The organism is Catellatospora sp. TT07R-123, from assembly GCF_018327705.1.
GTDB lineage: Bacteria > Actinomycetota > Actinomycetes > Mycobacteriales > Micromonosporaceae > Catellatospora.
In genome coordinates this window covers 2862935-2920186 of the sequence record NZ_BNEM01000001.1, presented here as the reverse complement: position 1 = coordinate 2920186, position 57252 = coordinate 2862935, and the positions used below count along the sequence as shown (strand labels likewise).

At 73.1% G+C, this 57252-nt stretch carries 51 protein-coding genes (2 of these 51 only partly in view); 27 read left to right on the top strand and 24 right to left on the bottom strand.

Features of this window, described 5'->3' with window-relative positions:
* Positions 1–431: the start of a sodium:solute symporter gene (locus tag Cs7R123_RS12420; RefSeq protein WP_212826218.1), read on the bottom strand. 1204 nt of this gene lie to the left of the window's left edge; the window shows 431 of its 1635 coding nt (coding positions 1–431); it begins with the start codon at positions 429–431; its stop codon lies beyond the left edge, outside the window.
* Positions 428–643 carry a DUF3311 domain-containing protein gene (locus Cs7R123_RS12415; protein ID WP_244871780.1) on the bottom strand — a complete coding sequence of 72 codons (216 nt, stop codon included), beginning with the start codon at positions 641–643 and terminating at the stop codon, positions 428–430. Before Cs7R123_RS12415 ends, Cs7R123_RS12420 begins: the two co-directional genes overlap by 4 nt.
* Positions 644–845: 202 nt before the next feature.
* On the opposite strand from Cs7R123_RS12415, the gene Cs7R123_RS12410 reads away from it, so the two are divergent.
* The 7 genes from Cs7R123_RS12410 to Cs7R123_RS12380 all read left to right on the top strand — a co-directional run bounded on the left by Cs7R123_RS12410 (position 846) and on the right by Cs7R123_RS12380 (position 8158).
* Positions 846–2048, top strand: a complete 1203-nt coding sequence (locus Cs7R123_RS12410; RefSeq protein ID WP_244871779.1) for an acyl-CoA dehydrogenase family protein — start codon at positions 846–848, stop codon at positions 2046–2048.
* Complete coding sequence (locus Cs7R123_RS12405; protein ID WP_212826216.1) at positions 2045–3160, top strand: acyl-CoA dehydrogenase family protein; 1116 nt, start codon at positions 2045–2047, stop codon at positions 3158–3160. The genes Cs7R123_RS12410 and Cs7R123_RS12405 overlap by 4 nt, the downstream gene beginning before the upstream one ends.
* 169 nt (positions 3161–3329) lie before the next feature.
* A complete protein-coding gene (locus Cs7R123_RS12400) occupies positions 3330–4127 on the top strand; it encodes an ABC transporter ATP-binding protein (RefSeq protein ID WP_212826214.1) in 798 nt (265 codons plus the stop codon).
* Positions 4124–4840 carry an ABC transporter ATP-binding protein gene (locus Cs7R123_RS12395; RefSeq protein WP_212826212.1) on the top strand — a complete coding sequence of 239 codons (717 nt, stop codon included), beginning with the start codon at positions 4124–4126 and terminating at the stop codon, positions 4838–4840. The genes Cs7R123_RS12400 and Cs7R123_RS12395 overlap by 4 nt, the downstream gene beginning before the upstream one ends.
* Positions 4841–4867: 27 nt before the next feature.
* Positions 4868–5746 (top strand): branched-chain amino acid ABC transporter permease, encoded by an 879-nt coding sequence (locus Cs7R123_RS12390; protein WP_212826210.1) that lies wholly within the window; start codon positions 4868–4870, stop codon positions 5744–5746.
* Entirely contained in the window at positions 5743–6801 is a 1059-nt protein-coding gene (locus tag Cs7R123_RS12385; RefSeq protein WP_212826208.1) for a branched-chain amino acid ABC transporter permease, read from the top strand. Before Cs7R123_RS12390 ends, Cs7R123_RS12385 begins: the two co-directional genes overlap by 4 nt.
* 82 nt (positions 6802–6883) lie before the next feature.
* Positions 6884–8158 carry an ABC transporter substrate-binding protein gene (locus Cs7R123_RS12380; RefSeq protein ID WP_244871778.1) on the top strand — a complete coding sequence of 425 codons (1275 nt, stop codon included), beginning with the start codon at positions 6884–6886 and terminating at the stop codon, positions 8156–8158.
* Between the two features lie 115 nt (positions 8159–8273).
* On the opposite strand, the gene Cs7R123_RS12375 is transcribed toward Cs7R123_RS12380, so the two are convergent.
* Positions 8274–9494 (bottom strand): acetyl-CoA C-acetyltransferase, encoded by a 1221-nt coding sequence (locus tag Cs7R123_RS12375; protein WP_212826207.1) that lies wholly within the window; start codon positions 9492–9494, stop codon positions 8274–8276.
* Positions 9495–9877: 383 nt separating this feature from the next.
* On the opposite strand from Cs7R123_RS12375, the gene Cs7R123_RS12370 reads away from it, so the two are divergent.
* Entirely contained in the window at positions 9878–10492 is a 615-nt protein-coding gene (locus Cs7R123_RS12370; RefSeq protein ID WP_212826205.1) for a TetR/AcrR family transcriptional regulator, read from the top strand.
* A 97-nt stretch (positions 10493–10589) separates the two neighbouring features.
* Positions 10590–13340 (top strand): LuxR family transcriptional regulator, encoded by a 2751-nt coding sequence (locus Cs7R123_RS12365; RefSeq protein WP_244871777.1) that lies wholly within the window; start codon positions 10590–10592, stop codon positions 13338–13340.
* 132 nt (positions 13341–13472) lie between these two features.
* Here the strand turns inward: Cs7R123_RS12365 and Cs7R123_RS12360 are convergent, their stop codons facing one another.
* From Cs7R123_RS12360 to Cs7R123_RS12350, 3 genes are read right to left on the bottom strand one after another with little or no spacing between them, the layout of a single operon-like run.
* Complete coding sequence (locus Cs7R123_RS12360; RefSeq protein ID WP_212826201.1) at positions 13473–14552, bottom strand: zinc-binding dehydrogenase; 1080 nt, start codon at positions 14550–14552, stop codon at positions 13473–13475.
* A complete protein-coding gene (locus tag Cs7R123_RS12355) occupies positions 14549–16009 on the bottom strand; it encodes an aldehyde dehydrogenase family protein (RefSeq protein ID WP_212826199.1) in 1461 nt (486 codons plus the stop codon). Before Cs7R123_RS12355 ends, Cs7R123_RS12360 begins: the two co-directional genes overlap by 4 nt.
* Positions 16010–16068: 59 nt before the next feature.
* Positions 16069–16755 carry a TetR/AcrR family transcriptional regulator gene (locus Cs7R123_RS12350; protein ID WP_212826197.1) on the bottom strand — a complete coding sequence of 229 codons (687 nt, stop codon included), beginning with the start codon at positions 16753–16755 and terminating at the stop codon, positions 16069–16071.
* A gap of 99 nt (positions 16756–16854) precedes the next feature.
* Between Cs7R123_RS12350 and Cs7R123_RS12345 the strand changes: the two genes are divergently transcribed.
* The 7 genes from Cs7R123_RS12345 (at position 16855) to Cs7R123_RS12315 (ending at position 23823) form a co-directional block, all read left to right on the top strand.
* On the top strand, positions 16855–18006 hold the full coding sequence (locus Cs7R123_RS12345) for an acyl-CoA dehydrogenase family protein (protein ID WP_212826195.1): 1152 nt from the start codon (positions 16855–16857) through the stop codon (positions 18004–18006).
* Between the two features lie 17 nt (positions 18007–18023).
* Complete coding sequence (gene fabG, locus Cs7R123_RS12340) at positions 18024–18776, top strand: 3-oxoacyl-ACP reductase FabG (protein ID WP_212826193.1); 753 nt, start codon at positions 18024–18026, stop codon at positions 18774–18776.
* Between the two features lie 14 nt (positions 18777–18790).
* Complete coding sequence (locus Cs7R123_RS12335; RefSeq protein WP_212826191.1) at positions 18791–19963, top strand: acyl-CoA dehydrogenase family protein; 1173 nt, start codon at positions 18791–18793, stop codon at positions 19961–19963.
* A complete protein-coding gene (locus Cs7R123_RS12330; protein WP_212826189.1) occupies positions 19960–20430 on the top strand; it encodes a MaoC family dehydratase in 471 nt (156 codons plus the stop codon). The genes Cs7R123_RS12335 and Cs7R123_RS12330 overlap by 4 nt, the downstream gene beginning before the upstream one ends.
* Positions 20427–21980, top strand: coding sequence for a long-chain fatty acid--CoA ligase (locus Cs7R123_RS12325; protein ID WP_212826187.1), 1554 nt, complete (start codon positions 20427–20429; stop codon positions 21978–21980). Before Cs7R123_RS12330 ends, Cs7R123_RS12325 begins: the two co-directional genes overlap by 4 nt.
* Positions 21981–22081: 101 nt before the next feature.
* Positions 22082–22600: a SigE family RNA polymerase sigma factor gene (locus Cs7R123_RS12320; protein ID WP_212826185.1), complete on the top strand. Its 519-nt coding sequence runs from the start codon at positions 22082–22084 to the stop codon at positions 22598–22600.
* Positions 22597–23823: a hypothetical protein gene (locus tag Cs7R123_RS12315; RefSeq protein WP_212826183.1), complete on the top strand. Its 1227-nt coding sequence runs from the start codon at positions 22597–22599 to the stop codon at positions 23821–23823. Before Cs7R123_RS12320 ends, Cs7R123_RS12315 begins: the two co-directional genes overlap by 4 nt.
* A gap of 7 nt (positions 23824–23830) precedes the next feature.
* On the opposite strand, the gene Cs7R123_RS12310 is transcribed toward Cs7R123_RS12315, so the two are convergent.
* Positions 23831–24742 (bottom strand): GNAT family N-acetyltransferase, encoded by a 912-nt coding sequence (locus tag Cs7R123_RS12310; RefSeq protein ID WP_212826182.1) that lies wholly within the window; start codon positions 24740–24742, stop codon positions 23831–23833.
* Between the two features lie 87 nt (positions 24743–24829).
* Between Cs7R123_RS12310 and Cs7R123_RS12305 the strand changes: the two genes are divergently transcribed.
* The 3 genes from Cs7R123_RS12305 to Cs7R123_RS12295 are packed head-to-tail and all read left to right on the top strand — an operon-like array spanning position 24830 to position 26921.
* Positions 24830–25522 carry a haloacid dehalogenase-like hydrolase gene (locus Cs7R123_RS12305; protein ID WP_212826180.1) on the top strand — a complete coding sequence of 231 codons (693 nt, stop codon included), beginning with the start codon at positions 24830–24832 and terminating at the stop codon, positions 25520–25522.
* A 52-nt stretch (positions 25523–25574) separates the two neighbouring features.
* Positions 25575–26081, top strand: coding sequence for a DinB family protein (locus Cs7R123_RS12300; protein WP_212826178.1), 507 nt, complete (start codon positions 25575–25577; stop codon positions 26079–26081).
* Positions 26082–26132: 51 nt separating this feature from the next.
* Positions 26133–26921 carry an oxidoreductase gene (locus tag Cs7R123_RS12295; RefSeq protein ID WP_212826176.1) on the top strand — a complete coding sequence of 263 codons (789 nt, stop codon included), beginning with the start codon at positions 26133–26135 and terminating at the stop codon, positions 26919–26921.
* 250 nt (positions 26922–27171) lie between these two features.
* Here Cs7R123_RS12295 and Cs7R123_RS12290 read toward each other — a convergent pair whose 3' ends face one another.
* Positions 27172–28503: an NAD(P)/FAD-dependent oxidoreductase gene (locus tag Cs7R123_RS12290; protein ID WP_212826174.1), complete on the bottom strand. Its 1332-nt coding sequence runs from the start codon at positions 28501–28503 to the stop codon at positions 27172–27174.
* Between the two features lie 490 nt (positions 28504–28993).
* Between Cs7R123_RS12290 and Cs7R123_RS12285 the strand changes: the two genes are divergently transcribed.
* Complete coding sequence (locus Cs7R123_RS12285; protein ID WP_244871776.1) at positions 28994–31159, top strand: carbohydrate-binding module family 20 domain-containing protein; 2166 nt, start codon at positions 28994–28996, stop codon at positions 31157–31159.
* 152 nt (positions 31160–31311) lie between these two features.
* Here Cs7R123_RS12285 and Cs7R123_RS12280 read toward each other — a convergent pair whose 3' ends face one another.
* Genes Cs7R123_RS12280 through Cs7R123_RS12265 form a run of 4 tightly spaced genes read right to left on the bottom strand, consistent with a single transcriptional unit; the run spans position 31312 to position 35416 of the window.
* Positions 31312–32325 carry a LacI family DNA-binding transcriptional regulator gene (locus tag Cs7R123_RS12280; RefSeq protein WP_212826172.1) on the bottom strand — a complete coding sequence of 338 codons (1014 nt, stop codon included), beginning with the start codon at positions 32323–32325 and terminating at the stop codon, positions 31312–31314.
* Positions 32325–33194, bottom strand: a complete 870-nt coding sequence (locus tag Cs7R123_RS12275; RefSeq protein WP_212826170.1) for a carbohydrate ABC transporter permease — start codon at positions 33192–33194, stop codon at positions 32325–32327. The genes Cs7R123_RS12280 and Cs7R123_RS12275 overlap by 1 nt, the downstream gene beginning before the upstream one ends.
* A complete protein-coding gene (locus tag Cs7R123_RS12270) occupies positions 33191–34117 on the bottom strand; it encodes a carbohydrate ABC transporter permease (protein WP_212826168.1) in 927 nt (308 codons plus the stop codon). The genes Cs7R123_RS12275 and Cs7R123_RS12270 overlap by 4 nt, the downstream gene beginning before the upstream one ends.
* A 3-nt stretch (positions 34118–34120) precedes the next feature.
* Positions 34121–35416: an ABC transporter substrate-binding protein gene (locus tag Cs7R123_RS12265; RefSeq protein ID WP_212826166.1), complete on the bottom strand. Its 1296-nt coding sequence runs from the start codon at positions 35414–35416 to the stop codon at positions 34121–34123.
* Between the two features lie 185 nt (positions 35417–35601).
* On the opposite strand from Cs7R123_RS12265, the gene Cs7R123_RS12260 reads away from it, so the two are divergent.
* The 3 genes from Cs7R123_RS12260 to Cs7R123_RS12250 all read left to right on the top strand — a co-directional run bounded on the left by Cs7R123_RS12260 (position 35602) and on the right by Cs7R123_RS12250 (position 40584).
* On the top strand, positions 35602–37596 hold the full coding sequence (locus tag Cs7R123_RS12260; protein WP_244871775.1) for a beta-galactosidase: 1995 nt from the start codon (positions 35602–35604) through the stop codon (positions 37594–37596).
* Between the two features lie 175 nt (positions 37597–37771).
* Entirely contained in the window at positions 37772–39298 is a 1527-nt protein-coding gene (locus Cs7R123_RS12255; protein ID WP_212826164.1) for an alkaline phosphatase, read from the top strand.
* A gap of 14 nt (positions 39299–39312) precedes the next feature.
* Positions 39313–40584: a hypothetical protein gene (locus Cs7R123_RS12250; protein WP_244871774.1), complete on the top strand. Its 1272-nt coding sequence runs from the start codon at positions 39313–39315 to the stop codon at positions 40582–40584.
* Positions 40585–40690: 106 nt separating this feature from the next.
* Here Cs7R123_RS12250 and Cs7R123_RS12245 read toward each other — a convergent pair whose 3' ends face one another.
* The gene (locus Cs7R123_RS12245; RefSeq protein WP_212826162.1) at positions 40691–42880 is read right to left on the bottom strand and encodes an ATP-binding domain-containing protein; all 2190 of its coding nucleotides are present in this window, start codon (positions 42878–42880) and stop codon (positions 40691–40693) included.
* A gap of 111 nt (positions 42881–42991) precedes the next feature.
* On the bottom strand, positions 42992–43687 hold the full coding sequence (locus Cs7R123_RS12240) for a DedA family protein (RefSeq protein WP_244871773.1): 696 nt from the start codon (positions 43685–43687) through the stop codon (positions 42992–42994).
* 273 nt (positions 43688–43960) lie between these two features.
* Here Cs7R123_RS12240 and Cs7R123_RS12235 point away from each other — a divergent pair, with 273 nt between their 5' ends.
* Positions 43961–44593 carry a carbonic anhydrase gene (locus Cs7R123_RS12235; RefSeq protein ID WP_212826158.1) on the top strand — a complete coding sequence of 211 codons (633 nt, stop codon included), beginning with the start codon at positions 43961–43963 and terminating at the stop codon, positions 44591–44593.
* 122 nt (positions 44594–44715) lie between these two features.
* Here the strand turns inward: Cs7R123_RS12235 and Cs7R123_RS12230 are convergent, their stop codons facing one another.
* Positions 44716–45042 (bottom strand): hypothetical protein, encoded by a 327-nt coding sequence (locus tag Cs7R123_RS12230; protein WP_212826157.1) that lies wholly within the window; start codon positions 45040–45042, stop codon positions 44716–44718.
* 259 nt (positions 45043–45301) lie between these two features.
* Between Cs7R123_RS12230 and Cs7R123_RS12225 the strand changes: the two genes are divergently transcribed.
* Together Cs7R123_RS12225 and Cs7R123_RS12220 are read left to right on the top strand one after the other, a co-directional pair.
* Positions 45302–45796 carry a DUF3145 domain-containing protein gene (locus Cs7R123_RS12225; protein WP_212826155.1) on the top strand — a complete coding sequence of 165 codons (495 nt, stop codon included), beginning with the start codon at positions 45302–45304 and terminating at the stop codon, positions 45794–45796.
* A 208-nt stretch (positions 45797–46004) separates the two neighbouring features.
* Positions 46005–47579 (top strand): glycoside hydrolase family 3 protein, encoded by a 1575-nt coding sequence (locus Cs7R123_RS12220; RefSeq protein ID WP_212826153.1) that lies wholly within the window; start codon positions 46005–46007, stop codon positions 47577–47579.
* Positions 47580–47665: 86 nt separating this feature from the next.
* On the opposite strand, the gene Cs7R123_RS12215 is transcribed toward Cs7R123_RS12220, so the two are convergent.
* The 9 genes from Cs7R123_RS12215 to Cs7R123_RS12175 all read right to left on the bottom strand — a co-directional run bounded on the left by Cs7R123_RS12215 (position 47666) and on the right by Cs7R123_RS12175 (position 56447).
* Complete coding sequence (locus Cs7R123_RS12215; RefSeq protein WP_212826151.1) at positions 47666–48196, bottom strand: XdhC family protein; 531 nt, start codon at positions 48194–48196, stop codon at positions 47666–47668.
* An 18-nt stretch (positions 48197–48214) separates the two neighbouring features.
* Positions 48215–49627, bottom strand: coding sequence for an acyl-CoA carboxylase subunit beta (locus Cs7R123_RS12210; protein WP_212826149.1), 1413 nt, complete (start codon positions 49625–49627; stop codon positions 48215–48217).
* A gap of 38 nt (positions 49628–49665) precedes the next feature.
* The gene (fabF, locus tag Cs7R123_RS12205) at positions 49666–50892 is read right to left on the bottom strand and encodes a beta-ketoacyl-ACP synthase II (protein WP_212826147.1); all 1227 of its coding nucleotides are present in this window, start codon (positions 50890–50892) and stop codon (positions 49666–49668) included.
* 16 nt (positions 50893–50908) lie between these two features.
* Complete coding sequence (locus Cs7R123_RS12200; protein ID WP_212826145.1) at positions 50909–51151, bottom strand: acyl carrier protein; 243 nt, start codon at positions 51149–51151, stop codon at positions 50909–50911.
* 60 nt (positions 51152–51211) lie between these two features.
* Positions 51212–52162, bottom strand: a complete 951-nt coding sequence (locus Cs7R123_RS12195; RefSeq protein ID WP_212826144.1) for a beta-ketoacyl-ACP synthase III — start codon at positions 52160–52162, stop codon at positions 51212–51214.
* Positions 52159–53325: an acyltransferase domain-containing protein gene (locus Cs7R123_RS12190; protein ID WP_212826142.1), complete on the bottom strand. Its 1167-nt coding sequence runs from the start codon at positions 53323–53325 to the stop codon at positions 52159–52161. Before Cs7R123_RS12190 ends, Cs7R123_RS12195 begins: the two co-directional genes overlap by 4 nt.
* Positions 53326–53444: 119 nt before the next feature.
* Positions 53445–54650 (bottom strand): CdaR family transcriptional regulator, encoded by a 1206-nt coding sequence (locus Cs7R123_RS12185; protein ID WP_212826140.1) that lies wholly within the window; start codon positions 54648–54650, stop codon positions 53445–53447.
* A gap of 286 nt (positions 54651–54936) precedes the next feature.
* Positions 54937–55746 carry a hypothetical protein gene (locus tag Cs7R123_RS12180; RefSeq protein ID WP_212826138.1) on the bottom strand — a complete coding sequence of 270 codons (810 nt, stop codon included), beginning with the start codon at positions 55744–55746 and terminating at the stop codon, positions 54937–54939.
* Between the two features lie 41 nt (positions 55747–55787).
* Positions 55788–56447, bottom strand: a complete 660-nt coding sequence (locus tag Cs7R123_RS12175) for a hypothetical protein (RefSeq protein WP_212826136.1) — start codon at positions 56445–56447, stop codon at positions 55788–55790.
* Between the two features lie 308 nt (positions 56448–56755).
* On the opposite strand from Cs7R123_RS12175, the gene Cs7R123_RS12170 reads away from it, so the two are divergent.
* Positions 56756–57252, top strand: the 5' portion of a protein-coding gene (locus tag Cs7R123_RS12170) for a copper resistance CopC family protein (protein ID WP_212826134.1). It continues 88 nt past the right edge of the window; 497 of the gene's 585 nt are visible here — the first part of the coding sequence; the start codon lies at positions 56756–56758; the stop codon falls past the right edge of the window.

Here is a 57252-nt window from a genome sequence, read left to right as displayed (position 1 = left end):
ACCGCGATGTAGGGCAGCGTGGCCACGATGCCGGTGGCGGCGACCAGCGCAGCGAGGCTGCGCGAGCCGAACCGGGCGCGGGCGAACTCGGCCGAGGTGACGAAGCCGTGCGCGTGCGACACCGACCAGGTGCGGGTGCTGATGACGTACGCCATGGGGGCGGTGACGATCGCGAAGGGCACCGCGAAGAAGCCGACCGCGCCGGCGCCGTACATCAGGGCGGGCACGGCGATGTAGGTGTACGCGGTGTACATGCTGCCGCCGAGCAGGAACCAGGTGACCCAGTTGCCGAACGCGCGGCCGCCCACGCCCCACTCCTCCAGCGAGTGCGGGGTGTGCGGGCGCCGCCAGCGCGCGGCGTAGAACCCGAGCAGCAGCATCAGCGCGAGCAGGGCGGCGAAGACGCCGATCTCCAGTTGCCGGTCGGTCATCGGCGCCGCCCCTTGGCCGCCTGGTACACCACGGTGATCACGAGCATGGCCAGCAGCGCGTCGGCGAGCTGGTACCAGTAGAAGAACGGCATGCCCCACAACCGGGGTTCGGCGCGGTTGTAGAGCCCGACCGGCAGCGGCGCGAGCACCGGGACCAGTAGCAGCAACTGCCAGGCGCGCCCCCGGCGGGCGGATCCGGGACGGTCGACCACGGTGGCTCCTCTCAGGACGGATCGGGACGCAGGGTGATCAGCGCAGTGTCGGCCGGTAGCGGGGCCGCGACATCGGCGAAATCACCGGTCTGCCGTACTGCCTGGTGAAGGCCGGTATGCCGGGGCGGCTCGGGGCTTCCCAGGCGGCGGCGCCTGCCCTATATTGCACTCGCAGTGCAAATTCTTCGAAGGCGGGGTATGCGTGGACGACACGGTCACCGACGGCGAGGCGCGCCGCCGGGTGGAGCGGTTCCTCGCCGCGCAGCCGATCCCGGCCCCGGGCGACGACGACGGCCGTCTGGCGTTCCTGCGCGCCCGCTTCGACGCGGGCCTGGCCTGGCTCCACCACCCGGTCGGGCTGGGCGGCCTGGCCGCCGCCCGCGAGCTGCAACCGGTGGTCGACGGGCTGTTCGCGGCGGCGGGCGCGCCCGACAACACGCCCCGGCGCATCGGCATCGGCCTCGGCATGGCCGCGCCGACGATCCTGCGGCACGGCACCGCCGATCAGCGTGAGCGCTTCCTGCGTCCGCTGTGGACCGGCGAGCAGCTCTGGTGCCAGCTGTTCAGCGAGCCCGGGGCCGGGTCGGACCTGGCCGCGGTGGCGACCCGGGCGGTGCGCGACGGCGACGGCTGGCTGGTCACCGGCCAGAAGGTGTGGACCTCGATGGCGCACCGGGCGCGCTGGGGGATCCTGCTCGCGCGGACCGACCCCGACGTCCCGAAGCACCGGGGCCTGACCTACTTCGTCTGCGACATGCACGCCCCCGGCGTCGAGGTGCGGCCGCTGCGGCAGCTCACCGGCGAGGCCGAGTTCAACGAGGTGTTCCTGACCGGCGTGCGGCTGGGCGACGAGCTGCGGCTGGGCGAGGTCGGCCAGGGCTGGGCGGTGGCGCGCACGACGCTGATGAACGAGCGGGTCGCCATCGGCGGCGCGCCCGTGCCGCGCGAGGGCGGGCTGGTCGGCCTGCTCGCCGACACCTGGCGCAAGCGCCCTGAGCTGCGCACCCCGGCCCTGCACGACGAGCTGCTGAAGCTGTGGGTGCGGGCCGAGGCGGCCCGGCTCACCGGCGTACGGCTGCGCCAGCAGCTGGCCGCGGGCGAGCCCGGCCCGGAGGGCTCGGCCGTGAAGCTGGCCTTCGCCGGCCTGGCCCAGCAGCTGAGCAGCCTGGAGGTGGAGCTGCTCGGCGAGGCCGGGCTGCGCCACGACAGCTGGGAGTTCAGCCGCCCCGAGGTCGTCGACTTCACCGGCCGGGGCGCGACCTACCGCTACCTGCGGGCCCGGGGCAACTCGATCGAGGGCGGCACCTCGGAGATCCTGCGCAACATCGTCGCCGAGCGGGTGCTCGGCCTGCCCGCCGAGCCCCGCACCGATCTGGACGCCACGTGGAAGGACCTGCCCCGATGAGCCTGGACCTGCGCTACGGCGAGGTGGAGGAGCAGCTGCGCGCCTCGGTGCGCGCGGTGCTGGCCGACCACTGCCCGCCGTCGGCCGTGCTGGCGGGCCTGGAGCAGCCCGGTCCGGCCGACCCGCGCCTGTGGCGGCTGCTCGCCGTCGAGCTGGGCCTGGCCGGGCTCGCGGTGCCCGAGCACCTGGGCGGCGCGGGCGCGGGCCCGCGCGAGCTGGCCGTGGTGCTGGAGGAGCTGGGCCGCGCGGTCGCGCCGGTGCCGTACCTCGGGACGGCCGGGACGGCGGTCGCCGCCCTGTCGGTCTGCGCCCAGGTGCCGGAGGCGGCGCGGCTGCTGACCGCGATCGCGGGCGGCGCGGTGGTCGCGCTGGCGGTGCCGTTCAGCACCGCGCCGGGCGGCAGCCTGGTCACGACGGTCGCCGCGACCGGGGACGTGCTGGCCGGGACGGTCACCAGCGTCGCCGACGCGCTCGGCGCGGACGTGCTGCTGGTGCCCGCCGCCTCCGGCCTCCAGACCGGCCTGTACGCGGTGGACGCCGCCGCGCCCGGGGTGCGCCGGGCCGCCGTGGTGTCGCTGGACCAGACCCGGCCGCTGTGCGACCTGACCCTGTCGGCGGTGCCCGCCCGGCCGCTGGCGCTGGGCGCGACCGCCGCGGCCGCCATGTGGGCGGCGCTGTTCACCGGGGCGGCGCTGCTCGCCTCCGAGCAGCTGGGCGTCGCGCAGTGGTGTCTGGACGCGACCGTCGCACACCTGCGCGAGCGGCGGCAGTTCGGGCGGGTGGTCGGGTCGTACCAGGCGCTCAAGCACCGCCTGGCGGACCTGTGGGTCGAGCTGGCCCAGGGCCGCGCCGTGGCCCGCTACGCCGCGGCGTGCGCGGCGGCCGGGGACCCCGACGCGTCGGTGGCGGCCGCGCTGGCGCAGGCGCACTGCTCGCCGCTGGCGGTACGGGCCGCCGAGGAGTGCGTGCAGCTGCACGGCGGGATCGGGTTCACCTGGGAGCATCCGGCCCACCTCTACCTGAAGCGGGCCCGCAGCGCGGCGCTGGCGCTGGGCGGCGCGGGGCGGCACCGGGCGCTGCTGGCGGAGCTGGTCGACCTGCCGCCGGGCTGATCTTCATGCACCGCTGATGCGGTTAGATCGCCGGTCGAGCCGTCCGGCTGCCAGCTGAGCAGCGGCGATGACGGCACTGTAACGAAGCTATTGACGAGACGTTGCACAAACATACACTCCAAGTGTAATTAGTTGATCCCTTCCGGCCCGCGTCCACATTGAGGTGACGATGACACCGCCCGACGAATCAGCAGGTCTGGCCCTGCGCGGCATCACGGTGCGGTTCGGCGGCCTGACCGCGCTGGACGACGTGTCCCTGCGCGTGCCGCCCGGCCGGGTGGTCGGCGTGATCGGCCCCAACGGCGCCGGCAAGACCACCCTGTTCAACGTGGTCTGCGGCCTGGTCCGGCCCACCGGCGGCACGATCGCCCTGGACGGCACACCGCTGATCCCGCGCCCGCACCGGCTGGCCCGCCTCGGCATCGCCCGCACCCTCCAGGGCGTCGGCCTGTTCAAGGGCATGACGGTGCTGGAGAACGTGATGACCGGCGCCGGGCACACCGCGCGCGCCGGGTTCTTCTCCGGCCTGTTCGGACTGCCGCGCGGCGACCGCGACGAGCGGCGGCTGTGCGAGGAGGCGCTGTCGCTGCTGGACCGCTTCGGCGTCGCGGAGCACGCGGACGCCCTGCCGGGCACGCTGCCGTACGCGGTCGGCAAGCGCGTCGCGCTGGCCCGTGCCCTGGCCGCCCGCCCGCGCCTGCTGCTGCTGGACGAGCCCGCGGGCGGCCTCGGGGCGGGCGACATCGAGGAGCTGGCCGAGGTGATCACCGGCCTGCCGGCCGCGAGCGGCTGCGCGGTGATGCTGGTCGAGCACCACATGGACCTGGTGATGCGGGTCTGCGACCGGATCGCGGTGCTCGACTTCGGCCGCCTGCTGGCCGAGGGCACCCCGGCCGAGATCCGCGACGACCCCGCCGTGGCCGAGGCCTACCTCGGCGCGGCGGTCGAGGAAGGGGCGCAGGCGTGAGCGAGCTGCTGCGGGTCGAGGGCCTGACCGCCGGGTACGGCGCCGCGCCGGTGCTGCACTCCGTCGACCTGACCGTGCCCGCCGGGACGATCACTGCGGTGCTCGGCGCCAACGGCGCGGGCAAGACGACGCTGCTGCGTACGCTGTCGGGCCTGGTGCGGCCGTCGGCCGGGCGGGTGCTGCTGGACGGGCGGCCGCTGACCGGCGTCGCCGTGGAGAAGCTGGTGCGCCTGGGCATGGCGCACGTGCCCGAGGGCCGGGGCGTGGTCGCCGAGCTGACCGTCGAGGAGAACCTGCGCCTGGGCGGCCTGTGGCGCCGCGACCGCGCCGACGCGAACAAGGCCCTGGCCGAGGTGTACGAGCTGTTCGAGCCCCTGGCCCAGCGCCGCCGCAGCGCCGGGCACCAGCTGTCCGGCGGCGAGCGGCAGATGCTGGCGCTGGGCCGCGCCCTGGTGGCCCGGCCCCGGCTGCTGCTGCTCGACGAGCCGTCGCTCGGCCTGGCCCCCAGGGTGACCGCGCAGATCATGGCGCTGCTGCGGCAGCTGCGCGACCGCACCGGGCTGACCGTGCTGCTCGTGGAGCAGAACGTGCGCAGCGCGCTGTCGGTCGCCGACACCGGCGTGGTCCTGGCGCTGGGCCGGGTGGTGGCCGCGACCGGCGCCGACCGGCTGCGCGACGACGAGGAGCTGCGCCATGCGTACCTGGGTTTCTGACCGTCCGACCCCGAGGGGAGGTGCCTGGTGGACCGGTTCGTGTTCCTGACCTTCGACGGCCTGTCCAAGGGTGCGGTGCTGGCGGCGTTCGCGCTGGCACTGGTGCTGATCTGGCGCGCCGCGCGCATCGTCAACTTCGCCCAGGGCGCGATGGCGGTGGCCGCCGCGTACGCCGCGTACAGCGTCACCGCCGCGACCGGGTCGTACTGGCTGGGCCTGCTGGCCGCGCTGGCCGGCGGGCTGCTGCTCGGGGCGCTGGTCGAGCGGGCCGTGATGCGGTTCGTGGACCACCGCTCACCGCTGGCCGAGGTGATCGTCGCGCTCGGGCTGGTGCTGGTGGTGCAGGCCGGACTGGGCATGGTCTACGGCAACGAGTTCCGCGCCGTGGCGACCCCGTTCAGCCGCACCGCGCTGGAGGTCGGCGGCATTCCGCTGCTGTCGCGGCACGACCTGTTCGTCTTCGGCGCGGTGCTGCTGGTGCTGCTCGGGCTGGCGCTGCTGTTCACCCGTACCGCGATCGGCCTGCGCATGCGCGCCGCGGCGTTCGCGCCGGAGGTGTCGCGGCTGCTCGGGGTGGACGTCGGCGGCATGCTGACGCTGGGCTGGGCGCTGGCCTCGGCCGTCGGCGCGCTGGCCGCGATGCTGGTGCTGCCGACCGAGCTCGGCCTGCACCCGCACGCGATGGACCTGGTCTTCGTCTCGGCGTTCACGGCGGCGGTCGTCGGCGGGCTGGACAGCCCGCCCGGCGCGGTCGTCGGCGGGCTGTCGGTCGGGCTGATCCTGTCCTACGTCAGCGGCTACCTGGGCAGCGACGTCACCCCGATGGCGGTGCTGGCGCTGCTGCTGGTGGTGCTGCTGGTCCGGCCCGGCGGCCTGTTCGCGGCGACCGCGGCGAGGCAGGCGTGACCCGGCTGCGCGCCCTGCTGGGCGCTTCCACGCTGCTGCGGCACCTGGTGCTGACCGCGCTCGCCGGGTTCGCGCTGTACCTGCTGACCCTGGAGCTCGACCCGTTCCGCAATTTCCAGCTGGCCACGGTCGCGGCGTACCTGTGCGCCACGGCGGGGCTGACCGTGCTGACCGGGCTGAGCGGGCAGCTGTCGCTCGGGCACGGGGCGCTGATGGCGGTCGGGGCGTACACCGTCGCGCTGTGCCAGAACGCGCTGGCCGAGCACGACGTCACCGGCAACGGCGTGCTGCCGCTGTCGCTGCTGGCCGGGGTGCTGGTCACCATGGCCGCGGGCGCCGTGATCGGGCTGGCCGCCGCGCGGCTGCGCGGGCCGTACCTGGCCGGCGTCACCCTCGCGGTGGCGGTGGCGGTGCCCGCCGCGACGGTCACCTTCGCCGAGCTGTTCAACAGCGAGCAGGGCCTCGGCGTGTACGTCGAACCCCCGCCCCCGGCGCTCGGGCCGTACTTCCCGAACGAGCGCTGGCAGGCGTGGCTCGCCCTGCTCGGTGCCCTGCTGACCATGCTGCTGCTGGCGAACCTGACCCGCGGCCGGTTCGGCCGTACGCTGCGCGCCGTCCGCGACGACGAGGTGGCCGCGCGCCTGTCCGGCATCGACGTGGCCCGTGCCCAGGTGCTGGCGTTCGTGGTCAGCGCGGCCGGGGCGGGCCTGGGCGGCGGGCTGCTCGCCGTGCTCGCCCAGAGCGTGTCACCGGGCGCCTTCTCGCTGACGCTGTCGCTGTTCCTGCTGATGGCGGTGGTCATCGGCGGGCTGGGCAGCCTGGCCGGGGCGGTCTGGGGCGCGCTGCTGCTGGTGGCGCTGCCGGACCTGGCACACGAGCTGAGCAGCGGCCTGGTCGCCTCCTCGCCCGGCGCGGCGCAGCGGCTGGAGGGCAACCTCCCGCTGGCCGTCTTCGGGCTCACCCTGATCGTCGTCATGATCGCCCTGCCGGACGGGGTGCAGGGCCTGCTGCGCCGCCTGTCCGGCCGGGCCCGGCGGCGCCTGCCGAGCCGCTGACCCCGACGTTCCCGCTCATCCGGCAGGGCTCCACGGATATACATCGATAATCATCAATTTATTACGAGAGAAGGGTGTCGTCATGAACCGCCTGATGCGCCGTACCCTGGCGCTCGCCACTGCCGCCGCGCTGCTCACCGCCGCCGCGGCGTGCAGCGACGACGGCCAGACCCCGCCCGCCGGGGCGGAGGTCCCCGGCGTCACCGCCACCGAGATCGTCGTCGGCACGCACATGCCGCTGACCGGTCCCGCCTCGGCCGGATACTCCGAGATCGCTCCGGCGAGCAAGGCGTACTTCGACTACGTCAACGCCAACGGCGGGGTGAACGGCCGCAAGATCACATACAAGGTCATGGACGACGGGTACAACCCGGCCAACACGCAGACCGTGGTGCGCCAGCTCGTGCTCCAGGACAAGGTGTTCGCCGTCCTCAACGGCCTGGGCACCCCCACCCACAGCGGCGTGCTGGACTTCCTCAAGACCAACCGGGTCCCGGACCTGTTCGTCGCCTCGGGCAGCCGCAACTGGAACCAGCCCGACAAGTACCCGGGCACCTTCGGCTTCAACACCGACTACACCGTCGAGGGCAAGATCCTGGCCACGCACGTGAAGACGGCCTTCGCGGGCAAGAAGACCTGCTTCTTCGGCCAGGACGACGACTTCGGCCGCGACAGCCTGGTCGGCGTCGAGGCCGTCCTGGGCGCCGTCGCCGCCAAGGAGAAGTACGTCGTCACCAACCAGAACGTGGCCCCGCAGCTCGGCGCCCTGAAGGCGGCCGGGTGCGAGGTCGTGGTGCTGGCGACCGTGCCCGGCTTCACCGCGCTGTCGATCGGCACCGCCGCCCGCATCGGGTTCAAGCCGCAGTGGGTCGTCTCCAACGTCGGCTCGGACTACCAGACCCTGGCCAAGCTGCTCGGCGACGGCAAGGTGCTGCTGGAGGGCGCGGTCGGCGCCTCCAACCTCCCCTCGCCGCTCGACCTGGACGACCCGTGGACCGCCATGTTCAAGAAGATCCACGACAAGTACAACGGCAGCGCCCCGTTCAACGGCAACACCGTCTACGGCATGTCGGTCGCGTACACCTTCGTCCAGGCCCTCCAGGCCGTCGGCAAGGACCTCACCCGCGAAGGCCTGCTCGCCGCCGTCGAGAAGAACGGCTTCACCGGCCCCGGCTACGCCCCCTTCCGCTACAGCAAGACCGACCACTCCGGCTACGCCGGCTACCGCCTAACCAAAATCGAGGCCGCCACCCAACTGTTCTTCGGCCCCGTCTACACCACCGACGACACCCCCACCACCCCCGTCACCGAATACCCCACCCCCCGCCCCCAGCCCCCGGCCGTGACGTTGTCCTGACACGTCGATCATGAACCTATGGCACGGCTCGACGGCGTGTTGCGTGCACGGGTTCCTGATCATCTAGCCGGACCGCCCCGGCACCCGAGATGGGTGCCGGGGCGGTCGGCCTGCGTTATGACAGGCGTTCCAGGATCATGGCCATGCCCTGGCCGCCGGCGGCGCACATGGTTTCGAGGCCGATGGTCTTGTCGTGCCAGGTCAGGGAGTTGAGCAGGGTGGTGGTGATGCGGGCGCCGGTCATGCCGAACGGGTGGCCGACCGCGATCGCGCCGCCGTTGACGTTGAGCCGGTCCCAGTCCAGGCCGAGCTCGCGGGCGCTGGGCACCACCTGCGCCGCGAACGCCTCGTTGATCTCGACCAGGTCGACGTCCGTGACGGACATCCCGGCACGGGCCAGTGCCATCCGGGACGCCTCGACCGGGCCCATGCCCATGACCTCGGGCGACAGCGCGGACAGGCCGGTGGACACGATCCGGGCCAGCGGGGTGACGCCCAGCTCGCGGGCTCGCTTGTCCGACATGACCACCACGGCGGCGGCGCCGTCGTTGAGCGGGCAGCAGTTGCCCGCCGTCACCGTGCCGCCGGGCCGGAACGACGGCGCCAGCCCGGCCAGCGCGGCCATGGTGACCCCGGCGCGCGGGCCGTCGTCGGCGCTGACCACGGTGCCGTCCGGCCTGGTCACGGGCGTGATCTCGCGGGCCCAGAAGCCTGCCGCGATGGCCTGCTCGGCGAGGTTCTGCGAGCGGCAGGCGAACTCGTCCTGCTCCTGCCGGGAGACGCCGTAGCGCTCGGCCACGTTCTCGGCGGTCTGGCCCATGGCGATGTACACATCGGGCAGTGCGCCGTCCGCGCGCGGGTCGTGCCACGGCTCGGCGCCCTCGGCCGCGCGCCGCTCGCTGCGCGCGACGGCGTCGTCGAAGACCGGGTTGCGGGTGCCGGGCATGCCGTCGCTGCGGCCGTTGCCGTAGTGGGAGACCAGCTCGACGCCGACGGACAGGAACGCGTCGCCCTCCCCGGCCCGGATCGCGTGCAGGGCCATGCGGGTGGACTGGAGCGACGAGGCGCAGTACCGGTTGACCGTGGTGCCGGGCAGCCGGTCCAGCCCCAGCAGCACCGCGACGACGCGGCCCAGGTTGTGGCCCTGCTCGCCCGCGGGCTGGCCGCAGCCGAGCACCAGGTCGTCGAGCTCGCGCGGGTCGAGCTGCGGCACGGCGGCCAGGGCGGCGCGCACCGCGGTCACGGCCAGGTCGTCAGGGCGTACGCCGACCAGCGAGCCCTTGTTGGCGCGGCCGATCGGCGTGCGGGCCGCGGCCACCACGACAGCTTCAGGCACGGGGGTGTCCTTTCGGGAGTACGGGCAAACTTTATGCACTAACGCTGCGACTTCTCTTCCGCGGCTGTCAACATCCGACCCCGGTGGACCATGTCACCATGCGGCTGACCTCGCCTCAGGCCTGGCGCCAACCGCCGCCCGCCGCTACAGTCAGCACTGGCAGTGCATCTATCTCCCCACCTCGATACCCCCACCGCGACTACACTCTGCGAACACCTCTGCGGCGGACCGCTCTGGCGGTGATCACGGCGCCAGGGTGGGGACACGCCGTCGAACACTTCGCTAGTGGCTCGTCTCGGTGTCCCGCCTGAACGGCGGGCCACCGTCGACTCCCCACCAGCGACCATAAGTTCATGATCGACGGGGAGAAAGGGCGGGGCGGCATGGCTGGCACCGACGGGCGGGTCGACGGGCGGACGGCGCGGGCCGAGCGGACCCGGGCGGCCATCGTCGACGCGCACCTGGCGCTGATCGCCGAGGGCGACCTGCGGCCGACCGGCGAGCGCATCGCCGAGCGGGCCGGGGTGTCGCTGCGCGCGCTGTGGACCAACTTCGCCGACATGGAGACGCTGTTCGAGGCCAGCGGCCGCCGGGTGCTGGCCCAGCAGGACGCGGCGTTCCAGCCGGTGCCGCCGGGGCTGCCGCTGCGGCGGCGGGTGGACGGGTTCTGCGCCCAGCGGGTGCGGCTGCTCCAGCTCATCGCGCCGATGGCGCGGGCGGCCCAGCTGCGCGAGCCGTACTCGGCGCAGCTGCACCGCAACCGGCTCAAGCACATCGAGCGGGTGCGCGAGGAGGTCGAGGCGCTGTTCGCGCCCGAGCTGGAGATGGCGGGCGCCGGTCGCGACCAGCTGCTGCACGCGCTGATCGCCTCGACCATGTGGCCCGCCTGGGCGATGCTGCGCGACGGGCTGGGGCTGGACGAGGAGCAGGCGGCGGCGGTCATGGCGCGTACGGTCACGGCGCTGCTGCTCAACGCCATGGCGACGGGCCTGGGCTGACCGGTCGCGCCGACCCGGCACGTTCACACTCTTTCCATCGCGTTACTTATAGGTAACACTGACGGGCATGGTAAATGCATCGTCAGTGCACATACCTATGCCACGCGGACGCCAGCGCGTCCAGGAGGCCATCTCCGACCTGCTGGTACGAGCCGACGCGGGTGCCGGCGGCGCGCTGCTGCTGCCCGGTGACCCCGGCTCCGGCCGCACCACCCTGCTCCGCGACGCCGTCTCCCGGGCTCGCGACTGGACGGTCCTCGGCGTCGGCGGCCTGTACGACGAGGCCGACCTGCCGTACGCCGCCCTGCACGGCCTGCTGCAACCCGTCGCCGACCAGCCCGGCGCCCTGCCCGCGCACCAGGCCAGGGTGCTGCACCGGGTGCTCACCGGCGGCGGCTGCGCCGGACCCGACCGGCTCGCGCTGTCCATGGCGGTGCTCAACCTGCTCACCGCGCTCGGTCGTGAGCGGCCGGTGCTGTGCTGCGTCGACGACGCCGACGCGCTGGACCGGCCGTCCCTGGCGGTGCTCGGCTTCGCCGCCCGGCGCCTGCGCGGCCAGCGGGTCGCCATCCTGCTCACCGCCAGCCCCGGCACCACGCTGGCGGGCGTGCCGCAGCTCGGGCTCGACCCGCTCGACCACGACGCGGCCCGGCAGCTGCTGGCCGACCTGCTCGACGACGGCGGGGCACCGCTGGACTCCGACGACGCCGCCGCGCTGGCCGCCGTCGCGGCCGGCAACCCGCAGGCGCTGGCCGAGCTCGCGCACAGCCTCACCCCGGCCCAGCGCGAGGGCGACGCGCCGCTGCCGACCCGGCTGCCCGAGGACAGCGTGCTGCGCCGGGCATACCGCGAGCGGCTGGACCGGCTGCCCGCCGACACGCGCTGGCTGCTGCTGCTGGCCGCCGCCGACGAGGAGACCGACGCCGCCGGGCTGCTGCGCGCCGCCCGCGCCGACGGCGTCGACATCGCCGCGCTGGCCCCCGCCGAACGCCAGGGGCTGGTCCGGGTCAGCCGGGGCGCGGTCGTCTTCGCCCAGCCGCTGGTGCGCGCGCTGGCGTACGAGGAGGCGCCGCTGGCCCGCCGCCGCGCCGCCCACCTGCACCTGGCCGAGGTGCTCGACCCCGGCCGCGACCGGCTGCGCCGCGCCGTGCACCTGGCCGCCGCCGCCAACGGGCCCGACCCGGCCCTGGCCGAGGAGCTGGAGCACGCCGCCGCGGCGGGCGGCACGGCCTGCGGCGGCTACTCCCGCGCCGCGACCGCGCTGGAGCACGCCGCGCAGCTGTCCGACGAGCCCGTCGGGGCGGCGATCCGGCTGGTCACCGCCGCCCGGTACGCCTGGCAGTCCGGCAGCCCGCAGCGCGCCCGGCGGCTGCTGCGCCAGGCCCGCCCCGCCGCCCGGGACCGGACCGTGGGCGAGAGCGAGGTGCTGGCCGGGGAGATCGAGCTGCGCGCCGGGGCCACCGCCACCGCCGCCGACACGCTGCTGGCCGCCGCCGACCGGCTCGCCGCCGCCGACCGCGACCCGGCCGACCGCGACCTGGTCGTCCGCGCCCTGCTGCGGGCGGGGGAGGCGCTGTGCTTCTCCGGCGACTACCCCCGCTACGCCGAGGTGGCGCTGCGGGCCGCGAAGCTGCGGCGGCCCGGCGATCCGCCGTACCTCGACGTGATCTTCGAGCACTTCGCGGGCTTCGCGGCGACCTTCCTCGGGCGGCACGACCGAGCCGTGGCCCCGCTGCGGCGGGTCATCGACCTGGCCGGGCAGCTCGACCGGGCCACCACCCTGACCTGCGCCGCCGCCAGCGCGCTGCTGCTGGCCGACGACATCGGCGCGCACCGGCTGGCCGCCCGCGCCGCCGAGGCGGCCCGTGACGTCGGCGAGGTGTGCGAGCTGCCGCTCGCGCTGGAGATGACCGCGTACGCCGAGTACTGGCTCGGCCGCCACGAGGCCGCCGCCGCCACCAGCCTCCAGGGGCTGCGCGCCGCGCGCGCCGGCGGCCAGGACAACTACGCCGCCGACCACCTCGGGATGCTCGCGGTGCTCGCCGCCGTACGCGGCGACCGCGACGCCTGCCTGCGCCGCGTCCGCGAGATCGAGCTGGCGCCCGGCGCGGGCCGGTCCAACCGCCCCAAGGCGCTCACCCAGTGGGCCCAGGCCGTGCTCGACCTGCTCGGCGGCCGCCCCGCCGACGCGGTCACCCGCATCGCCGCCATCGCCGACCCGGTCACCGGGCGCGGGCACGTGGTGGTCCAGGCGCTGGCGACCCCGTGGCTGGTCGAGGCGGCCGTACGCGCCGACGAGCGCGAACGTGCCCTGCCCGCCCTGGACGGCTTCGAGAGCTGGGCCACCGCCACCGGCGACCCGGCCCGCCGGGCGCTGGCCGCCCGCTGCCGGGCCCTGCTCGCCCCGCGCGGCAGCGCCGAGGCCGACGAGCGGTTCCGTGCGGCCCTGCTGCTGCACCGGTCGGCCGAATCGGACTTCGAGCGCGCCCGCACCGAGCTGCTGTACGGCCAGGAGCTGCGGCGCAGCCGCCGCCCCCGCGACGCCCGCGAGCACCTGCACCGGTGCCTGGAGACGTTCACCCGGCTGGACATGCCGACGTGGATCGAGCAGGCGCGGGCCGAGCTGCGCGCCGCCGGGGAGGCGGTGCGGGCGCCGGAGGTGCTCGCGGCCGAGGTGCTGACGGCGCAGCAGCTCCAGATCGCCCGGCTGGTCGTCGACGGGGCGACGAACCGGGAGGTGGCCGCGCAGCTGTTCCTGAGCACCCGCACCGTGGACCACCACATGCGCAACATCTTCAGCAGGCTGGGCATCCGCTCCCGCATCGAACTCCACAAATCTCTGACCTGACCCACCGCCCCGCTCGCCCGCCCCGCCCGGCTTAGCATCGACGCTGGCCTATCCAGAAGGCAGTTTTCGGAGAATCGTCTTCTAGATAGGCCAACGTCGATAAAAAACGGGGTGCGGCGGGTGGGGCGGTGGTCAGGGGAACTGGATGATGGAGCGGGCACCCTCGCCGCGCGACATGCGGGTGAACGCGTCGGGGGCCTCGTCCAGCGTGATGCGGTCGGTGACCAGCGGTGACAGGTCGAGGGTGCCGTCCAGCACGGCCTCGGCCAGCGCGGGCACGTCGCGGTCGGGGTCGGACGAGCCGTACACCGAGGCGCGCAGCGTACGCGCGTTGTGGAAGATCTCCAGCGCGCCGAGCGTGAGCAGATCGTCCTTGGCACCCATCCCGACCACGGTCACCGCGCCGCCGCGCCGGGTGGCCCGCCACGCCGCCCGGATCGCCGCCGCCCGCCCCACGCACTCCAGCGCGTGATCGGCGCCGCGCCGCCCGGTCAGCGCCCGTACCCCCGAGGACAGCTCGTCGCCCGAGATCAGGAAGTGGGTCGCGCCCGCCGCCAGGGCCAGCTCCCGCTTGGCCTCGGACAGGTCGGCGGCGATGACCGGATCGGCCCCCGCCGCCCGAGCCGCCATGACGGCCGCCAGCCCGACCCCGCCGAGCCCGATGACCAGCACCGACTCGCCGGGACGCACTCCGGCGGTGCGGTGCACGGCCCCGGTCCCGGTCAGCACGGCGCACCCGAGCAGCGCCGCGTCCGCGAACGGCAGCGCGGCGGGCACCTCGATCACGGCGGTGTCCGGCGCGACGACCTCCTCGGCCAGCGCGCCGAGCCCCAGGGTGACGTGCAGCGGCTGCCCGTCGAGGCTGCCGCGCAGCGCGGCCGGGGTGCCGCCGGTCTCGCACAGCCACGGCTGCTCGTGCGTGCAGAACCAGCAGGTCCGGCACGGCGGCGCCCAGTCGAGCACCACGTGCGCGCCGACGCCGACCCGCGCCCCGGGCCCGGCCTCGACCACGACCCCGGCCGCCTCATGCCCGAGGACCAGCGGGTACGGCGCCGACAGCGTCCCGTTGACCATCGACAGGTCGGAGTGGCACACCCCGGCGGCGGCGATGCGCACCCGCACCTCGCCCGGCCCCGGCGCGGGCAGTTCGATGCCGGTGACCTCCAGGGCCGCGCCGGGTTCGCGGCACACCAGGGCCCGTACCCGGGTCATCGCTGGATCGCCTTGGTCTCCAGGAACTCGGCCAGCCCGTGGGCGCCCAGCTCGCGGCCGATGCCGGACTGCTTGTACCCGCCGAACGGCGCGAGCGGGTTGAACGCGGCCCCGTTGACGTCCACGGCCCCGGTGCGCAGCCGCCGGGCGACGGCCAGCGCGCGGTCCTCGTCGGCCGACCAGACGGCCCCGGCCAGGCCGTACCGGGAGTTGTTGGCGATGGCGACCGCTTCGTCGTCGTCGTCGAACGGCAGCACCACCAGCACCGGCCCGAAGATCTCCTCCTGGGCGACGGTGCTGTCGGGGTGCACGTCGGCCAGCACGGTCGGCGCGACGAAGTAGCCGGTCGGCGGCACGGGCGCGTCGAGCCCGCCCGCGACCAGCCGCGCCCCGTCGGCCAGCCCTCGGGCGATGTAGCCGCGCACGGTCTCGCGCTGGGCCGCGCTGGACAGCGGGCCGAGGCGGGTGCCCTCGTCGAGCGGGTCGCCGAGGGTCTGCGCGTTCGCCGCCTGGGCGGCCAGCGTCAGCGCCTCCTCGTAGCGGGAGCGGTGGACCAGCATGCGGGTCCAGGCGGTGCAGGTCTGGCCGGAGTTGAGGAACGCGTTGGCCACGCCGGTCTTGACCGCGCGGGTCAGGTCGGCGTCGTCCAGGATCACGTTGGCGGACTTGCCGCCCAGTTCCAGGGCGACGCGGGCGATCCGGTCGGCGGCGAGGTGGCTGATCCGGGCGCCGGTGGCGGTGGAGCCGGTGAACGAGACCAGGTCCACGTCCGGGTGGGCGGCGATGGCGCCGCCGACGGTCGAGCCGGGGCCGCTGACCAGGTTCACCACCCCGGGCGGCAGCTGCGCCTCGTGTACGGCGTCGAACAGCAGGTACGCCACCAGCGGGGTCAGGTCGGCCGGCTTGAGCACCACCGTGCAGCCCGCCGCCAGCGCCCCGGCCACCTTGGCCATGATCTGGTGCAGCGGGTAGTTCCACGGGGTGATCGCCCCGACCACGCCGACCGGTTCGGACACGATCAGCGAGTTGCCGACGGTGTGCGGGGCGGGCGGCGCGGCGGCCAGCTCCACATAGCCGCGCAGCACCGTGAGGGGGAGTCCGGCCTGGACCCGGGTGGCCACCCGCAGCGGGGTGCCCAGCTCGCGGGCGACGGTGGCGGCGATGTCGGCGGCGCGGGCGCTCAGCGCCGCGTGCAGCCGGTCGAGATGGGCGGCGCGTTCGGCCGGGGCCAGCCCCGACCAGCTCGGGAACGCCGCTTTCGCGGCGGCCACGGCCCGGTCGACGTCGACCGCGTCCCCGGCGGGCACGTGCGCGATGACCTGCTCGGTGGTGGGGTCGACGACGGCGATGCGGCCGGTGCCGTGCGGGGCGGCCCACTGCCCGTCGAGGTAGAGCTGCGTACGGTCGGCGATCGGGGTGGCCCGTCCGGGATGCGCGACCGCGGTGTCGAGATCCATGCTTTCCTCCCGTCGAGCGGCCAGCCGCACACGTGCGGGGGAGGGGCGGGCCGCTAAAACTAGCGCTGCAAGTTTCGACTGTAGTACGTGTCGGCGCCCGGCTCCAGAGGCGGGAGGGGGCCGACGGTCGCCTCGTACTCGGCGGCCAGGCCGGTGATGAGGGCCTGCAGGCCCAGCCGGAAGGCGCCCTCGTCGACGCTGCGCTGGTGCCCGGCCAGGCGGTGGGCCTGGCTCAGGTGCGGGTAGTGGGCCGCGTACAGCTCGGGGTCCTCGACGAAGCCGCGGGCGAACGAGCCGAGCGCGGAGCCGGCGACCAGGTAGCGCATGACCGCGCCGATGTGGGTGGCCCGCGCGGGCGGCCAGCCCGCCTTGACCAGGCCGCCGTAGACCGCGTCGGCCATGGCCAGCGCCGCCGGGCGCCGCCCCGGCCCCTGGGCCAGGTACGGGACGATGTTCGGGTGCTCGGCGAGCGCGTCGCGGTAGGACGTGCCCCAGCCCAGCAGCGCCTCGCGCCAGCCGTGGGTGGCGAAGACCGTCACGTCGACCTCGGCGATCACCGCGTCGGCGACGGCGTCCAGGATCTCGTCCTTGCCGGCGAAGTGGTTGTACAGCGACGGCCCGCGCACCCCCAGCTCGGCGGCCAGGCGGCGGGTGGAGAACGTCTCCAGTCCGTCGGCGTCGATCAGCCGGGCCGCCGTCTCGACGATGCGCTGCCGGCTCAGCAGCGCCTGGCTCGGGCGGGGCATGGCTCTCCTCCTGGTCGGGGGCGTGGTCCGGGGGTGGGAGAACAACTCTCCCATATCGGGGTCTGGACGAAATAAAACTTCCAGCGTTAGTTTTATTTCGTGGACCTGACACTGTCTGCCGAACACACCGCGCTGCGGCGCCTGGCCGCCGACTGGGTCGACCGCGAGGTCGTCCCGCACGCCGCGGCCTGGGACCGGGCCGAGAGCGTCGACCGCGGCGTGGTCCGGCGCCTCGGCGAGCTCGGCTTCCTCGGCCTGACCGTCCCGGCGGAGCTGGGCGGCAGCGGCGGCGACCACCTGGCGTACTGCCTGGTGCTGGAGGAGCTGGGCCGGGGCGACTCGGCCGTGCGCGGGCTGGTCTCGGTCTCGCTCGGGCTGGTCGCCAAGCCGATCGCCGCGTACGGCACACCCGAGCAGCGCGGACGCTGGCTGCCCGGACTCTGCGCGGGCGAGCTGCTCGGCTGCTTCGGGCTGACCGAGCCCGGCACCGGCTCCGACGCCGGGTCGCTGGCCACGCGGGCGGTGCGCGACGGGGACGGCTGGACCGTGCACGGTTCGAAGGTGTTCATCACCAACGGGACCTGGGCCGACGTGGTGCTGCTGTTCGCGCGTACCGGCGAGCCGGGTCCGCGCGGGGTGACCGCGTTCCTGGTGCCGGCCGACACGCCGGGCCTGGTCCGGCGCGAGATCCACGGCAAGCTCGGGCTGCGCGGGCAGCCCACGGCCGAGCTGGTCTTCGACGGCGTACGGATTCCCGACGGCGCCCGCCTCGGCGAGGTCGGCCAGGGCTTCCGCATCGCGATGTCGACCCTGGACAAGGGCCGGATGTCGGTCGCCGCAGGCTGCGTCGGCATCGCCCAGGGCTGCCTGGACGCCGCCGTCGCCTACGCGAAGCAGCGCACCCAGTTCGGGCGGCCCATCGCGGGCTTCCAGCTCGTGCAGCAGCTGCTCGCCCGCATCGCCGTCGACACCGCCGCGGCGCGGCTGCTGGTCTGGCAGGTCGCCGACCTGGCCGACCGGCACGAGCCGTTCGCCACGCAGGCGTCGATGGCCAAGCTGTACGCCAGCGAGGCCGCCGTCCGCTGCGCCAACGACGCGCTCCAGGTCTTCGGCGGGTACGGCTACGTCGACGAGTACCCGGTCGGCAAGTACCTGCGCGACGCCCGCGTCACCACCCTCTACGAGGGCACCAGCCAGATCCAGCAACTCCTCATCGGCCGCGCCCTGACCGGCGTGAACGCCTTCGTCTGACCAACTGGAGGAACAGCATGAGCGAACGATTCGACGGACGGGTCGCGGTGGTGACCGGGGCCGCGCAGGGGATCGGGGCCGCCACCGCGCGGCGGCTGGCCGCTGACGGGGCCAAGGTGGCCGTGGTGGATCTGAGCGGCGAGAAGGCCGAGGCGACGGCGGCGGAGATCGGGGCGGGGGCGATCGGGATCGCGTGCGACGTCACCGACGAAGCCGCGGTCCGGGCGATGACCGAGCGGGTCGTGGAGGCCTTCGGGCGGCTGGACATCCTGGTCAACAACGCCGGGATCACCCGCGACGACCTGCTGCACAAGATGAGCTACGCCGACTGGAACGCGGTGCTGCACACCAACCTGACCAGCATGTTCCTGTGCTGCCAGGCGGCGCAGCAGCACATGGTGGCGGCGCGGTACGGCAAGATCGTCAACCTGAGCAGCCGCTCGGCGCTGGGCAACCGGGGCCAGGCCAACTACGCCGCCGCCAAGGCCGGGGTGCAGGGCCTGACCGCCACGCTCGCCATCGAGCTGGGCCCGTTCGGCATCACCGTCAACGCCGTCGCCCCCGGGTACGTCGCCACCGCCATGACCGCCGCCACCGCGCAGCGCGTCGGCTCCACCCCCGAGGCGCACCAGGCGTGGGCCGCCGAGCACACCCCGCTGCGCCGGGTCGCCCAGCCCGAGGAGATCGCCTCGGTGGTCGCGTTCCTGAGCAGCGACGACTCCTCGTTCGTGACCGGCCAGACGCTGTACGTCAACGGCGGCGCCCGCTAACCGAAAGGACCACCGTGGACTTCTCCCTCACCGACGAGGAGCGGGCCATCCGCGACACCGCGCGCGCGTTCATCCGTAAGGAGGTCGTGCCGCTGGAGGTGGAGCTGCTGCGCCGCGAGCGGGCGCATGAGCCCGGTCTGCGCCGCGACGAGCTGCGCGAACTCCAGGCGAAGGCGCGCGCGTTCGGCTTCTGGGGCCTGGCCACCCCCGCCGCGTACGGCGGGATGGACCTGCCCGCCGTGCTCCAGTCGCTGATCTGGACCGAGATCGGGCACACCCTGGTGCCGTTCCGGTTCGGCGGCGAGGCCGACAACATCCTGTTCCACGCCGACGCCGCCCAGCGGGAGGAGTACCTGCTCCCCACCATCGAGGGGCGGCGGATCTCCTGCTTCGCGATCACCGAGCCGGGGGCCGGGTCGGACGCGGCCAACATCAAGCTGAGCGCGCGCCGTGACGGTGACGACTGGGTGCTGAACGGCGAGAAGACGTTCATCACCAACGGCGACGACGCCGACTTCGCCATCGTGGTCGCGGTCACCGACCGGGACAGGGGGGTACGCGGCGGCGGCACCACGGCGTTCCTGGTGGACCGGGCGATGGGCTGGCGCTCGGAGTTCATCGCCACGATGGGCGAGGGCGGCCCGGCGGCGCTGGTCTTCGACGGCGTACGGGTGCCGCATCGCAACATCCTCGGCGAGGTCGGCCAGGGTTTCGAACTGGGCATGAAGTGGATCGGCAAGGGCCGCTACATCATCCCGTCGCACGCGGTCGGCATCGGCGAACGGGCACTGCGGATGGCGGTCGACTACGCCAACACCCGCGAGACGTTCGGGAAGAAGATCGGCGAGAACCAGGCGATCCAGTGGATGCTCGCCGACGCCGAGACCGAGCTGGAGGCGGCGCGCTGGCTGATCCTGCGCGCCGCGTGGACCGTCGACCAGGGCATGGACCCCCGGCACGCGTCGTCGATGGCGAAGCTCTACGGCGCCGCGATGATCAACAAGCTGGTCGACAGCGTCATGCAGATCCACGGGGGTATGGGCTACACCCGCGAGCTGCCCATCGAGCGCTGGTACCGCCAGGTGCGCCTGCTGCGCATCTACGAGGGCACCGACGAGATGCAGCGGCTCATCATCGCCCGCGACCTGCTGCGCGGGTACACCAAGATCGGAGGTCACCTGGCATGAGAGTCTTCCACTCCCCGCAGGAGCTGGCCGCCGCCGTGGGCCAGGTCATCGGCCCCGGCCCGTGGCACCAGATCGAACAGGGCCGCGTCGACGCGTTCGCCGACGCCACCGGCGACGACCAGTGGATCCACACCGACCCGGAGCGGGCGGCGGCGGGCCCGTTCGGCGGCACCGTCGCGCACGGGTACCTGACCCTGTCGCTGCTGCCGCTGCTGGTGCGTGACCTGTACCGGTTCGACGGCGCCAGCATGGGCGTCAACTACGGCCTCAACCGGGTGCGGTTCGCCGCCCCGGTGCGGGTCGGCGCGAAGGTGCGGCTCACCGTGCAGATCGTGTCGGTCGAGCCGGTGCCGGGCGGGGTGCAGCTGGTCGCGCAGGCCACCGTGCGCACCGACGACAGCGACAAGCCCGCGTGTGTCGCCGAGACCGTCAGCCGCGTGTACTACCCCGAGCAGGTGCGGTCGTGAGCACCCTGTCCCTGGCCGCCGTCCTGGCCGAGGGCGCGCGGCGGCACCGCGGCAAGACCGCCGTCGTCGACGGCGACCTGCGGGTCAGCTACACCGACCTGTGGCAGCAGGCCCTGGCGTACGCGGCGGGCCTGCGCGAGCTCGGCGTACGCAGGGGCGACGTGGTCGCGCTGATCGTGCCGAACACGGTCGAGTTCCCGCGCGCCTACTACGGGGCGCTGGCCGCCGGTGCCGTGGTGGTGCCGGTGCACCTGCTGCTCACCCCGTCCGAGGCGGCGTACGTGCTGCGCGACAGCGGGGCCACGGTGCTGGTGTGCCACAGCGCCCTGCTGGCCCTGGGCGCGGCGGCCGCCGCCGAGGCGGGCGTCCCGCTGGTCAGCGTCGGGCCGCGTCCCGACGGCGGGGCGCTGCCTCCCCGGCTGGAAGACGTCGGCGCGGGCGTGCCGCCGCTGCGGTCGTACGAGTCGACCGCCCCGACCGACCCCGCCGTGATCCTCTACACCAGCGGCACCACCGGCGAACCCAAGGGCGCCGTGCTCACGCACCTGAACCTGGTCATGAACACGATCGTCAACGTGTTCGACTGCAACGACGCCCGCACCACCGACGTGGTGCTCGGCTGCCTGCCGCTGTTCCACACGTTCGGGCAGACCGTCGGCATGAACGGCGCCTTCCGCATCGGCGCCACGCTGGTGCTGCTGGCCCGGTTCAGCGGCGCGGCGGCGATCGACCTGATGGTGCGGGAGAAGGTCGACGTCTTCCACGGCGTACCCACGATGTATCTGGGGCTGCTCGAAGCCGCCGCCGGCCGCACCGACCTGCCGCACCTGCGCCTGTGCATCTCCGGCGGCGCGTCGCTGCCGGTCGCGGCGCTGGAGCGCTTCAGCACCGTCTTCGCCACCACCGTGTACGAGGGCTACGGCCTGTCGGAGACCTCGCCCACCGCCACCACCAACCAGCCGCACTTCGGCGTGCGCCCCGGCACCGTCGGCCACACCGCCTGGGGCGTCGAGACCGAGATCGCCCGCGCGGACCTCGACGACCGGGTCGAGCTGCTGCCGCCCGGCGAGCTCGGCGAGATCGTGATCCGGGGGCACAACGTGTTCGCGGGCTACCTCAACCGGCCCGAGGCGACCGCGCAGGCCGTGGTCGACGGCTGGTTCCGCACCGGCGACCTGGGCACGAAGGACGCCGACGGGTTCGTCACCATCGTCGACCGGAAGAAGGACCTGATCATCCGGGGCGGCTTCAACGTGTATCCGCGCGAGGTGGAGGAGGTGCTCGCCCGCCACCCGGCCATCGCGCAGGTGTCGGTCGTCGGGATGCCCGACGGGCTGCACGGCGAGGAGATCTGCGCGGTCGTGGTGCTCGATCCCGCCGCGGCCGCGCCCACCGCCGCGGAGCTGACCGAGTGGTCGCGCGAGCGGCTCGGGCGGCACAAGTACCCGCGCCGGTTCCGGTTCGTCGCCGAGCTGCCCATGGGCCCCAGCCTCAAGGTGCTCAAGCGCGAGCTGCGCCGGATGGTCGCCGAGGAGACCGGCACCGCCTGACCCGGTCCCGGCCGCACACCGGACAGCCTCCGCCCCAACCATCGGGGCGGGGGCTGTCGTCTAGGAAGCGACAACCGGACGGTCGGCGGAGGGAGGCGGGAGTGGACGAGGAGTTCGAGCAGTTCGTTCACGCGGGGCTCGCCCGGTGGTCACGGGTGGCGTTCCTGCTGACGGGCGACCACCACGCGGCCGAGGACCTGCTGCAGAACGCGCTGTTCAAGCTGTCCCTGCAATGGCGCAGGGTGCGGGTGGAGACGCCGGACGCGTACCTGCGCAAGATCATGTATCACGAGCACGTGTCGCTCTGGCGCCGCAGCCACCACCTGCGCCGCGAACGCAGCACCGACACGCTGCCCGAACCCGGGGCCGCGCGCGACCACGCCGCCGACACCGTACGCAGGCTGCTGCTGCGCCAGGCGCTGGAGAAGCTGACCCGCAAGCAGCGGGCCGTCATCGTGCTGCGCTACTTCGAGGACCTGTCCGAAGCCGACGCGGCCGAGGCGCTCGGCGTCTCGACCGGCACGGTCAAGAGCCAGACCTCGGCGGCGCTGGCGAAGTTGCGCGAGGTGGCGCCGGAGCTGCATGTGCTCGTCGGCCGGGCGCGGGAGGCGTGGGCATGAGCGACCTGAAGGAGCTGCTCGACGGTATCGCGGCGCAGGCGCCCCGCTACGACGTGCTGGACGGGATCCGGGCCCGCCGGCGGCGGCGCACGCTGCGGCTGCGCGTCGCCGGATCGGGTGCGGGCGCGGCGGCCTTCGCCGCCGTCGCGGTGCTGCTCGCGGTGCACCTCGGGGTGCACCCGAAGCCGGACCCGGCCACCCCGACCCCGTCGGCCTCGGCCACCTCGTCGCCCGCGCCCAAGCCGGTGCTGAGCACCTGCGAGGTGCGGCAGCTGCCGGTGCCCCGGGGCTATCCGCCCAAGAGCGTCCTGACCGCGGGTGATCCGACCGGCCGGTTCCTGGCCGGGCGGGCCTACCCCGGGGACGGCCGCCCGCGCCTGCTGATCTGGGACGACGGCAGGGTGCGCGCGATCCGCGAACCGGGCGCCGACGCCGGTTTCGAGGCGATCGCCGCCGACGGCACCGCCGTGGTGACCGCCTTCGAGGGCGACACCAAGGCGGCCTGGCTCTACCGGGACGGCCGGATGACCCGGCTCGCGGGCGCCGACCCGATCATCGCGGCGGTCAACACCGCCGGTGTGATCGTGGGCATGTCCGGCGGCCGCCCCGTCGTCTGGCGGCCACCCTACGGCGCCCCGCAGCCGCTGAGCACGGCTGGCGGGGTGCCCGTGGACCCCACCTCGATCGCCGAGGACGGGACCATCGCGGGAGTCCTGCGCGACTCCGCCGTGGGTCCGGTGCGGGAGCCGAACGAGGACCTGCCCACCGCGCACGACCAGGCGGTCCTGCTGCTGCCCGACGGCACCGAGCGGGTGCTGGAGCTGCCGGAGGAGATCGACGACCGGCCGCTGAAGGGGGTCCGTGGGGTCCAGCTGGGCGACGGTTTCGTCACCGCGCTGCTCTACGCCGGTTCGAGTACGGACACGGTGGTCCGGCTCGCACGATGGGAGCTGGGCACGTTCCAGCTCCGGTTGCAGCGCATGCCCCACGGCGGCAACCTGCTCGGCGCCGACGGCTGGACGGTCGGTGCCGAAGGCCTCGGCAACGTGCTGGTGTCGCCGTCGGGCACCGTGGCGCTGCCGAACCTGCCCGGCGCGTCGGACGACCCGTACGACCGGCCGAACTTCCGGGCGATCAGCGCCGACGGCCGGACCGTCGGCGGTTATGTGACGATGCCGGGCGAGGGCGTGCTCGTGGTCGCCGTGCGGTGGCGGTGCGGGTGAGCCCGGCTCACAGGTCGTCGGAGCGGAACTGGTCCACGACCCGGTAGCCGAGCTTGTCGTACAGGTTGCGGGCGACCGTGTTGCTGCCGAAGACGTTCAGCCCGAGCTGGACGTCTCCGGCGGCCGCGGTCGCCTGCTCACCGAGCAGCATCACCGCGCGGCCGTAGCCCTTGCCGCGCTCGGCGTCGTAGACGTTGACGCCGAAGACGAACCCCATGCCCGGCATATGGCCGTGGCGCAGCCAGATGTGGGCCACCGCCCGGTCGCCGTCGCACAGCGTCCACAGGCTGTGCCCGGCCGTGCCCAGGCCCTCGGGCAGCAGCTCGGCGAACTCGCGTGCCGAACGCTCCCGGGCGGCGTCGAGGGTGGCCGACCCGGAGTCGGCGATGTCCTGGGCGTAGCCGACGATCTCGCCGTCCAGCCAGGGGCCGTACTCCGCGGCCGACATCGGGCGGCCGGTGAGGCCGTCGGCGAGCACGGCGGGCTCGGACAGGTCCTTGACCATCTGCTGCGCCCGCAGCGGGTACGGCCCCAGCAGCGCGTCCACGGCCGGGTCGCCGGTCGGGGTGACCGCGCCGAGCCGCTGCACGCCCCGGTCGGTGGCGAACCGGTACGCCTGGTCGTGCAGGGCCCGCGCCGCCGCCTCCCGGCCGGGGGCGCGCAGCTGGAAGATGAACGCCTCGGTCGGGTCGGCCGTGGGCGAGACCCCGATGGCGAGGTGGCCGACGACCCGGCCGTCCTCCTCGGCGACGTACACGGTGCCGTGCCGGGTGCGCTGCCACGCGCCGAGGCGCCGGTCGACCAGCTGCCGCCGCGCGGCCGGGTCGGAGTACCCGGCGTAGTGCGCGGCCAGGTGCTCCTGCCAGCCGTCCTGCCACGACTGCGCCTCGGCCTGCGTCGCCGCCCGTACGATCGTCATGACGGCGACCCTATGCCCGGCACCGCAGCGGCGCCAACGCGTTCCAGCGGCTTGACAGCGCCCGCGCCGGCATGATGGCTTACCCGCGTGGACTGCCTGGTGCTGTGGGACATCGACCGTACGCTCATCAACGCGGGCGGCAGTGGTAAGGCGATCTTCCTCGCGGCGTACCGGGAGGTGGTCGGAGCCGAACCGCCCGGCCTGCCCGACTTCGGCGGCCGTACCGACCACTACCTCTTCACCACCGCCCTGGCCGGGCACGGCCACCCGGTCGACGAGCGGGTGGTGGCCCTGTTCCTGGACACCCTCGCGGCGCACACCGAGGCCGCCCGCGAGCAGATCCGGGCGGACGGGGTGGCGCTCGCCGGGGCGGCCGCGGCGGTCGCCGCGCTGGCGCAGGTCCCGGGGGTGGTGCAGACCGTGGTCACCGGCAACGTCCGCGACGCCGCCCGGATCAAACTGGCCGCCTTCGACCTGCTCGGCCCGATGGACCTGGACGTCGGCGGATACGGCGGCGAGCACCCGGTCCGGTCGACGCTGGTGCGGCTGGCCCGGGAACGCGCCGAGCGCAAACACGGGGTGGCCCTGCCCGGCCACCGGGTCGTGGTCATCGGCGACACCCCGCACGACGTCGAGGGCGCCCTGCACAACGGCGTGACCGCGATCGCCGTGGCCACCGGCGGTGCCACCGCCGCCGAGCTGCGTGCTTCGGGCGCGCACACCGTGCTCGACTCGCTCGCCGACACCGCCGCGCTGCTGCGCGCGATCGGCCTCGGCTGACCACCGTGTAACCGGTTCGACAGCGACCGCCCCGACCAGCATGATCGGCCCCATGACGCGAACCGATCTGCCGTCCAGCTGGGACGAGCGCACCACGCTGACCACGTTCCTCGACTACGCCCGCGCCACCGTACGGGCAAAGTGCGAGGGCATCACCGAGGAGGCGGCCCGCACCGCGCCGCTGCCCGGCTCGCCGCTGATGACGGTCGCCGGGCTGGTCAGCCACGTCCACTGGGTGGAGTACTCCTGGTTCCAGGTGATCTTCCTGGGCGAGGAGGACGCCGGGCCGTGGACCGAGGAGGAACCCGACCGCGAGTTCACCATCGCCCTCGACCTCCCCATCGCCCAGCTGCTCGACGAGTACGACGCCCAGTCCGAGCGCTACCGCGCCCTCGTCGCCGCCACCGATCTCGACGCGCTGTCGCAGCGCAGCATGCGCCGCAACGGCGCCCCGGTGACGCTGCGCTGGATCCTGTTCCACCTGGTCGAGGAGATCGCCCGCCACAACGGCCACCTCGACGTCGTCCGTGAGCTCGTCGACGGCACCACCGGCGTCTGACCTGCGCGTTTCCCCGGCCCGCCCGCCGCCGCGCGCGTAGCGTCAATCGCCATGGAGCAGGAGCTGGCGGGCAGGGTCGCGGTCGTCACCGGGGCGAGCAAGGGCATCGGGCTGGCGGTGGTCCGCGCGCTGACGGCGCAGGGGGCGCGGGTGGCCGCCGGGGCGCGTACCGTCTCGGCCGAACTGGCCGAGCTGACCGCCGGCGGGGCGGTGACCGCGCTGGCGGTGGACCTGGGCACGCCGGACGGGCCGGGGGAGCTGGTCGAGGCGGCGGTGTCGGCGTACGGCGGGCTGGACGTGCTGGTCAACAACGTCGGCGCGGTGTTCCCGCGGCTGGGCGGGTTCACCAGCGTCACCGACGAGGACTGGCTGGCCGGCTTCAACATCAACCTGATGTCCGCGGTACGGGCGACCCGGGCCGCCGTGCCGCACCTGCTCGCGCGCGGCGGCGGCGCGATCGTGACGGTCAGCTCGATCAACGCGTTCTACCCCGACCCGGCGATCATCGACTACACCTCGTCGAAGGCGGCCCTGACCAACTTCTCCAAGGCCCTGTCCAAGGAGCTCGGGCCCAAGAACATCCGGGTCAACACGGTCAGCCCCGGGCCGGTCGCCACCCCGCTGTGGCTCGACTCCGGCGGCGTCGCCGACCAGTTCGCCAAAGCCTCCGGCGCCACCGCCGAACAGGTCAAGCAGCAGGTCGCGGCCGCCGCCGCCACCGGCCGCTTCACCACCCCGGAAGAGGTCGCCGACGTGGTCGCCTTCCTCTCCGGCCCCCGCGCCGCCAACCTCACCGGCACCGACCTCACCATCGACGGCGGCTACACCCCCACCCTCTGACACCCACCCACCCACCCACCGCCGCCCCGCCCCGCCGCCCGCCCTTCCCGTCGATCATGAACTTATGGCACGGCTGGACGGCGTGTCAGCGGCACAGCTTCCTGATCGACTGCGGCGAGGTGGTCGTCGCACACCGTCGTCGCAGCAGTTGTTGACCAGGAAGCTGTGCCGCTGACACGCCGCCGAACCGTGCCATAAGTTCATGATCAACGGGGAGGGCGGGGTGGGTGGGGGTGGGGCGAGGTGGGGGTTAGGGGGTGGGGCCGGGGCGGAGGACTCGGGTGAGGACGGCGGGGGCGAAGAGGCGGGGCGGGGCGGACATCAGGTTGGCGACGCTGAGGAAGGCGTGGCCGACGTGGGCGTGGCGGGCGGCGGCGACGTGGATCTTGCCGACGTACGCGTTGAGGAAGTTGCCCTTCGCCGTGCGCTTGCCGACCACCGCGTCGTAGCGCAGGTCGGCGCCGACGGCGATGTCCCAGGGGACGTCGATGACCTTCGCGGCGGCCTTGAAGAAGCGCCGCTGGAGGTCCTCGCGGCCCTCGGCGAGGCAGTCGCGCAGCACCGCGGCCTCGGCGGCGGCCACGGTCATGCCCTGGCCGTACGCCGGGTTGAAGCTGCACACCGCGTCGGCCACGGCGAGGAAGCCCAGCGGCAGCCGCTTCATGTGCTCGTAGCGGCGGCGCACGCTGACGGGCAGGCGCATCCGGTGCGGCGGGCCGAGCGGCTCGGCCACGCTGAGCAGCTCGTACAGCTCCTGGCCGGGGAACTGCTTGGCGAACTCGTGGTAGGTGTCCGGGTCGCCCGACGGCGCCTCGGCGCCGCCCGCCGCGATGAAGGTGACCATCCAGCGGTCGCCCTCGGCCGCGATCGCGACGCCGCCGTACGGCTGCTGCGGCGACGGGCTGCACAGGAACGCGGCGAAGTCGCCCTGCCCCGGCACCCGCTTGTAGTTGCGCGACATGTAGACGGTCTTCGGGTCGACCAGGTCCTCGACCGGCTTGTCGTAGCCGAGCTCGGCCAGCCAGGTCGGGCCGCGGTTGCCGCGCCCGGTGGCATCGACGACCAGGTCCGCCTCGTGGTGCTGCTCCTCGCCGCCGCCGACCGGCAGCACCCGCACCCCGGTGATCCGGGCGCGGTCGTCGGTGGCGAGCAGGCCCAGCGCCTCGTGCCGCGGTCGCAGCTCGACGTTGGGCAGCGCCAGGACCCGGGTGCGCACGTACGACTCCAGCGCGGGGCGGCTCACGGCCAGCCCCTCCAGGCCGGTCGCCTCGCGCACCATGCGGTGCCCGTCGTTGAACCACACCACGTCGCCCTGGATGTCCAGCGGCACCGCGCCCGCGGCGGCGAGGTCGGCCGCGAAACCGGGGAACAGCTCCTCCAGCACCTGGCGGCCGCGCGCGAGCAGGCCGTGCGAGTGCTCGCCCTGCGGCACGCCGCGCCGGTCGGTGTTGGTGGTGGGCAGCTCGTCGCGGTCGAAGACGGTGACCTTCGCGTACGACTCGCTGAGCGCTCGGGCGGCCAGTAGGCCGCCGATGCTGGCGCCGAGCACGATCGCGCGCCCGGACTTCTCCTTGGCAGACAAGGCAATTCTCCGTATCGATGAGGGGTGTGTACTCACGGTAGGGAGCGGTGGCGCAATCATGAAAACGAATATCGCGTCCGGAAAGCGACACTGTGTGCGCGCTCACCGGCACTCTCCGCCACGAAATCCGTTGCGCGAGCCCGGTTGGGCGACATCAGTGCGGCAGTTTCGGGGAAACTGCGCGAATCGGCGCCGGGATTCCGACACTTTCCCCGAAAGCGCGGGCACGGCTCCGGCCGTACCCGCTAAAGAATCTTTGAAAGATTTTGCAGTTTCTAGGAGGGAGCTGGGGGCGGGGATCTGGGGTGATGGGCGGCGCCGGGCCGCCCGGGGCTGATCGGTTGTAAGTGAGGCCGGTATATGTCCTGATAGAAGCGATCTGTCGGGCGAGGACGAGCTCTTCACTGCTCGGGTAACGCGGGGCTAACATCCATGAAACTTGCGCAAGAGTTTCCAGCCCCGTCCCCTCCCTGACCCCAGGAGGAAACTCGTGACCACCCGCACCCGTCCCCTCGCCGCAGCGGCGCTGTCGCTGCTGCTCGCGGCCGCGCTGGCCGTGATCGCCGGCTGGCAGCCGGCACCCCGCCTCACCCCGGCCAAGGCCGACGCCAACCCCGGCTCCCACGACGTCATCGTGCACCTGTTCCAGTGGCCGTGGAACTCGGTCGCCAGCGAGTGCACCAACGTGCTGGGCCCCAAGGGCTTCGGCGCGGTGCAGGTCAGCCCGCCGCAGGAGCACGTCGTGCTCAGCGGCTCCGGCTACCCGTGGTGGCAGGACTACCAGCCGGTCAGCTACCAGCTGATCAGCCGCCGCGGCGACCGCGCCGCGTTCGCCAACATGGTCAGCACCTGCCACGCGGCGGGCGTGAAGATCTACGTCGACGCCGTCATCAACCACATGGCGGGCGGCGCCTCCACCGGCACCGGCTCGGCCGGGTCGACGTACTCGCACTACAACTACCCGAACCTGTACTCCAGCGCCGACTTCCACCACTGCGGCCGCAACGGCAGCGACGACATCGTCAACTGGGGAGACCGCTGGGAGGTGTTCAACTGCGAGCTGGTCGACCTGTCCGACCTGGCCACCGAGACCTCGTACGTGCGCGGCAAGCTCACCGCGTACCTCAACGACCTGATCTCGGTCGGCGTGGACGGGTTCCGGGTCGACGCGGCCAAGCACATCCCCGTCGCCGACCTCCAGGCGATCTACGGCGGCCTCACCGGCAACCCGTACATCTACCAGGAGGTCATCGAGGACACCGCGTTCCCGCCCACCGAGTACGCCGGGCTCGGCGACGTCACCGAGTTCCGCTACGGTGACGTGGTCGGCAACGCGTTCCGCGACGCGAACCTGTCCAACCTGAACAACCTCGCCTCGCAGATGGCCCTGGGCAGCGGCGACGCGGTCAACTTCGTGGACAACCACGACACCCAGCGCAACGGGCGGGCGCGGCTGACGTACAAGGACGGGCAGACCCACGCGCTGGCCGCCGCGTTCAGCCTGGCCTACCCGTACGGCACCCCGGCGCTGATGAGCAGCTTCACCTTCAGCAACAACGAGGCCGGTCCGCCGTCGACCAACGGCACCACCAACCAGGTGGTCTGCGGCTCCGGCTGGGAGTGCGAGCACCGCAAGACCACGGTGGCCAACCTGGTCGGATTCCACAACGCCGTCACCGGTACGGCCGTGACCAACTGGACCTCCCCGGCCGCCAACCGGATCGCGTTCGGCCGCGGCGCCACCGGCTTCGCCGCGTTCAACCGCGACAGCGCCACCTGGAGCACCACCTTCAGCACCGGCCTGCCCGCGGGCACCTACTGCAACATCGCCGTCGCGAACTTCTCCGGCGGCACCTGCTCCGGGGCGACCGTGACGGTCAGCTCCTCCGGCCAGGCGACGGTCAGCGTGGCAGGCAACACCGCGCTGGCGATCCACACCGGTGCGATGGTCACCGGCTCGCCGTCGCCGACCACCTCGGCCGGCCCCAGCCCCACCTCGACCGCGTGCAGCAGCGTCGCCGTCACGTTCGAGTCGAACACCACCACGACCACCGGGCAGAACGTGTACGTCGCGGGCAGCATCGCGGCCCTGGGCTCGTGGAACACCGCCAGTGCGGTGGCCATGTCCAGCGCGTCCTACCCCGTGTGGCGGGCGACGGTGAACCTCCCGGCGGGCACGTCCTTCGAGTACAAGTACATCAAGAAGGACGGGTCCGGGAACGTGACCTGGGAGAGCATCGGCAACCGGAGCCACACCGTGCCGACGGGGGTGTGCGCGGTGACCTACAGCGAGACGTGGAACACGGTCGGCGGGACCAGTCCGTCGCCGTCGGCCTCGCCGACCGGGTCGACCTGCTCGGCCGTCACCGGGGCGTTCGCGGTCAACGCGACGACGGTGTGGGGGCAGAACGTGTACGTGGTCGGGTCGATCGCGGCGCTGGGCTCGTGGAGCACGGGGAGCGCGGTGGCGCTGTCGAGTGCGTCGTACCCGGTGTGGACCGGGTCGGTGTCGCTGCCGGCGGGGACCTCGTTCACGTACAAGTACATCAAGAAGGACGGGTCGGGGAACGTGACCTGGGAGAGTGACCCGAACCGGTCGGCGACCACCCCGACCACGGCCCCGTGCACGGTGAGCCTGTCGGACACCTGGCGCTGACGCTCCCGTTTTAGATAGACGTTGGCCTATCACATCGACTGAGACGAGATCGAAGTCGATGAGATAGGCCAACGTTTATTAAGAACGGGGTGGGGAGGCGTGGCCAGGAGCGGCGGGTGGCCAGGGGTGGTGGGTGTGGGAGTTGCGGCGGGTCAGGCCGACTCGCGGGGGACCAGTTCCGTCGGCAGGACCACCGGTTCGACCTGTTCCGCCCCGTCGATCAGCTCCAGCAGCATGCGTACCGTCTCCGTCGCCACCTGCTCCAGCGGCTGGCGCACCGTGGTCAGCCGCGGGTGCGTGGACCCGGCCACGGCCGAGTCGTCGAACCCGCCCACCGCCACGTCCTCGGGCACCCGCAGCCCCCGCGCGCGCAGTGCGGCCAGCGCCCCGGCCGCCATCAGGTCGGACCCGACGAACACCGCGTCCAGGCCGGGCACCCGGTCCAGCAGCTCGTTCATGGCGGCCTCGCCGCCGTTCCGGGTGTAGTCGCCGTGCGCGATCAGCTTCTTGGCCGCCTTGCGGCCCAGGACGTCGCAGAATCCTTCGAGCCGGTTCAGGCCGCCGGGGGTGTCCAGCGGCCCGGTGATCGTGGCGATCTTCTTCCGGCCCTGGTCGACCAGGTAGCGGGTCATCTGCCGGGCGCCCTCGCGGTCGTCGGCGGCCGCGTACGGCAGCCCCTCGCGCCCGAGCACCGCCCCGCACGCCACCGCGGGCAGCGCCAGGCTCTCCAGCTCCTCCAGCAGCGGGTCGCCCGCGTGGGCCGACAGCAGCAGCACCCCGTCGGCGTGGCCGCCGCGCAGGTAGCGCACCACCCGCTCGCGGTCGCCGTCGTCCCCGGCGACCATCATGACCAGCGCGACGTCGCGCTGGGCCAGCCGCCGGGTGGCCACCCGGAGCAGGACGCTGAAGTTCGGGTCCTCGAACAGCTTCTCCTGCGGCTCGGACAGCACCATGACGACCGTGCCGGTGCGCTGGGTGACGAGGCTGCGGGCGTTGCGGTTGACGACGTATCCGGTCTCGGCGACGGCGCGTTTCACCGCGGCCAGGGCGGCGGTGCTGACGTAGGGGTCGCCGTTGAGGGCGCGGGACACCGTGCCCCGGGAGACTCCCGAGGCACGGGCCACGTCGTGGATCGTCGGCCGCCGCCTGCTGTTGGTCACAGGCATCAGCTTTTCACAGACCCGCCGGAGAGGTCAGTGCGCCAGTACCGCTGCATGGTGAGGAACAGCGCGATCAGCGGAATGATCGACAGCAGCGCGCCGGTGATGACGAGGTTGTACAGGGCGGGCTGGTTGGCACCGGTCACCAGCAGGGTGTAGAGCCCCACGGTGAGCGGGAACCGGTGGTCGTCGGCGAGCATGATGAACGGCAGCAGGAAGTTGTTCCAGATCGCGACGAACTGGAACAGGAAGATCGTCACCATGCCCGGCCCCATCAGGGGCACTGCGACCACCCGCAGCAGCCGGCTCTCGCTCGCCCCGTCGATGCGCCCGGCTTCGAGCAGGGCGTCGGGGATGGCGGCGGCGGCGTAGATACGGGCCAGATAGATGCTGTACGGGTGCAGGATGCTGGGCAGCAGCACCGCCCAGTACGTGTCGGCCAGGCCCGCCTTGGCCAGCAGCAGGTACTGCGGGACGGCGAGGACGACGGACGGCACCAGGATGCCGCCGATGAGTATGTTGAAGATCAGGTTCTGGCCGAAGAAGCGGAACTTGGCCAGGGCGTATCCGGCCAGGACGGAGACGGCGGTCGACAGCACCGCGCCGACTCCGGCGTAGAGGGCCGTGTTGGCCATCCACTGCCAGAAGATGCCGTCGCGGTAGGCGGACAGGTCGGACAGGTTCTCCAGCAGCCCGGTGCCGGGGGCGAACGCGGTGGTGGAGAACAGCTCGCCCCGGGTCTTGCTGGCGGCCACGAGCACCCAGGCCACCGGGAGCAGGCAGTACAGCGCCCCGAGCAGCAGGACGGCGGTGGGCATGATGCCGAGCGGGCGGCGGACCCGGCCCGCCCCGCCGGCGGAAGTGGTGATGCTCATCGTTCCTCCCCGAACGCGCGGCGGCGGACCAGCCGCAGGAAGCCCAGCGAGGGCACGAGCGCGATCAGCGCGATGACCAGTGATGTCGCCGAGGCGGAGTAGAGGTCGCCGGTGACGAAGGCGTCGCCGTACACGTTCATCAGCGGGCTCCAGGTCGAGCTGACCGAGTTGGAGAGGGAGCGCAGGGTGGTCGGCTCGGTGAACACCTGCATCGTCGCGATGATCGAGAACACGGTGGTGAGCACCAGGGCCGGTGCCAGCATGGGGATCTTGATGCGCAGCGCGATGGCCAGCTCGCCCGCGCCGTCGATGCGGGCGGCCTCGTAGTAGTCGCGGGGCACCGCCCGCAGCTGGGTGTAGAGGACCAGCATGTTGAAGCCGGTGCCGCCCCAGACCGCCACGTTGACCATGGAGAAGACGACGGTGGACGGGCTGAGCAGGTCGACGCCGTCGACGCCGACGGCGTGCAGGGCGGCGTGGATCGGGCTCAGGCTGGGCAGGTAGAGGAAGCCCCAGAGCAGGGTGGCGACGACGCCGGGGACGGCGAACGGCAGGAAGATGGCGATACGGGAGAAGCGGGGCAGCCGTGCCCTCGCGGAGTCCAGCAGCAGCGCGAACAGCAGCGCCAGGCCGAGCATGAGCGTGAGCACCATCGCGGCGTAGCCGAGCACCCGCTCCCAGCCGGCCCAGAACTCGCCGTCGGCCAGCGCCGCCCGGTAGTTGTCCAGCCCGACGAAGATCTCGGTGCGCGACCGCTTCCCCAGGCCGAGGCCGGAGAACTTGACCCGGCGCAGGCTCAGGTACGCGGTGTAGCCGATCGGCGCGGCCACGAACAGGGCGAACAGCGCCACCGCCGGGGCCAGGTAGAGGTAGGGGGTGGCGCCCGCGCGCGATGCGCGGGCGCCCTTGCGTTGCGTGGTCATCGGTCAGGGCACCAGCGTGAAGCCGGACTTCTTCATGTCGGCCAGGGTGGCCTCCTGCACCGCGGTCAGCGCGGCCCCGAACGAGGACTTCTGCTGCACCGCCTTGTCGAAGGCGTCCTTGTACGCGCTGTAGGCGACGTTGACGTTCGGGCCGAAGGTGAAGCCGCGCGCCGAGGACGAGATCGCGGTGGCCTGGGCCCAGAAGTCGGGCTGGTTGGCGAAGTAGTCCGGCGCGGTGGTGAGCAGCGCCTGGCCGCCCTTGGCCGCCGGGTAGATCGCGGCCTCCTTGATCAGCAGGTCGAGCGCCTTGGCGTCGGTGTTGAGCCAGGTGGCGAACTGCGCGGCGGCGGCGCGGTGCTTGGAGCCCGCGGCGACCGCGATGGAGGAACCGCCCCAGAAGCCGCTGTACGACTCCCCGGCGCTCCACTGCGGCAGCGGCGCGATGGCCCACTTGCCCTTGCCGTCGGGGGCGTTGCTGCTCAGCACGCCCGGCGCCCACACGGCCGAGGCCCAGGACAGCAGCTTGCCGCCGTTGAGCGCGGCGTTCCACTCCGGGGTCCACGCGGCCTGGGTGTCCACGACGCCCTCGGCGGCCAGGCCGCCCCAGAAGTCGGCCACCTTGCGGGTCGGGCCCTCGTCGATGCCGACCTTCCACGCGTCGCCGTTGATCGACCACCACTGGCCGCCGGCCTGCTGGGCCAGGCCCGCGAACCAGCCCGGGTCCTTGCTGGAGAAGCCGCCCAGGTAGACGCTCTTGTCCTTGGCGTGCACGGTGCGGGCCGCGGCGGCGTACTCGTCCCAGGTCTTCGGGACGGCGATGCCGTACTTGGTGAACAGGTCGGTGCGGTAGTAGAGCATCATCGGGCCGCTGTCCTGCGGCAGGCCGTACACGCCGTCGGTGCCCAGCGTGACCAGGCCCCAGATGCCGTCGCTGAACTGCGCCTTGGCGGCGGAGACCTCGGTCTTGATGTCGGCGACGGCCTCGGCGGCCACGAACGACGGCAGCATCTGGTATTCGGCCTGGATCAGGTCGGGCGCGTTGCCCGCCTTGGCCGCGGTGAGGAACTTGGCGGCCGCCTCGTCACCGCCGGCCTGCTTGCTGACGGTGACGTGGATGTCGGGGTGCGCGGCGTTCCAGACCGCCGCGATCTTGTCCATGTTCGGTGCCCAGGTCCAATAGGTCAGGTCGACCGGCCCGGTCTCCTGCGGCGCCGCCTCGTCCGGGCTGCTGGAGCAGCCGGCCGCCAGGGCCCCGACCAGCAGGGCGGTGAGCACCGTCCTGAGCCGTTTCGTGCGCATGGGTCCTCCGTTGAAATGGCGAGTTTCTGTGAACGTTCACAGTGCGCAACAGTGTGGATTGGCCGTTACACACCCGTCAAGGTACGTTCGCAAACTCGTTACATGGCCAGGTTTCCCGGTGTGTCGGGCTTCCGTGTGCCGGGCGCTTCCGCTACTGTGCACGTTCACAGAACTAAGGGGGATCGGTGGTCGACAGCATCAGCACCCGGCTCGGGGGCCTGGCCTACGGCGGGGACTACAACCCCGAGCAGTGGCCCCGCCAGGTGCACGAGGAGGACGTGGCGCTGATGCGCGCGGCCGGGGTCAACCTGGTCAGCCTCGGCGTCTTCGCCTGGGCGCGGCTGGAACCCGCCCCGGGGCGGTACGAGTTCGGCTGGCTCGACGAGGTGGTCGACCGGCTGCACGCCAACGGGATCGCCGTCGACCTGGCCACGCCGACCGCCGCCCCGCCGCCGTGGTTCTCCCGGGCCCATCCGCACACGCTGCCGGTGAACCGCGAGGGTGTGCGCGTCGGCGTCGGCGGCCGCCAGCACGCCTGCCCCAGCGCCCCGGAGTACCGCGCCGCCACCGCCGGGATCGCCCGCGCGCTGGCCGAGCACTACCGCGACCATCCGGCCGTCGTCCTGTGGCACGTGCACAACGAGTACGGCGCCCCGCTGGGCGAGTGCTACTGCGAGGCCAGCGTCACGGCGTTCCGGGGCTGGCTGCGTACCACCTATCAGGACCTGGACGCCCTCAACGACGCCTGGGGCACCGACTTCTGGGGCCAGCGCTACGGCGACTGGGACGAGATCGACGCCCCGCGCGCCAACCACACCGCGGTCAACCCGGCCCAGCGGCTGGACTTCGCCCGGTTCACCTCCGCCGAGCACCTGGCCTGCTTCACGCTCCAACGCGACATCCTGCGCAAGGTCACCCCAGCCGTCCCGGTGACCACCAACTTCATGACCACCAACTGCAAGTCGATGGACCTGTGGCGGTGGGCGCCCGAGGTGGACGTGGTCGCCAACGACCAGTACCTGACCGCCGAGCGCCCCGACAACCACATCGAGCTGGCGATGTCGGCCGACCTCAGCCGCTCGCTGGGCGGCGGGGCGCCGTGGCTGCTCATGGAGCACTCGACCGGCGCGGTCAACTGGCAGCCGCGCAACCTCGCCAAGCTGCCCGGCCAGCTGCGCCGCAACAGCCTGGCGCACGTGGCGCGCGGCTCGGACGCGGTGCTGTTCTTCCAGTGGCGGGCCTCCCGCTACGGCGCGGAGAAGTTCCACTCGGCGATGCTGCCGCACGCGGGCACCGACTCGCAGGTCTGGCGCGACGTGGTGGAACTGGGCGCCCAGCTGCGACGGCTGGCGCCGGTGCGCGGCGCCCGGGTCGCGGCCGAGGTGGCGGTGGTCTGGGACTGGGAGTCGTTCTGGGCCCTGGAACTGGACTGGCGGCCCAGCGTGGAGCTGCGCTTCCGCGAGCGGCTCGACGCCTACTACGCGGCGCTGTGGCGCGAGCACGCGACCGTCGACTTCGTGCACCCGGGGGCGGACCTGTCGGCGTACCGGCTGGTGGTGGCGCCGAGCGCGTACCTGCTGGGGGAGGGGGCGGCCAAGAACCTGCGGGGGTACGTGGAGTCGGGCGGGCACCTGCTGGTGTCGTACTTCTCCGGGATCGTCGACGAGCACGACACGGTGCATCCGGGGGCGTACCCGGGGGCGCTGCGGGAGGTGCTGGGCCTGTCGATCGAGGAGTTCCACCCGCTGCGCGAGGGCGAGGCGGTCGAGCTGTCCGACGGCTCGCGCGGTGCGGTGTGGTCGGAGCGGGTGCGCCCGGCCGGTGCGGTGCCCGTGGTCGAGTTCGCCGCCGGGCCCGACGCGGGGCACCCGGCCGTCACCCGCCACGACCTGGGCCGAGGCGCGGCCTGGTACGTAGCGACCGCCGTCGACCGGCTGCGCCCGCTGCTGGTCGACGCGCTGGACGCCGCCGGGGTGCACCGCCCCCGCCACCTGCCCGACGACCTGGAGTACGTCCGCCGCGGCGACGTCGTGTTCCTGATCAACCACGGCGAGCAGGATCTGGCGGTCCTCGACGTCGGCGGCGTGGACCTGCTGGACGGCAGCATGTGGACGGGCGGGGTGACGGTCCCCGCCGGTTCGGTCCGGGCGGTCAGGCGGACGGAGCCGACCGTCCACTGAAGACCCGCAGGTCACGCCGCTGCTGGTGGTGAAGGGCGTTTTCGCTTTCGCAATGCGAGGCGGAGACGCCCTTCACGCGTGTAGGACTTCTGTGGCCGATCTGGAGCGTTCGTAGCCATTCTGAGTTCACGAAACATCAAGATTATGTTCATATGTATCAATGAATCTACGGCCCATGAACCCCCTTGGTCGTCGCACATTCGTCCTGGGCGGACTCGCCGCAGTCGGATCCGCGCTCACCGCCGGCAGCCTCGCGTACGCTGCCGCGCCCTTTCCCTTCAAACTCGGCATCGCCTCCGGCGAGCCTGACGCGAGCAGCGTGGTCCTGTGGACCCGCCTGGCCCCGTCCCCGCTCAACGCCGACGGCCAGGGCGGCATGGCCAACGCCGACGTCGCCGTCGACTGGCAGGTCTCCACCACCTCGACCTTCGCCACGCTGGTCGCCTCGGGCACGGTCAACGCGCGCTACGCCGACGCGCACTCGGTGCACGTGGTCGCGGGCGGGCTCAACCCGGACAGCGACTACTACTACCGCTTCCGCGCCCAGGGCCACATCTCGCCGGTCGGGCGCACCCGCACCGCCCCCGCGGTCGGCACCTTCGGCCGCGACCTGGTGATGGCCTTCGCCTCCTGCGCCCACTACGAGTCGGGCTACTACACCGCCTACCGGCGGATGGCCGAGGACAACCCCGACCTGATCCTGCACCTCGGCGACTACATCTACGAGGACGCCGCCACCGCCGGCTCGGTCCGCGAGCACGTGGGCAGCGAGATCGTGTCGCTGGCCGACTACCGCCGCCGGTACGCCCTGTACAAGTCCGACCCGGATCTCCAGGCCGCGCACGCCGTCGCGCCGTGGCTGGTCGTGCCGGACGACCACGAGGTCGAGAACAACTACGCCAACATGGTCCGCAACGACAGCAGCCCGGCGCTGACCACCGCGCAGTGGACCCAGCGGCGCACCGACGCCTACCGGGCGTACTACGAGAACATGCCGCTGCGGCCCGCCCAGGCGCCGGTCGGCAACAGCATCCCCCTCTACCGCCGGGTCCGCTGGGGCAACCTGGCCACGTTCCACATGCTCGACACCCGCCAGTTCCGCAACGACCAGGCCTGCGGCGACGGCTGGAAGGTCTGCGCCGACGCCGACCTGGCCAGCCGCAGCCTGCCCGGCACCGCCCAGGAGGCGTGGCTGCTCGACGGCCTGGCCCAGCACTACGGCACCTGGGACATCCTGGGCCAGCAGGTCTTCTTCGCCCGCCGGTTCGACACGGCGGGCGCGTCCAGCATGGACGCCTGGGACGGCTACCGCGCCTCGCGCGCCCGCATCCAGCAGGGCTGGCTCGACCGGCAGGTGCGCAACCCGCTCGTGCTCACCGGCGACGTGCACGCCGCCTGGGCCAACAACCTCAAGGCCGACTACGCCAACGCCGGCTCGGCGACCATCGGCACCGAGCTGGTCTGCACCTCGATCACCTCGGGCGGCAACGGCACCGCCACGACCGCCATCCCGGACGTGGCGACCAACCCGCACCTGAAGTTCTACTCCGACCGGCGCGGCTACGTGCTCACCACGATCAGCCAGAGCCAGGTCCGGGCCGACTTCCGCTCGGTGGCCACCGTCACCGAGCACGGCGCGCCCGTGAGCACGCTGCGCTCGTACGTCATCGCCGACGGCCAGCCCGGCCTGCAGCAGATCTAGGAGAACCCGTACCCATGACCCGCTTCGCACCCCTGGCCGGTGTCTCGCTGACCGCCGTCGCGCTCAGCCTGGCCGTGGCCGTCCCGGCCCACGCCGCACCCGCCACGGTCACCTGGTCGACCGCCAACAGCGTCGCCACCGGCGACCAGGACGGCGCCGCCGTCGCCACCAACCGCAACGGCTACGTCGCCGTGGTGTGGGAGGACGACCGCGACACCACCGCCCCGGCCGACAACGCGCACTCGGAGATCTTCCTGCGCCTGTTCAAGGACGGCACCGCCGTCTACGAGAAGCAGCTGTCCACCGGCGGCACCGCCGGGACCAGCTGGAAGCACATCACCCCGGACGTCGCCCTCGACGACAAGGGCAATGCCGTGGTGGTCTGGGCCGACGACCCGGACGGCAACGGCGCCTTCAACATCCCGTACCAGGTGGTCGGGCCGACCGGGACCGTCCTGGGTTCCGGGCGCGCCAACGCGAGCACCGCAGGCAACCAGATCGTCCCGAAGGTGGCGGTCGACCCGGACGGCAGCCCGAGCAGCACCACCGCGGTCGCGTTCACCGTGGTGTGGGAGGACATCGCCGACGGCGCGACCGTGTCCACGGTCAAGGCCGCCGGGTTCACCAACGTCACCACCAAGGCGTACGAGGTGACCGCCAGCCAGACCACCGGCACCCACCACCGCCCCGACGTCGCCGTCTCCGCCTCCGGTGACGCGCTCGTCGTCTGGGACGAGGACGCCGACGCCAACGCGTACTACAACATCGGCCTGGTCCGCCTGGCCCGCGCCAACGGCGCCGTGAACCTGACCCGGCGCGCCGCCAACTTCAACGGCGGCAACCAGCAGTGGCACGCCTCGATCGCGGCGGACTTCACCGGCGACTTCACCGTCGCCTGGGAGTCCGACCACACCGGCACCGCCGGGGTGTGGGCGCGCTCGTTCAAGGCCGACGGCACCGCCCGGCACAACGACGTCGAGGTGTCCAGCGAGGCGGGGGCCGTCTCGCCGAGCGTCGGTATCGACGACCAGGCCAACACGGTGGTCGCCTGGACCACCCCGGCCAACGGCCTGGACGTGTGGGCGCGCGGCTACAACCCCGACGGCACCACCGCGGGCCGCCTGGCGGCGCAGTCGTACACCGACACGACCACCGGGCGCCAGGAGCAGGGCGTCGTGGCCGTCTCCGCCTGGGGCGAGATCGCGCTGTGCTTCACCGACGACAACGACGGCAACCTGTTCGACCAGATCCGCATGGGCCTGGGCGGCCTCAACTCCGACTGGTGACCCGTCGCTGATCGACACTGCCGGCCGCTGACCCGTTTTAATCGACGCTGGCCTATCCAGAGGACGATTTTCCAAGATCCGTCTTCTGGATAGGCCAGCGTCGATGCTAGGCGGAGTGCCCCGCGCGCGCCGGCGGGCGCCAGGGCCGGCTGGCCACGGTGACCAGGCGCTGGGTGGCGCGGGACAGGGCGACGTACAGCGTGCGGCGCCCCGCGTCGGTGCCGCCCGTGATCGCGGCGGGCTCGACGAGCACGACGGCGTCGTACTCCATCCCCTTCGCCTCCAGCGCGGTGACCACCCGCAGCCGGTCCTGCTCGTGCTCGGCCAGCCACCCGCGGACCTCGGCGCGCACCCGCGCGTCGGCGGTGATCACGCCGACGGTGCCCTCGACCTCGCCGAGCTGCCCGGCCACCGCCTCCCGCACCGCCCGCTCCAGCGCCGACGGCTCGACCACGCGGTGCACCGGGGCCACGCCGGTGCTGCGCACCGCCCTGGGCAGCGGCAGGTCCGGCGAGACCTGGCGGATCACCTCGGCGGCGACCTCGAAGATCTCGGTGGAGTTGCGGTAGTTGGTGGTCAGCCGGTGCGGGTGCCGCTTGCGGCCGCCCAGCGCCTCGTCGCGGGCGCGGCCCGGCTCGCGCGGGTCGCCGGTCCAGGCCGTCTGGGCCGGGTCGCCGACGATGGTCCAGCTCGCCGCGTGCCCCCGGCGGCCGATCATGCGCCACTGCATCGGGGTCACGTCCTGCGCCTCGTCGACCACCACGTGCGCGTAGTCGCGGTAGTCGCGCGCGCGGGGGTCGGCGGCCAGGCTGGCGCGGGCGCGCTCGTACGCCGTGGCGACCTCGCGCACCCCGCCCACCGTGTACGCCTCGCGCCGCCGCCGCTTGGGCACCGGCTGCGTGCCGACCAGTTCGAGCAGCTCGTCCAGCAGCGGCACGTCGTCGATGCTGGGCCCCTGCTCGCGCAGCGGCGCCAGGGCGCGGGTCAGCAGCCGCTGCTCCTCGCCGGACAGCGTGCCGTCGGCGTAGCGGCGCAGCCGCTTCGGGTCGGCCAGCCAGCCCAGCACCTGCACCGGCGACACGATCGGCCACCACGCCTTGAGGAAGGTGCGGAAGCCCTCGTGCTCGGTCAGCTCCTCGTCGAACTTCGACTGATCCAGCCGGGCCAGCTTCGACCTGGCCTGCGCCCAGAGCTGGTCCAGCACCGCGCCGAACGCCTTGGCCCGGATCTCGTTGCGCCGGTTGCCCCGGCCCACCCGGCGCCGGATGTCCTCGGTCTGCTGGCGGGTCAGCACCAGCCACTCGCCCCGGTAGCGGACGCGCAGGCCGTCCGGGTCGCTCGGCGGGGCGTCCTCGGCCGCGCGGCGCAGCACCCGGCGCATGCGCAGCGAGCCCTTCACCGCCCGCACCGCGGACGTCTCCTCGCGGGTGGCGTTCACGCCCACCACGAGCTGGCCGGTCGACTTCAGCGTGGCCGAGTCCTCGCCCAGGGCGGGCAGCACGGTCTCGATGTACTCCACGAACACCGGCGACGGCCCCACGATCAGCACGCCGCCCCCGGCGAACCGGGCCCGGTCGGCGTAGAGCAGGTACGCCGCGCGGTGCAGCGCCACCGCGGTCTTGCCGGTGCCCGGACCGCCCTCGACCAGGGTCACCCCGGACGCGGGGGAGCGGATCGCCAGGTCCTGCTCGTGCTGGATGGTGGCGACGATGTCGCGCATGCCGGTGCCCTTGGCCCGGCTCAGCGCCGCCAGCAGGGCGCCGTCGCCGATGATCGTCATGTGCTCCGGCGCGTTGGCCGGGTCGAGCAGGTCGTCCTCGATCCCGGTGACCTTCTCGCCGAACGACGAGATCATGCGGCGGCGGATCACCCCGAGCGGCTGCGCGGCGGTGGCCCGGTAGAACGCGGCGGCCGCCGGGGCGCGCCAGTCGATCAGCAGCGGCTCGGCGTGCTCGGTACGCACGCCCAGGCGGCCGATGTAGCGGGGCCGCTTCTCCCAGCCCGCCGCCTCCGGGTCGGTCTCCGCGTCGAACCCCTCCAGCTGGTTCGGGTGCAGGTCGAGGCGGCCGAAGACCAGGCCCTCGTGCTCGGCGTCGAAGGTGTGGCGGCGGCGCGCGGCGTGGAAGACCATCGCGTCGCGCTCGACCAGGGCGCCGTAGTTGCCGACGCGCGCGAGCTGGTAGCCGTCAGCCTCGGCCTGCGCCGCCTCGGCGCGCAGCCCGGCGAGCCGGGCGTACACCCGGTCCACGTGCTGCTGCTCGATGGCGATCTCTTCATGCAGGGTGTTGTCAGACATGGGTCTCCCGGGCCGCGGGCAAAGGTGCCCCGATAGGGTACGGGCTCCACCCGCACCGAAGATCGATCACCGGGGCGATGCGGCCGACAGAGCCACCCGATAGGCTGGAAGTCAGCCGACCCGCTCCTTGGCCGGCTTCTTCGCCCGCGGGGTGCTCTCGGCGGCCGCGACGTCCGGCTCGACCGCCTCGGCGCCCGCCTCCACGGCGCCGTGTGCGCGGCGCTTGAGGTACCAGGTGGTGCCCAGGCCGAAGACGAGGGCCAGGATCAGGGCCGCCCAGGAGAAGCGCTTGAGCCAGTGCTCGGCCACCGCGCCCAGCGCGTAGATCGCGAACGTGGTGCCGAACGCCCAGACGATGCCGCCGGCCGCGTTGGCGACCAGGAACCGACGGTACGGCACCCGCAGCGCCCCGGCCATCGGCCCCGCCAGGATGCGCAGCAGCGCGACGAACCGGCCGAAGAACACCGCCCAGGTGCCCCAGCGGCCGAACATGGTCTCCGCGCGGGCGATCTGCGCCGGGCCCAGGTGCTTGGGGAACCGGCGGCCCAGCCGGTCCAGCAGCGGGCGGCCGCCGCGCATGCCCACGGCATACCCGATCGAGTCGCCCGCGATGGCGCCGATCGCCGCACCGATCGCCACGCCCCACGGCGAGGCGTAGTCGGTGGTCGCCGCCAGCAGCGCCGCGCTGACCAGCACGATCTCGCCCGGCAGCGGGATGCCCATGCTCTCGGTGCCGATGACCAGGGCCACGATGAGATAGATCACGAGCGGGGGCAGGGTCTCCAGCCAGGCGGTGACGGAATCCACTGGGCACCCTCCCTCGACAGCCCGCGCCCGGCGCCCGATGGGCGGCGCGGCAGCGGTCGCGCCGGGTCGGCGCCGCCAAAAGATACCCGACCGGGGCATGCCGCGGCACCGGCCAGACAGCGCTCAGGGCCGATTTCCGGGTTCTCCCGGAGTCGGATTTCCGGCGGCGGCCGGGGTTGCGCGCGGCCCGCTCCTGGTTCAAACCGGTGAGAATCGTCGCACTACCCTCGCGTAACCTTCCCGCGCCCACCCGGCACCGGCGAGAGTAAGGGCATGACGCTGTCCGAGACTGCGCCGACGAAGCCGGTCACACCGCTCCAGCCCCGCCCGGGGCCGGCCGAGGCGCTGGCAGACCTGCTGGCGGGCAACCGCCGATTCGCGGCGGGACGACCCCGCTACGGCCACCACATCGCCGAGGCGGCCGCCCGTTCCAGCACCCAGGAGCCGTACGCGGTGGTCCTCGGGTGCATCGACTCCCGGGTGCCGCTGGAGGCGGTCTTCGACCAGAACTTCGGCTCCATCTGCGTGGTGCGCGCGGGCGGGCACGTGCTGGACCGGTCGGTGGTCGGTTCCGTCGAGTTCGCCGTCACCGAGCTGCACGCGCCGCTGGTCGTCGTGCTCGGGCACGAGCGGTGCGGCGCCGTGGCCGCGACCGTCGAGGCGCTGCGCACCGGGGTCCGTCCCGACGGTTCCCTCGGCTACCTGGTGGAGGAGATCAGCCCCGCCGTCGCCGAGGTCGGTGTGGACGATCCGGAGGCGGTGGACAAGGCGCTGCGCCGCCACGTCCAGCGGACCGTGGAGCAGCTGCGGGCCGCCAGCCACCTGGCCGCTCCCATCGCGGCAGACAAGATCCAGGTCGTCGGCGCCGTGTACGACCTGGACACCGGCGTGGTCACCCTGCTCTGACCCGCCGCCCTCGACTGCCCTGCCACGGGCATGAAGAAGCCCCGGCCACCATCAGGTGGCCGGGGCTTTCACGTTCCTGAGATTCAGCCGACGGCCTCAGCCGCGGGCGGTCTCGGGAGAGTTCACTCGCCGAAGACGCCGGCCGCGACCAGGCGCTGCTCGGTGGCGTCCCAGCCGTGACCCGGGTGGGCGGTGTTCAGCGCGGCGAGCTCAACCCGGATCTTGGTGGCGTGACCGGCCCCGGCCAGCACCCGGATCTCCTCGACGAAGGCGTCCGACGACGTGCTCAGGTGCACGGTCTTGCCGTTGGTGAGGTTGCGAACGTAGGCGTGCTTGCCGTTGTTCAGCGGGATGATGTACTTGAACTCACCGAGCACGCTCAGCGCGCCACCCTTGGCCTCACCGGCCCGGACTGAGGCGCGCGCGGTCTTGGAGGTGTTGCTCGCCACGACGTACTCCTTGAAAGTCTAGTTGACCCGCCAACTCTACACGACAGCCGTGGTGACCTCGCCAGGCGGCGGGCCGTCCGGTGACGGACGTAGGTGCGCCGCAGTCGGGGCGGGACCCCGGTAGCCCGCACGGACAATTCATCCGGCGAGTTTCGCGATTCGCTGGCGCCACATCCGCCCCAGCCGTCATCATGGTGGAGATCGTCCGCGACACCAGGCCGTAGGGGAAGACGAGCCTGACCAGTCTCGGGAGGTCAACGTGCCCACGCGTGGCGTCGTACACGTCCACTCGAGCCCGCTCGCCGTGTGTCCTCACGTCGAGTGGGCGATTTCGCGCGCCCTGAAAAGCGGCGCGGCGAACCTGCACTGGACCGTGCAGCCCGTCGAGCCCAGCGCCCGGCGGGCCGAGTGCGGTTGGTCCGGCCGTCCCGGCAGCGGGGCGGAGATCGCGCACGAGCTGCGCCAGTGGCCGATGCTCCGGTTCGAGATCACCGAGGAGCCCAGCCCCGGCGTCGACGGCGAGCGCTTCATGCACGTGCCCGGCCGCGGCCTGTTCCGCGCGGCGATGGGCGCGGCCGGCGACATCCAGCTCGGCGAGGACCGGCTGCGCAGCATCATCGCCTCGGCGCGCAGCCCGGAGGCCCTGGCGCACGCCCTCGACCACGCGATGGGCACCGCCTGGGACGCGGAGCTGGAGCCGTACCGCTACGCCGCCGAGGGAGCCCCGGTAACCCTGTTGACCAGGGCGGGTTAGCCGAAAGTAGCCAGGTCAGGATCGTCCGTAAGGATGATGCGGATCGCGTGTAACGGTTGACCCCGCACCACCCGGCTGGTGGGATGTCGGCGTGACCTCGTCGACGCGGAAACTCAGAGGATTCGTTGCCGCTGTCTGTGCGCTGAGCGCCGTGGCGGTCGCGGCCGGCGGGTGCGGGACCGCCCCGAACGACAGGGGTGCGCTGCCCATGCAGGATCCGGCGGACCTGTCGGCCAAGGTCGCGGCCATCGTCAAGCACATGTCCGACGAGGACCTGGCCGGCCAGGTGCTGATGCCGTACGCGTACGGCCGCTCCGCCACCGACGTCGCCCCCGGCACCGCCACCGGCAACCGGGCCCTGGCCGGGGTCGACACCCCCGCGCAGATGGTGCAGAAGTTCCGCCTCGGCGGGATCATCCTCATCGGTTTCGGCGGCGCCGACCCGACCTCGGCCAACCAGCCGGTCAACAACGTGGAGAACCCGGCCCAGGTCCGGGCGCTGACCACCGGCCTGCAGAACGCCGCCGCCGGGCTGACCGCCGACGTGCCGCTGCTCATCGGCACCGACCAGGAGTTCGGCGTGGTCACCCGGCTCACCACCGGGGTCACCATGCTGCCCAGCGCGATGGCGTTCGGCGCCGCGGGCAACCCGGGGCTGACCGAGACCGCCTGGCGCGCCGCCGGGGCGGAGCTGGCCGCCGTCGGCGTCAACGTCGACTTCGCGCCTGTCGCCGACGTGCTCGGCCCGGCGGGCAGCGCCGTGATCGGCTCCCGGTCGTTCGGCTCCGACCCGCGCGCCGCTGGCGAGCAGGTCGCCGCCGCCGTGCGCGGCCTGCGCGCCGGGGGCGTGGCCGCCACCCTCAAGCACTTCCCCGGACACGGCCACACCACCGCCGACAGCCACACCGACCTGCCCGTGCTCAAGCAGACCCGGCAGCTGCTCGACAGCGACGACCTGACCTCGTTCAAGGCGGGCATCCGCGCGGGCGCGCCGCTGATCATGGCGGGCCACCTGGACGTGCAGTCGATCGACCCGGGCGTGGCGGCTACGTTCTCGCACAAGGTGCTCACCGACCTGCTGCGCGGCGAGCTCAAGTACGACGGCGTCGTGGTCACCGACGGCATGAACATGGCCCCGGCGATGAAGTTCTCGCCCGGCGACGCCGCCGTCAAGGCGCTGCTCGCGGGCAACGACCTGATCCTCATGACGCCGAACGTGGCCGCCGCGCACAAGGGCATCGTCGACGCGATCCGCGCGGGCGTGCTGCCCCGCGCCCGGATCGTGGAGGCGGTCAGCCGGATCCTCAAGCTCAAGCTCGGCCTGGACCGCGAGGCCCCGGCGCTGTCGAGCGTCGGCACGCACGGCCAGCAGGTGGCCCCGGCCGCGGCCGCCGCGATCACCCTGCTGCGCGGCGCCTGCGGGCAGCCGCTGGTCACCGGCCCGGTCCGGGTCACCGCGGCGAAGGGCCGGGACAAGGCCAAGGCGCGGCTGACGGCGGCGCTCAAGGCGGCCGGGGTCACCGTGGTGGAGACCGGCGGCAGCGTGGTGCACCTGGTCGGCTACGGCGACGCCAAGGCCGATCTGAACACCGAGGCGGCGGTCACCGTCGCCATGGACACGCCGTACCTGCTGGGGCAGTCGAACGCGAAGGCGCTGGTGGCGACGTACTCCTCCAGCGACCTGTCCATGGACGCCCTGGCACAGGTCCTGGCCGGCAAGGCCAAACCCACCGGCCGCGCCCCCGTCGAGGTCGCCGGCCTGCCCCGCACCACCTGCGCCTGACCGCGCGGTTCGTTCGCAAGTTGCCGGGCAATCGGGCTTATCCGGTGTGGTGACATGCCCGACTGCCCGGCAACTTGGACGATCTTTTAGAAGCTGAAGCCGCCGGGGCGGCGGTTGCGGTCGGCGATGAGGCCGGCCAGGGTGGCCACGGCGATCTCGGCGGGGGTACGGCTGCCGATGTTCAGCCCGATCGGGCGGTGCACCCGGGCCAGGCCCGCCTCGTCGACGCCCAGCTCGCGCAGTGCCGCCACGTGCGGGGCGGTGTGCCGGGGGCTGCCCATGACGCCGATCCAGCGGGCCGGGGTCTGCAGGGCGGCGTACAGCAGCGCGCCCAGCTCCGGGCGGTCGTGATCGGTCACCACCACGTCGGCGTCGTGGTCGGCGAAGGACGGGTCCACGCTGCTGGCCAGCCGCGCCGGGCCGCCGTGCGCGCCGTCGGCGACCAGGCCCAGGTCCGGCTCGACCAGCACGGTGCGGTAGCCGAGGTCCCGCGCGAAGTGCAGCAGGTGCGCCGCGACCGGCGAATCGAAGACCGCGACGAGGGTACGGGTGCCCGCCGGTTCGGGCGCGTCGCCGTGCGCCGCCGCGCAGGCCGGATCGGTGTGCCGATGTCCCACGCTGCCCACCCTACGGTCTCAGAGGGGGATGTTGCCGTGGGCGCCGCGCGCCGCGGGCGCGCCCGCCAGTGCCGCGGCGATCCGCCGCCGGCTCTCCACAGGCTTGATGACGTCGTCGATCACGCCGATCTCCACGGCCCGGTGCACGCCACCGGCGACTCTCGTCTGCTCGTCGACCAGCCGCAGCCGCAGCTCCTCGCGCTGCTCGGCGGGGACGGCGGCGAGCCTGCGGCGGTGCAGGATGTTCACGGCCGCCCCGGCGCCCATGACGGCGACCTCGGCGTCCGGCCACGCGAAGACCGCGCTGGCGCCCAGCGCCCGGCTGTTCATGGCGATGTACGCCCCGCCGTACGCCTTGCGGGTCACCAGGGTCACCCGGGGTACCACCGCCTCGGCGAACGCGTGCAGCAGCTTCGCGCCGCGGCGCACCACGCCGTCCCACTCCTGGCCCAGGCCCGGCAGGTAGCCGGGCACGTCCACCAGCACGATCAGCGGCACGCCCAGCGAGTCGCACATGCGCACGAACCGGGCCGCCTTCTCGGCACTGGTCGCGTCGAGGCAGCCGCCCAGCCGCATCGGGTTGTTGGCCACGACGCCGACGGTGCGGTTGGCGAAGCGGCCCAGCACGGTCACCACGTTCGGCGCCCACTTGCCGTGCAGCTCGACGCCGGGGGCGTCCAGCAGCGCGCCGACCACCGGCTTCACGTCGTACGCCCGGTTGGTCTGGGCGGGCATGCTCGCCGACAGGTCGCGGTCGTCGGCGACGTCGGCGGGGGACAGGCGCCCCTGGGCGCCCAGCAGCTTGGCGAGCCGGCGGGCCTCGGCCAGCGCCGTGCCGTCGTCCTTGGTGGTCACGTGCACCACGCCGGAGCGGCGGCCGTGCGGATCGGGACCGCCCAGGCGCTCCATGTCGACCTGCTCGCCGGTGACGCTGCGCACGACCTCGGGGCCGGTCACGAAGATCCGGCCCGCGTTACTCATGATCACGATGTCGGTCAGCGCCGGCCCGTACGCCGCACCGCCGGCCGCCGGGCCGAGCACCACAGAGATCTGCGGCACCCGGCCCGAGGCGCGGACCATCGCGGCGAAGACCTGGCCCACCCCGTCCAGGGCGGCCACGCCCTCGGCCAGCCGGGCACCACCGGAGTGCCACAGCCCCACCACCGGCATCCGCTCCCGGACGGCGGCGTCGATCGCGTCCACCACGTGCCGGCAGCCCTCGGCCCCCAGCGCGCCACCCATCCGGGTGGCGTCGGTGGCGAAGGCGATCACCGGCGTGCCGTCGATCTCACCGCGGGCGCTGAGCACCCCGGAGTCGTCGGCGGCCGCCAGCGTGCGTACGGTGCCCGCGTCGAACAGTGCGCGCAGCCGTGCCAGCGGATCGCGGTGATCGACCGTCGACTCGCCGACGGACGCCGGGGTGGTGGCCATCCGGAACTCCTAGGGCAGTGCGGCCGCTCCGACCCGGATCAGGCCCGGGTGAAGATCAGCGCGACGTTGTGACCGCCGAAGCCGAACGAGTTGTTCAGCGCGGCAGGGATCTGCAACGGGCGGGCCTTGTGCGCTGCCACGTCCATCGTCAGGGCCTCGTCGGGGTCGTCGAGGTTGATCGTCGGCGGCACGACGCTGTCGCGGATCGCCAGGATCGTGGCGATCGACTCCAGCGCGCCCGCCGCGCCGAGCAGGTGCCCGGTCATCGACTTGGTCGCGGTCAGCACCGGGTGCTCACCCAGTGCGGCCCGCAGCGCCGCGATCTCCGCGATGTCGCCCACCGGGGTGGACGTGGCGTGCGCGTTCACGTGCACCACATCCGTCCTGGCGATGTCCGCGTCGCGCAGCGCCTTCGCGATGGCCCGGGCGGCGCCCGTGCCATCGGGGTGCGGCTGCACGATGTCGTACCCGTCGGAGGTCATGCCCGCGCCGGCCAGGCGCGCGTAGACCCTCGCCCCACGGGCCGCCGCGTGGTCGGCCCGCTCCAGGATGATGACGGCGGCGCCCTCACCCAGCACGAAGCCGTCCCGGCCCTTGTCCCACGGCCGCGACGCCTTCTCCGGCTCGTCGTTGCGCGTCGACATGGCGCGCATCGAGGCGAAACCGGCGATGGGCAGCGGGTGGATGACCGCCTCGGTGCCGCCCGCGATCACGACGTCGGCCCGGCCCGAGCGGATCATGTCGAGACCCCAGGCGATCGCCTCGGCGCCGGTGGCACAGGCACTGGTCGGGGCGTGCACCCCGGCCTGCGCGCCGTACTCCAGGCCGACGAAGGCCGCGGGACCGTTCGGCATGAGCATCGGCACGGTGTGCGGGCTGACCCGCCGCGCGCCGGACGCCTCCAGGATGTCGTCCTGGGCCAGCAGGGTCTGCGCCCCGCCGATGCCGGAACCGACCACGACGCCGAGCCGCTCCGGGTCCAGGCCCGCGGCGGCCAGACCGGAGTCGGCCCACGCCTCGGCGGCGGCGATGAGCGCCGTCGCCTCCGACCGGTCCAGCCTGCGCAGCTTCACGCGGTCGATGACCTCGCTCGGCTCCACCGCCAGCTGGGCGGCGATCTTCACGGGCAGCAGCTCGGCCCACTCCTGGGGCATCCTGCCCACCCCGGAGCGGCCGGCCAGCATCGCGTCCCAGGTGGACGCGACATCCCCGCCGAGCGGGGACGTCGCACCCAGACCAGTGACGACAACGTCAGGCTTGGTCACGTCAGTTCTCGCAACTTCAGGAGTTGGCGACGATGAAGGAGACGGCGTCGCCGACGGTCTTCAGGTTCTGGACCTCGTCGTCCGGGATCTTCGCGCCGAACTTCTCCTCGGCGGCCACGACGACCTCGACCATGGAGAGCGAGTCGACGTCGAGGTCCTCCGTGAACGACTTCTCCTCGGAGACGTCGTCGGGGTTCACGCCGGCGACCTCTTCGAGGATCTCGGCCAGGCCGCTGACGACCTCTTCACGAGTAGCCATGGAACTGTGTTTCCCTTCGGTTGGTGGTTGCGATCCGTCCCGCGACGCGGGCCGGTCGTATCAGGGGCAGCGGATTACCTGACCGGCATAGGTCAGGCCGCCACCGAAGCCGACGAGCAGCACCGGCGAGCCGGACCGTACCTCGCCGCGCTCGATCATCTTGGACAGGGCCAGCGGGATGCTCGCCGCCGAGGTGTTGCCCGACTCGATGATGTCGCGGGACAGCACCGCCGGGTCCACGCCGATCTTGCGGGCGAGCGGCTCGATGATGCGCAGGTTGGCCTGGTGCGGGACGAAGCCGCCGAGCTCGGCCGGGGTGACCCCGGCCTTCTCGCAGGCCTGCAGCGCGATGCTCGGGGCGGTGCCGGTGGCCCAGCGGAAGACCTTCTGGCCCTCCTGCACGATGTACGGCTGCCAGCCCTCGATCGCGATCGCGTCGCTGGGGTCCGAACCCCACACGACCGGGCCGACCCCGGGCTCCTCGCCCTCGGCGGTGGCCGACACGACCGCGGCGCCCGCGCCGTCGGCGAAGATCACGCAGGTGGACCGGTCGGACCAGTCGGTGATCTGCGACAGCTTCTCCGCGCCGATGACGAGCGCGTGCCGGGCGGCGCCCGCGCGGATCGCGTGGTCGGCGTTGGCCAGCGCGTACGAGAAGCCGGAGCAGGCGGTGTTCAGGTCGAACGCAGCGGCGCCCGCGATGCCCAGCTTTTCGGCGACCCGGCAGGCCACGTTCGGGCTGCGGTCGATCGAGGAGCAGGTCGCCACGATCACCAGATCGATGTCGGCGGCGGTCAGGCCGGACGCGGCCAGCGCCTTCTCCGCGGCGAACCCGGCCATGTCGGCGACGGTCTCGGAGTCGGCGATGCGCCGCTCCTTGATGCCGACGCGCGACTGGATCCACTCGTCGTTGGTGTCGACCATCTGCGCCAGGTCGTCGTTGGTGACGACCCGCGAGGGCTGGTAGTGCCCGAAGGCGAGGACCTTGCTGCCGGTGGCGGTGGTGCTCATGAATGCTCTCCGATCCGAGCGAGGGGCTGGCCGGGCGCGACCGGGTCGTCCTGGTGCGCCAGCCACTCGACGAGGTGGCCGGGCTGGTGCGCGGTGACGTCCACGCCGCCCTGCCGGGTGATGACCTGACCGATGACCTGCCCGGCCTTGACCTGCGTACCCACGGCGAGGTCGGGGGTCGGCTCGAAGGTGCCGGCGGTGGCGGCCACCACGATGCGCACGTGCGGGGTGGGCTCGTGCGACGGGCTCGAACCGTGCCGGGCGATGAGGTCGCGGGCCGCGGCCAGGTCGTCCGGGGTGTTCAGGTTGACGATCTCCGGGGTGCCGGTCTTCAGCTCGCGCTTGACCAGGCCCGTCAGCGTTCCCGCGGGCGCCAGCTCGATGACGGCGGTCACGCCGAGATCGGCCAGGGCGCGCATGCACAGGTCCCAGCGCACCGGCGAGGTGACCTGGCGGACCAGCCGGGCGAGCACCTCGGCGCCCTCGCCGACGGCGGTCCCGTCGGCGTTGGACAGCAGCAGGCGGTCCGGCTGCGCGGGGGTGATCCCGGCGGCGGCCGCGGCCAGCCCGGCCTGCGCCGGAGCCATGTACGGCGTGTGGAACGCGCCGGCGACCTGAAGCTTGATCACGCGGGTCTTCGCGGGCGGCGCGGCGGCGAACGCGTCCAGCGCGCTCAGCGAGCCGGCGGCCACGATCTGGCCCGCGCCGTTGCGGTTGGCCGGGTGCAGGCCGTGCGCGGCGAGCGCGGCGATGATCTCGGCCTCGTCGCCGCCGAGGATGGCGGCCATGCCGGTGGGTTCGAGGGCGCACGCCGCGGCCATCTCCCGGCCGCGTACGCCGGCCAGCGTGACCGCCGCCTCCGGGGTCAGCACGCCCGCCAGCGCGGCGGCGCCGAGCTCGCCGACACTGTGGCCGGCGGCGACGGACACGTCGCCCATGGGCAGGTGGCCGGCGGCGAGCAGGGCCGCGGCCACCAGCAGCGGCTGGGTCTTCGCGGTGTCCTTGATCTCTTCAGCATCCGCCTCGGTGCCCAGATGCACCAGGTCCACCCCGGCAAGGTCCGACCAGGCGCGCAGGCGCGCCTCGGTTCCCTCGAGGTCGAGCCACGGTTTGAGGAAACCTGGTTTCTGGGCACCCTGGCCCGGGGAGAGTACGGCGAGCACGTATTCCACCCTGAGGGATCACGGGCGGGCGCGCCGTTGCCGCAGATGACTAAATCCTCCTACCGTTCTTGTGGGTACTGAACAAAGATCGGTAGGAGGGGGCGGAATTCTGTCCCGGTTTAGGAGTTCTTGGTGGCCTGTTCGCCCTGCGTACCAGGCTCCAGCCGGCCGAGCGCCAGCGCGATTTTGAGGGTGAACGCGTCACGGGGAGTCAGCGGCGCGAACCCTGTGACCTCAGCCACTCGCCGCAAACGGTAACGCACCGTGTTCGGATGTACGAACAGCGCCCGCGCCGTCGCCTCCAGCGCCCCGCCGTGGATCAGGAACGCGTCCAGCGTCTCCAGCAGCTCCCCGCTGGTACGCGCCAGCGCCCCGTACGCCGAGTGACGCAGGATGCGCCGCGCCTCCCCGTCGCCCGCCAGGGCCCGCTCGGCCAGCAGATCGTCGGCGCCGACCGGCCGGGGCGCCGCGGGCCACGCCGGCGCCGCCCGGTAGCCCGCCATCGCCGACCGAGCCGACTCGGTCGCCGCCTCCAGCGCCGGCACCGCCGGGCCGACCACCACCGGCCCCGGCCCGAACGCGGGCAGCAGCCGCTCGGCCGCCGACAGCGGGTCGACCGCACCGCCGACCACCACGACCAGCCGGTCCCCGTGTACGCCGCCCAGCACCTCGACGTCGGCGCGCCGCGCCGCCCGGTGCACCCCGTGCAGCACCACCGCCGCCTCGCCGCCGGGGGAGCGGCCGACCACGACCACCACCGGCGGCGCGTCGGTCCAGCCCAGCGCGGCGGCCCGGCTGGCCAGCACGTCGGCGGAGTCGCCGCGCAGCAGCGCGTCCACCAGCAGCGCCTGCAACCGGGCGTCCCAGGCGCCGCGGGACTCGGCGGCGCGGGCGTACACCCGGGCCGCGGCGAACGCGACCTCCCGCGAGTAGCGCAGCACCGCCTCGCGCAGCTGCTGCTCCTCGCCCTTGGCGGCCAGGTGCGGCACCTGCTCCTCGACGACGTCGATGGTCACCTTGATCAGGGCCACCGTCTGCTGGAGGTTGATGCTGCGCGCCAGCGCCCGGGGCGCGACGTCGAACACCTCGTCGGAGACGGCCTGCGGGCTGCCGCCGCTGCCGCCGCCCTGGCGCAGCCAGTTGACCAGCGACTGCACGCCCGCCTGGGCCACCAGCATGACCCAGGACCGCTGGTCCGCGGGCAGTTCCCGGAACCAGGGCAGGGTCTCGTCCATGCGCGACACGCTCGCGGTGGCCAGTGCCCCGGCGGCGCGCTCGATCTGGCGCAGCGTCGCGGCGAGCGGCTCCGGCCGCGCGAGGGTCATGCGCCCATGATAGGTAGCCCGCCGTCGGCGTTCCGGCCGTGGCCGCGGGCTCCGTCTTTCCAATAGACGTTGGCCTATCACATCGACTTCGATCTCGTCTCAGTCGACGTGATAGGCCAACGTCTATTGGAAAGCGGGCTGGGGAGGTTGCGTTCTTCGGGGTGTCCGGGGCGGGAGATCGCTGTTCGCGGTCAGAAGCCGCCCTCAGCGGCAAGGTCTCGACCGCAGACAGCGATCATCGCGGCGTGGCGCGGCGCGGCGCGGGGGCTGGGCTGGGCGGGGTGGGTCAGGGGTGGGTGGGTGGGGTGGGGTCGCTGCCGGGGTGGGTGGCGGGGTGGGGGTCGGCGTAGGTCGCCGGGTAGGCGGGGTCGGTGGGGGCTGCTGCCGGGTAGGCGGGGGTGGCTGCGGGGGCCGGGGTGGCGTGGCGGCGGCTGAGCCAGATGGCGAGCACGACGATGCCGACGACCACGGCCAGGCCCGCGACCCCGCCGACGACCGCGACGACCGCCAGCGGGAACGCCGGGCCCTCCTCGGCGACCGCCCGCAGCCGGTTGTTCTCGCCCAGGCCGAGGTTCCAGCTGACCCGGTGCCCGTCGACCTTCGCCTGCGCGTCGTGCTCGACGACGTCGCCGGGGAAGGTCAGCGCGATGGTGATCTGGATGCCGCTGAGGAACGGCCGCATCAGCTCGGCCTGGGCGCCGAGGCTGTTGGAGCCGGTCTTGAGGTCGGCCGTGAAGGTGTACTTCCCGTCGGCGTGCTCGATGTGCGGGGCGTCGGCCTTGCCGGAGTTGAAGGCCGCGAACGACAGGTCGTCGTAAATGATCTTCTTGCCGTAGAACTTGCCGTCGTCGTACACCTCGGTGCGGGAGCCCTTGGGCAGGTCCTTGACGCTGTCCTCGGCGCCTTCGAACGCCTCTTCGGGGCTCTTGCCGCTCATCATCAGCAGCGACCGGTCCAGCGCGACGACGACCGTCCCGTCCAGGGTGTCGTTGCTGTTGACGGTGAGGTCCATGTCGAGCTTCATGCAGCCGGACAGGCCGAACGCGACGAGCGCGAGGGCGGCCAGGGCGCGCAGAGGTCTACGGAGCTGTCGCATCGGGCCAGTATCCGCGAGCCCGGCCAGGACCGGAAGCAGGGTCAGACGCGGCGGCGCAGCACGTACGCGATGGCGAAGACGCCGATGGCGATGACGACCACGACCGCGCCGTTGAGGCCCACGAACTTCTGCCAGTCGCCGACCATCGCCTCGATGTCGGGCTCGGCCAGCGGGCTCTCGACGGTGCCGCCGCCGCCCCCGCCCTCGTTCGGGCCGGGGGTGCCCAGGGCGACGCCCGCGGCGCGCAGGCTCGACGGCATGCTGAGGCGGCCGTAGAACCACGCGGCGGCGACCTTGCGCTTGTCGGGCTGGGCCTGCGGGCGGAAGACGCGCGGGCCGCCGGCGGCGGTGGGGTAGAGGTCGTAGGCCTGCTTGGCCGCGCCGTTGACCGAGGTGACGACGGTGAACTTGGGGCCGAGCTTGTCGGCGGCGGGCGCCTTGAGCGCCGAGGTACGGGTGGCCAGCCAGTCGACCTCGCTGATCAGCAGCGCGTACACCCGCTGGTTGTCGGTGGAGCTGATCGTCAGCGCAGTGGTGATGCCGTCGCCGCTGATGGCGATGGTCTTCACGTCGGGCGAGGCGCTGGGCTTGGGCACACCGGGCTTGGGCACGCCCGGCTTGGGCACGGGAGTGGGCGCCGCCACATGGGCCGCCGCGTGCGCCGCAGGGGCGCCGAGCAGCAACAGGAATGCCGTGAACATCCCTGCGATTACCTTCTGGCCAATGCTCCGGCCCATGCTCGCCCCGTTCGCTGCGTCACCTGAGGACAGTGTGACTGGTGATACGAGTCAAAGACCTGTGCGGAGGGCCTCAGGTTGCCGAATGGATAGTCACGTTTAGGACACGAATTCCGGAAGGCCCTCCGTTCCGGACTCCGCGTGATCGTGATGTGCGCCACGGGTGACGGTCGGCGAAGGAGTGACGGAAAGCGGCCCGCCCGCCGGGAACCAGGCGCCGGGTACGGTCGACCAACCCGCCGACACACCTGCCGACCGACTGGAGAACCGCCGTGACCAACCCCGTCCAGCGCACCCGCACCTGGGCGTACGCCCTCGTGGCCGCCGTGGCGGCTGCCCTGCTGGCGCTGGTGGCGCAGCCCGCCTGGGCGCACAACTCGCTGGTGTCGGCCTCTCCGGCCAAGAACGCCGCGCTGACCGCCCCGCCCGCGCAGGTGACGCTGAAGTTCCTGGCCACGCTCAAGAAGGACGGCGCCACGCTGACGGTGACCGGCCCGGACGGTGCGGTCGCGGCGGGCGCGCCCGCGATCAGCGGCAAGAGCATCTCGGCGCCGTTCACCGGCACGGCCGGTGGCGCGTACAAGGTGGCCTACGAGGTGTCCTCGGAGGACGGCCACGTGGTGAAGGGCTCCTACACGTTCACCCTGGCGGGGCAGGCCAGCCCGTCGCCGGTCACCGAGTCGGCGGCCGTGCCGAGCGCGAGCCCGGCGGCCGAGAGCCCGTCCCCGGCCCCGTCTCCGGCGCAGGCGCAGCCGAAGAGCGACGACGC

Coding starts and splice junctions, on each gene's coding strand:
- Cs7R123_RS12180 (WP_212826138.1), bottom strand. CDS start 55,746: ATGCGACAGCTCCGTAGACCTCTGCGCGCCCTGGCCGCCCTCGCGCTC.
- Cs7R123_RS12270 (WP_212826168.1), bottom strand. CDS start 34,117: ATGACCACGCAACGCAAGGGCGCCCGCGCATCGCGCGCGGGCGCCACC.
- Cs7R123_RS12380 (WP_244871778.1), top strand. CDS start 6,884: ATGAACCGCCTGATGCGCCGTACCCTGGCGCTCGCCACTGCCGCCGCG.
- Cs7R123_RS12300 (WP_212826178.1), top strand. CDS start 25,575: ATGACGCGAACCGATCTGCCGTCCAGCTGGGACGAGCGCACCACGCTG.
- Cs7R123_RS12255 (WP_212826164.1), top strand. CDS start 37,772: ATGAACCCCCTTGGTCGTCGCACATTCGTCCTGGGCGGACTCGCCGCA.
- Cs7R123_RS12250 (WP_244871774.1), top strand. CDS start 39,313: ATGACCCGCTTCGCACCCCTGGCCGGTGTCTCGCTGACCGCCGTCGCG.
- Cs7R123_RS12280 (WP_212826172.1), bottom strand. CDS start 32,325: ATGCCTGTGACCAACAGCAGGCGGCGGCCGACGATCCACGACGTGGCC.
- Cs7R123_RS12370 (WP_212826205.1), top strand. CDS start 9,878: ATGGCTGGCACCGACGGGCGGGTCGACGGGCGGACGGCGCGGGCCGAG.
- Cs7R123_RS12235 (WP_212826158.1), top strand. CDS start 43,961: ATGACGCTGTCCGAGACTGCGCCGACGAAGCCGGTCACACCGCTCCAG.
- Cs7R123_RS12175 (WP_212826136.1), bottom strand. CDS start 56,447: ATGTTCACGGCATTCCTGTTGCTGCTCGGCGCCCCTGCGGCGCACGCG.
- Cs7R123_RS12220 (WP_212826153.1), top strand. CDS start 46,005: ATGCAGGATCCGGCGGACCTGTCGGCCAAGGTCGCGGCCATCGTCAAG.
- Cs7R123_RS12200 (WP_212826145.1), bottom strand. CDS start 51,151: ATGGCTACTCGTGAAGAGGTCGTCAGCGGCCTGGCCGAGATCCTCGAA.
- Cs7R123_RS12245 (WP_212826162.1), bottom strand. CDS start 42,880: ATGTCTGACAACACCCTGCATGAAGAGATCGCCATCGAGCAGCAGCAC.
- Cs7R123_RS12275 (WP_212826170.1), bottom strand. CDS start 33,194: ATGAGCATCACCACTTCCGCCGGCGGGGCGGGCCGGGTCCGCCGCCCG.
- Cs7R123_RS12365 (WP_244871777.1), top strand. CDS start 10,590: ATGCCACGCGGACGCCAGCGCGTCCAGGAGGCCATCTCCGACCTGCTG.
- Cs7R123_RS12355 (WP_212826199.1), bottom strand. CDS start 16,009: ATGGATCTCGACACCGCGGTCGCGCATCCCGGACGGGCCACCCCGATC.
- Cs7R123_RS12360 (WP_212826201.1), bottom strand. CDS start 14,552: ATGACCCGGGTACGGGCCCTGGTGTGCCGCGAACCCGGCGCGGCCCTG.
- Cs7R123_RS12350 (WP_212826197.1), bottom strand. CDS start 16,755: ATGCCCCGCCCGAGCCAGGCGCTGCTGAGCCGGCAGCGCATCGTCGAG.
- Cs7R123_RS12185 (WP_212826140.1), bottom strand. CDS start 54,650: ATGACCCTCGCGCGGCCGGAGCCGCTCGCCGCGACGCTGCGCCAGATC.
- Cs7R123_RS12330 (WP_212826189.1), top strand. CDS start 19,960: ATGAGAGTCTTCCACTCCCCGCAGGAGCTGGCCGCCGCCGTGGGCCAG.
- Cs7R123_RS12405 (WP_212826216.1), top strand. CDS start 2,045: ATGAGCCTGGACCTGCGCTACGGCGAGGTGGAGGAGCAGCTGCGCGCC.
- Cs7R123_RS12210 (WP_212826149.1), bottom strand. CDS start 49,627: ATGGCCACCACCCCGGCGTCCGTCGGCGAGTCGACGGTCGATCACCGC.
- Cs7R123_RS12295 (WP_212826176.1), top strand. CDS start 26,133: ATGGAGCAGGAGCTGGCGGGCAGGGTCGCGGTCGTCACCGGGGCGAGC.
- fabG (WP_212826193.1), top strand. CDS start 18,024: ATGAGCGAACGATTCGACGGACGGGTCGCGGTGGTGACCGGGGCCGCG.
- Cs7R123_RS12400 (WP_212826214.1), top strand. CDS start 3,330: ATGACACCGCCCGACGAATCAGCAGGTCTGGCCCTGCGCGGCATCACG.
- Cs7R123_RS12265 (WP_212826166.1), bottom strand. CDS start 35,416: ATGCGCACGAAACGGCTCAGGACGGTGCTCACCGCCCTGCTGGTCGGG.
- Cs7R123_RS12310 (WP_212826182.1), bottom strand. CDS start 24,742: ATGACGATCGTACGGGCGGCGACGCAGGCCGAGGCGCAGTCGTGGCAG.
- Cs7R123_RS12195 (WP_212826144.1), bottom strand. CDS start 52,162: ATGAGCACCACCGCCACCGGCAGCAAGGTCCTCGCCTTCGGGCACTAC.
- Cs7R123_RS12315 (WP_212826183.1), top strand. CDS start 22,597: ATGAGCGACCTGAAGGAGCTGCTCGACGGTATCGCGGCGCAGGCGCCC.